Here is a 57,671-nt window from a genome sequence, read left to right as displayed (position 1 = left end):
ACGTTTTTACCCGCGTTACTAATTATGCAGGTATGAGCGCGTGGCCTATTCAGTTAGTTGCGCCTCAGCAATTGCAGCCTCAGGTTTTTCCACACTTTGAATTTAGCAATGAAATACGTGGAGAAGGCTGCCATTTAATTGTGCCGCCAAGCCATAAGGTCAGCATTTCTTTTAATCCTAATCAGATTAATCAGCCACAAGATTTAGTAGCAAGTTATGCGGGTACTCTGGCCACTATACTTATTCATCACGTTGGGGTGCTACCGCCAGGTGGTAGGGAGTATTTACCACAAGCTGCCGATGCGCTTGCCTGTTTTTTAGGGTTTGGTGTGATGATGAGCAACACGGTGTATCAGTTTAAGGGCGGTTGTGGTTCTTGTTCTTGTTACAACCCATACGCTAACCGTGAAGCTAAGCTAAGTGAAACACATACGGTATTTATGCATGCCCTTATTAGTTACTTTAAAAACGATAAAGTCTCTAAAAAACACTTAAAACCGCATCTGCGTGGTCAGTTTAAAAAAGCACAAAAAGAAATTAAAGCATTGGTAAATAACTCGGCCAACCCGCTGTTATTAGCTTATTCACCAAACTAGCAAGGACTTGCGTGGAATACTTAGATGAATTTTTACTGATTGTTATTGCTCATTTTTTTGCAGTAGCAAGCCCTGGGCCTGACTTTGCCGTTGTGCTTAAGCAAAGTGTGCAACAAGGTAGGTGCAATGCATTGTGGACAAGCGCCGGTGTTGGCGCTGCTATTTTACTGCACGTTGCCTATTGCGTGTTAGGTGTAGCGCTTATTTTAACGCAATCGCCTAGTTTATTTATGGCGCTTAAGTACCTTGCTGGTGCATATTTAGCTTACTTAGGCGTACAAGCTCTTAGAGCTGCAAAACCGCCTGCAAGTAATGAAGGCGAGGCTGCAAAAAATGTTGAAAACAAAACCGTTCAAGAGGAACCCGTTTGGGTGGCTTTTAGGCGCGGCTTTTTCACCAATGCATTAAACCCAAAAGCCACGTTATTTTTTATGTCGTTATTTACACTCGTGATTAGTCCAACAACACCTACTAGCGTGCAGATCGTTTATGGCGTGTACATGGCACTGGCTACTTGGGTGTGGTTTTCAATGCTTTCAATAATGCTTTCTAGAGATAATGTGAGGGGCTTTTTCCAGCAGCGTGGTTATTGGTTTGACCGTGGAATTGGCGTTATTTTAATTGCCCTTGCAGTACGTGTTGTTATTTAACTTATTTAAAAAGCGCAGGAGATAAAATGCCGTTATATAATTTTTCGTTTGGCTCTAATATGTCATCTAACCGTTTGTTGGCGCGTTTACCGAATGTAAAGCGTGTAGGGAACAGCGGTACTTAAAGGTTACGAGCTTACTTTTGATATGTTATTTAAAGATGGCTCCGGTAAATGCAGTATCTGCCCAAGCAATAAAGAAGGTGCGTTGGTTTACGGCGTTATTTATGAGCTTAATGAAGAAGAAAAAACCATTTTAGACAGTATTGAGGGCGCAGGTTACGACTGCGTAGATATAACCCCAACGCTTTTAACGGGTGAGGCTGTAGCCTCACATTGTTATATAGCTAATACCCATGACAGCGATGTACTCCCATATGATTGGTACATAAAACACGTTCATCGCGGCGCACTTGAAGCAGGCGTACCAAAAGAATACAGTGATGCAATACTCAATAGGCCGCACAAAAGCGATACCAATAAAGAGCGTGCCGAAATTGAATTTGCAGTTCATCAAAAATAATAAAATAGGATTGATATGAAATTAACCAAATTAGCCGCAATTGCATTACTAGCAAGCACTACATTTAGTAGCTGGGCACAAGTCGATACCAACAAAATTGACGACGTTATTAAAGCGTCAATGGCACGTTTTGACGTACCAGGTATGGCAGTCGCCATTGTTGAAAACGATAAAGTGATATTTGCTAAAGGCTTTGGTGTAACTAATCTCGATACCAACAAAAAAGTAAACAAAGACACCTTGTTTGGTATTGCTTCAAACACCAAAGCGTTTACAACAGCGGCACTTGCCAAGTTGGTTGATGAAGGGAAGTTGAGCTGGGATGACCGCGTAATTGATCATTTACCAGAGTTTAGATTGTACGACTCGTACGTAACACGCGAAATGCGTATTCGTGATTTATTAAGTCACCGCAGTGGGCTAGGGCTTGGGCAAGGCGATTTAATGATTTGGCCAAGCACGGATAAGCCCGTTGATGAAATTTTAGCGGGATTACAGTATTTAAAACCAGCGAGCAGCTTTCGTAGTAAGTACGCTTATAACAACTTGATGTTTGTTACCGCTGGCGAAGTGGTTGCACGTGTGTCGGGTATGAACTGGAACGATTACATCGAAAAAAATATATTACAACCGCTACACATGGACAACTCACGCGCAGGTTTTTCACGCATTCCAAAAAGCAATAAAAACTGGGCTACAGGTCATATTCCTATGGATGGCTCGCTTCATCCCTTTTTTGTGAACTACCTAGAAGACTTTAGAGGCGCAGGCGCCATTGCTTCAAGTGTAAGCGATATGAGTCAATGGCTTCGTACGCAATTAGCGGGCGGTAAAATGCCTAATGGCGAGCAGCTGTTTAGCGAAAAGCAACAAGCGCAAATGTGGCACCCACATATTACGTCTATGGCATCTAAAAGCGCGTTTGAGTCGTACCATCAGCAGTTTAGAGGATATGGGCTAGGTTGGAGCATTGAAGACTACCACGGCTTTAAAAAGTTAGGTCACGGCGGTGGTATTTTAGGTATGGTATCGCAAGTTACTTTATTGCCTGAGCAAAAACTCGGTATTGTTATTTTATCTAATCAACAAGCTTTTGGTGCGCTTTCGGCGGTAACCCATGAAGTACTTGAAGATGCGCTTGAACTTGAAGATAAAGACTGGGTAGAAGATTTAGCTAAAAGCCATTTTGAAAGAAAACAAAAAGCGTACGCTAATGCAAAACCAGAAGCACCTGCTGACTACCAGCCACAATTACCAAATATTAATTACACCGGTACATTGCACGACAATTGGTATGGTGATGTGATTATTGAGCAGCTCGATAGTAAATTACACATTGATTTTACGCATACTAAACGTTTAAAAGGCACTCTTGAGCACTATACTGGCAATACATTTATCGTTAAGTGGAATGAAAAGCGACTTGAAGCAGATGCGTTTATTACCTTTGATATGGATGTTAGTAATCGTGTAAACAGCGCTAAAATGCGTGCAGTATCAACACAAGTGACCGACTTTAGCTTTGATTTTAGAAACCTGCATTTAAAAGCAAAGTAGTTAATAGTTTTGATATTTAAAGTGTTGATATAAACCAAAGTCGCAAAGCCACCAGCCGGTGGCTTTGTTATATTAAGTTTTTACACCTTGTAAGGGACTTTTTATGCGTACCGCTGTTATTTCTCATCCTCATTGCCGTAAGCATAAAATGATAGACGACCATCCTGAGTGCCCAGAGCGCTTAGATGCAATTACCGACAGATTATTAGCCAGCGGTGTAGATGTTGGCTTAACACACCTACAAGCACCTAAAGCCGATCGTGAGCATTATTTACTTGCTCACGATGAAGCTTTAGTTAAACACGTAGAAACCACACTCCCAACCGAGGGGCTCGCTAATTTAGATGGCGATACTTGGTTATGCCCCGATTCGTTTAAAGCGATTGAGCGGGCAGTAGGTGCGGGGTTGTTAGCTGTTGATGAAATACTTGCCGATAAACTCGATGCTGCTTTTTGCTCAGTACGCCCGCCAGGACATCATGCTAATAAAGAGTCATCATCTGGGTTTTGTGTGTTTAATAACTTAGCTATTGCCGTTAAGTACGCACAAAGCAAAGGGGTTAAACGCATTGCTATTGCGGATTTTGATGTACACCATGGTAATGGCACACAAGACATTTTTATTGATGACGAAAATGTACTGCTTTGTTCGTTATTTCAGTATCCGTTTTACCCAAATACAGCAGTTAAAAATAATAGCCATATAGTTAATTCCCCTCTGCCAATTGCTAGTAATGGCGACGACCTAAAAGACGCGTTTACTGGGCAATGGTTACCAAAATTAAAAGCGTTTAAGCCTGAATTACTTTTTATAAGCGCAGGGTTTGATGCGCACCTAGAAGATGATATGGCAAGCTTAAAGTTTGTTGAAAGTGACTACATTTGGCTCACCGAGCAGCTATGCAGTGTGGCAAAGGAGGGCGGTTGTAAAGGGATTATTTCGTATTTAGAAGGTGGCTATGCGCTATCAGCGTTAGGTCGTAGTGCTGTAGCGCATATAAAAGTGCTTACTGAGGTTTAATTGTGCTGCGTTTTATAGCTCAAGTAAGTTAAATGCCTGCTCAACGGTGAGGGTTGTTATTTTACTTAAACAACAATGCCCTTCATTTAATAAGTAACTTGTTACGAGTACAGCAAGTTGCTCTGCGCTTAACGGCTCACAAGGTGTGTTTTTTAAAGCGCAGTATTCACCACGCTTATTAAGTATGACCACATCAGTTAAGTCGCTTGTTGCAACACTGTGCAAGTGCTCCTCACGGTCTTGTGGTGTGTGAGCTATCTCAAGCTCATTATAAATAACCAATAACTGTGGGTAGCTGTTTAACATAGCCTGTTAGCCTACCGTTACTTCATAAGATGTAAATTTACGAATATTAATAACGCCTTTTTCAAAGATTAGGTACTGACCTTTAATACCTTGTAAAACACCACTTACAACAGGGTCTTTATCAAAGTTAAATGAGCTGATTTTTGTTGGGTATTCGGTTACTGGAAAATCTAAATCAACAACATCTTCATCTAATTGCTCTATTGCTGTTGCGCCAAATAACTCACTTAGCTCGTTTAGTTTTTCGCTAATTTGTGGAATTAACTCAGCCGCTGCTGCTTTTAAATCAAGTGCGTCGTTTTGGCCTTTTAACATATTGCGCCAATTGGTTTTATCGGCAATAAATTCAGCCAAAGCAACTTCCACTAAACCCGATTGCAGGCGAGTTTGCACTTTAAAAATAGGTAATGCCTGAGTAGCGCCTTGGTCAACCCAACGAGTCGGTATTTGTGTGTGGCGGGTAATACCTACTTTTAATCCAGAGGTGTTAGCGAGATACACATAGTGTGGGATCATGCAATTTTCTTCGCCCCACTGTGGCTCTCGGCAAGTGCCTTGATCGTAGTGGCAAGTTTCTGGTTTCATAATACACATGTCGCAACTAGCGAGCTTACGCATGCATACAAAACAGTGACCTTGAGAATAGCTTTTTTTAGTTTTTTTACCGCAGCTAGAACACAAAATAGTGCCACTAAAGGTAAGCGTAAGCTCCCTACCTATAAATGCATTTAAGTCTACTAGGTGTTCACCTACAGGTAAGTGATATTGTACTGGTTCGGTTAAGCTCGATTTTAGTTTACGCAGTGTGCCTTGCATCTTTACTTGGCCCCTAAAGATGTTAAAAAGAGGAGTCTAACATTTTTAAGCTATATTGGCTTTTTAAGAAGTGTAAATAGTCGGTGTAAGGCAGTGCTTTTGCGTATAAATAACCTTGTGCAGAATCAGCATTCATGTCTTTAAGTAAGTGATGAATCTCCTGAGTTTCGACCCCTTCTATTGTTATTGATAAATTGAGGTTGTGCGCCATATCAATGGCTGTTTGTACAATAACCTGATGAGTTGGGTTATTAGGTAAATCAAAAACAAACGACTTATCTATTTTTAGTTCACTAAAATGGTAGTTAACTAAGTAGTTAAGTGATGCGTAACCTGTACCAAAGTCGTCTAAAACAACGTTAATGTCTAATGCCGATAATTCATCAACTAATTTAATGAGTGCATCTTGACTCTCTACAAAAGCTGATTCGGTTAGTTCAAACTTAAGCAAACGAGCAGGTACTTGGTATTTAATGAGTATATTTTCTACTTTTTCAGCTAAGTTATTTATCGTTAAATTTTTAGCGCTGAGGTTGACGCTAATAGTATGATGGATGTAACCATTTTTTGTTAGTTCGGCAATATCTTTACAGGCTTGCTCAATTACCCACAGTGTTAGTTCGTTAATAATACCTGTATGTTCAGCAAGAATTACTAACTCTTCAATAGGTAAATTATTAAAGGTTGGATCGGGCCAGCGCAGTAAAGCTTCTGCGCCTATTACTTGGTTATTTAATAAATTTATTTGCGGCTGGTAATAGAGTGCAAGTTGATTTTTTTTTATAGCTTTTTGCAGCTTTGCAGCTAAGGAAACATCCATCATTATATTATTCATGTTTGATGATGACCCTACTTGATTAATATTACTTTTTGCTTTTTTAAGTGCTAAATACCCACGTTTTAACCAATACTCAAAGTCATTAGTTTTACCCGCACAGCTAATGCCAATACTGTAATGAAGTTGCAGGTTTAGTCCTTTAATTTCGTATTGCTTTGGTAAGTTGCTAATTACTTCAGTGAGAAGTGTTTCTAACATTTCTTGATTTTGTGTTTTAGTCGAAATACAGGCAAATACGCCGCTACTGAGATCGGCTAATCGAGGGGTGGTGTTTAAGTTAGTATCAAGATTTATAAATTCGCGCTCGTGGCTCAACTCTAACTCTAATTCTCTCGCTATATGTTTTATAAGTGCATAACCTTGAGAAGGGGTAATTATAGTATTAAGAGAGTTGAAGTGGCGTATTTTAATTAAACACAAAGTTGTTGAGCGGTTTTTTGCTTGTAACTCCATAAAGGTTTGCTTGAGCTTAGCACTATTAAGAAGCTTTGTTTGTTGAGTGTGCGTAGCATGATATAAAGCACGTTCACGCTGATACCTAACTCGGTCTGCTAATGCCATTGCCATTAATATTACTTCGCATAGTATAGCCATTAAAAAGGCGTGGCGGGTGGTAAAGCTATAAGGTAAAAGGCCAGTCAGTTCCATTGGTTGAATCGCCGCGCCAAAAATTAATGGCACCCATGAAAAAACATAAAACTTAGCCCATCTAAAACCACTACGTAATTTGTTATAAATTAAAATAATACACGCTATATAAAGTAGGCTCATCACTCCAAAAAAAATGGGTGCTGCTATATTTTCAGGGATAAAAAAGCTGCTTACAGCAAGAATAAACATAAGCTTAAGTAGCGCTGTACTCATTTTATAGCGCCAGCATTTTTCTTTGTGGTAACGTAAAAACATAATACAGAAAGAGAGGGTAAAAAAAGCGACGCCGTAATTACCAAGCACTATTTTTTCGTGAATAAATAATTGCCATTCCATTGGCCATAAATAAAAGCCAAAACCTAATACCGCTCCCATTAGTGCAATAGCGCTAATAATGTAGCCAATATAAATTAAGTAAACTCGGTCTTTTATACCAAAATAAAGAACAAGATTGTAAAGTGCAGCCATTAGCAATACGCCAACAAAAATCCCCCAAATCCCTGTTTGCGAACGCACTAAGTCAATAAACTCTTTATCACGATATAAATTTACAGGTGTTTTACTTATACCGATCGTATCTATTTTCATTACGAGTCGTTGTGAGGACTTACTTTCGAGCGAAAAGCGGATATGCGGCACACTGTATTGAAATAAAGTAAGTGCTTGTTCTTTATCTCCGAGCTTATAAGTATCAATTAATTGGTTGTTTTGATTGAGTCGAAAAATAGTTAGGTGATCAACCATGGGGTTATCAAAATGGGCAACAACGTTTTCTTTTTTGAAGCTCTTATTTTCTAAATCGAGAAACAGCCAATAATTTTGTTGAGTAAAACTCCATGGTATTTCCGAAAATTTTTGATGAGTGAGTAACTGCGGCTGGGTTATAACATCGTCAAAAGTAAGGCTCTTAGTTTCATCAATATAGTACGCGTAATCAAGATATATAGGGGCGGTTTTATCAATTGTATATCGTGTAGGTACGACGAGGTTTGATGCCAGTGTACTTATAATAAAAAATATAAGTACTAGTATGGCAACAGCAATTGCATGATAACGTAAAGTTCTTAGTTCCAATGTTTGTGTACTTTAAAAAAACTTTTAATTAGTGTAGCACTAAAAAAGCGCAGAGAGACTGCGCTTTTTTAGTTAAATTAACTGGTTATACCAATGAATAGGTATTATAAGCCTATTGCTCACGTGCAATAGCACGGTAAGCAATATCTGTACGATATTCCATACCATTCCAGCTAATTTTTTTAACAAGCTCATAGGCGCGTTGCTGCGCTTGCGTAACAGTGTTGCCAAGTGCTGTTGCGCATAATACGCGACCGCCTGCGCTTACAACGTCATTGCCATTTTGCTTAGTACCGGCATGAAACACTTTTTCACCCGCAGGGTAATCAACTTGTAGCCCCGAAATAGCATCACCTTTAGGGTAATCACCAGGGTAACCTTTAGCGGCAAGTACAACACCAACGGCTGCACGTGGGTCAAACTTAATTGTTGTTTTATCAAGTTCAACACGATTAGCGGCTTCAATCAATTCAACTAGGTCTGATTGCAAACGTAGCATCATTGGTTGAGTTTCAGGGTCGCCAAAGCGACAGTTGTACTCAATTACTTTAGGGATACCTGTTTCGTCAATCATTAAACCTGCGTATAAAAAGCCGGTGTACGGATGGCCTTCGCTTGCCATGCCTTCTACCGTAGGGTAGATCACTTCGTTCATAATACGCTGGTGGATTTCATCAGTAACAACTGGCGCAGGTGAGTATGCACCCATGCCACCCGTATTAGGACCCGCATCGCCATTGTAAGCGCGTTTATGGTCCTGACTGGTAGCAAATGGTAATACGTTTTTACCATCAACCATTACAATGAAAGACGCTTCTTCACCGTCTAAAAACTCTTCAATAACAACACGACTTCCCGCATCGCCAAAAGCATTACCCGCAAGCATATCGCGAATAGCTTCTTCGGCATCGGCTTGCGTCATGGCTACAATTACGCCTTTACCCGCAGCTAAACCATCTGCTTTTACAACAATTGGCGCGCCTTTCTCTTTTAAATAAGCAAGGGCAGGCTCAATCTGTTCAAACGTTTGGTAGTCGCCCGTTGGGATTTTATGACGTGCTAAAAAGTCTTTAGTAAACGATTTCGAACCTTCAAGCTGAGCTGCGCCCGCCGTTGGGCCAAAAATAGCCATGTTATGTTCACGAAACTTATCAACTACACCCAGTACTAGCGGTATTTCTGGACCTACAATCGTAAGCTCTACCTTATTTTGCTGTGCAAAACTAAGTAAACCATCTAAGTCGTCAACGTTTATTGCTACGTTTTCAAGTTTTGGTTCAAGTGCAGTACCTGCATTACCAGGGGCTACAAATACAGTATTTACTTTGGTGTTTTGAGCGGCTTTAAACGCAAGTGCGTGTTCGCGGCCGCCGCTGCCAATGACTAAAACATTCATGGCGAAAATTCCTATTTAAAGCGGTTTCTTAAATTTCAGCGTCATGCGGTCGCTTTCACCAATGGCTTTATATTTGTCAGCGTCTTGTTCGCCGAGTCTTAAGCTTGGTGGTAGCGTCCATACACCTTTAGGGTGATCGGCTGTATCTTTTGGATTTGCATTTATTTCACTGCTTGCTACTAATTCAAACCCAGCTTGTTTTGCAAGGTCTACTACGTAGCTCTGCTTCATATAACCTGATGTTTTTTGATCGTCATCTGAGCGACTTTCAGCTAAACGGTGTTCAACCAAACCTAATGTACCACCTGGTTTAAGAGCTTTATAAAAAGCTTGGAATGCACTTAATGCACCGCTTTTATCTTTGCCCATGTACCAGTTATGTACATTGCGGAATGTTAAAACCATATCGGCACTGCCAGCTGGCGCAATATCTAAATGTGTTACAGGTGCAAACTCAGAAATTTTAACGCTACTAAAACGCTCATCTTCAGCTACTTTTTGTTTAAAGCCCGCAAGAGAGCTTTGGTAGTAGCCAACTGATGAATCAGCAGGAAAGTGCGCGGCATAATAAGTGCCTTGCTCTTTTAGTGCTGGCGCTAAAATTTCACTATACCAACCACCGCCGGGCGCAATTTCAACAACTGTCATAGTTGGTTTAAAGCCAAAAAATGCAAGTGTTTGAGCCGGGTGACGATATTCGTCACGAGCGCTGTTTTTAGCGCTGCGTTCGCTTGATTGAAGTGCATGCTCAAGGCTCGATTCGTGGTTATGGCTAAGCGCCATAGTCGATGTCATCGTTAGTGTGGCTACAAGTAGCGATTTTAGCGCAAATTTCATTGTTTGTTCCTTCACATTATAATTTTAAATAGGTTATTGAATAATCAGAATACGTGAATTTATAGCAAACAAAAAGGGTTAAACCAACGTTTAACCCTTTGTGTGATTAGTGGCGGAAATGGCGCATACCAGTTAGTACCATTGCCATGCCAGCTTCATCAGCAGCTGCAATCACTTCTTCATCACGCATTGAGCCACCAGGCTGAATTACCGCAGTAATGCCAGCGGCTGCGGCTGCGTCAATGCCATCACGGAATGGGAAGAACGCATCAGACGCCATAACTGAACCTTTAACTTCAAGGTTTTCGTCTGCAGCTTTTATGCCTGCAATTTTAGCTGAGTATACACGGCTCATTTGGCCTGCGCCTACGCCAATAGTCATACCGTCACGGGCATAAACAATTGCGTTTGATTTAACAAACTTAGCTACTTTCCAGCAAAACAGTAAATCTTTAAGTTCTTGCTCTGTAGGTTGGCGTTTAGAAACAACTTTTAAGTCGCCTTGCGTTACCATGCCTAAGTCGCGGTCTTGAACTAAAATACCGCCGTTAACGCGTTTAATATCTTGGCCAGCGGCTTTGCCTGTCCACTGTCCACATTCTAATAAACGAACGTTCTTTTTAGCTTCAACAATTTTTGCAGCGTCGCTCGAAATACTCGGTGCAATAATTACTTCAACAAACTGACGGTCAACAATTGCTTGTGCAGTTGCTGCATCTAGCTCTCGGTTAAAGGCAATAATGCCACCAAATGCTGATGTAGGGTCTGTTTTAAAAGCGCGCTCGTATGCTTGTAGAATACTGTCGCCAATTGAAACACCACACGGGTTAGCATGTTTTACAATTACGCACGCAGGTACGTCAAATTCTTTAACACATTCAAGTGCTGCATCGGTATCTGCAATGTTGTTAAACGAAAGGGCCTTACCTTGCAATTGAGTTGCTGTTGCAACTGATGCTTCAGCAATGTCATTTTCAACATAAAAAGCAGCATCTTGATGTGAGTTTTCACCGTAACGCATATCTTGCTTTTTAGTGAACTGCATATTGATAGTACGTGGGAATTTAGTCTCTACAGCAGCTTCCTCGGTGTAATCAGGCACCATTTTACCGAAGTAGTTAGCAATCATGCCATCGTATTGTGCAGTATGCTCGTAGGCGGCAATCGCTAAATCAAAACGTGTTTTGTACGTTGTTGAACCATTGTTGTTTTGCATTTCACTAATAACACGGTCGTAGTCACTCGCGTTTACCACGATTGTTACGTCTTTGTGGTTTTTAGCGGCTGCACGAACCATTGTAGGACCGCCAATATCAATATTTTCAATGGCATCTTCAAGGCTACAGTTTTCTTGAGCGACTGTATTCGCAAAGGGGTATAAGTTAACTACAACTATGTCGATAGCAGAAATATTGTTATCTGCCATTACGCTTTCATCTTGTCCGCGACGGGCTAATATGCCGCCGTGAATTTTTGGATGAAGAGTTTTTACGCGACCATCCATGATTTCAGGATGGCCTGTGTGATCTGATACTTCAGTCACTTTTATGCCGTTATCAGCAAGTAGTTTACATGTGCCGCCAGTTGATAAAATATCAACGCCTTGCGCTTCAAGTGCGCGGGCAAATTCAACAATACCGGTTTTATCAGACACACTTAATAGTGCGCGACGAATGGGACGATGAGTATCCATTGTAGTTTGATTTCCTCAGTTAATGAGCTAGCTTAGAAGCGGGCATTTTAACTGATTACAACTCAAAAAACGACTTATAAAGGCTTAATAAGCGTGAGCATTCTGCAATTTGGTTAATGAGTTGTAGGCATAAAAAAAGCACCCGAGGGTGCTTTTTTTGCATAATACCAGTTGTATTGAATTAGTAAGTAGTTATAACGATAGAAAAACAAGTCTATAACAAGGCAAAAATTTTTCTGTGTAGTTATTCTACATAAAAAATTATTAACGACGTTATGGGCTAGTTTAGCTCGTTAGAATACTTACGCTTTCAATATAATTGGTATTAGTTCATGCCGTATTTTTTAAGCTTTTTACGTAAAGTACCACGGTTGATACCTAGTAAAATTGCTGCACGAGTTTGGTTACCACGTGTATATGTCATCACTTCTTCAAGTAATGGCGCTTCTAGCTCTGAAAGAACAAGGTCGTAAACGTCTTGCACATCTTGACCGTTAAGCTGCTTTAAATAGTGGTGAACAGCTTTTTTTACTGCATCACGCAATGGCTGCGGTTTCTCGTGTGACTGAACATGAGGGTTAGTGATAAATGGAGAAGTCACGTTTTGTTCGAACATTATTAAGTCTCTTTCTTTCTTAGTTAGCTGCTAGTGTTTTAAAGTATTGCTCTAATGCGACGACCTGTGCCTGTGGGTTGTCGAGCGCATTAAATACTCGCCTAAACTGACCATCACTGTCATGGGTTTGCAAATACCAAGATACATGTTTGCGAGCAATTCGCGCTCCCATTGGCTCACCGTAAAACATATGGAGGTTTGTTAAATGCTCCATTAATATACTGCGTACCTCTGTAATAGCAGGCGACTGTAAATGTTCCCCAGTTCGCAAATAGTGGTCTATCTCCCTAAATATCCAAGGGCGACCTTGGGCGGCTCGGCCAATCATAATGGCATCTGCACCCGTATAGTCTAAAACCTGTTTTGCTTTTTCTGGTGATGTAATATCACCATTGGCAACAACAGGGATCGACACTGAACGTTTTATATCCCTAATCGTGGCGTATTCAGCATCACCTTTGTACATACATGCGCGCGTACGCCCATGTACAGCAAGTGATGCAATGCCATAACGTTCAGCTATTCTCGCAATCTCTACACCATTACGGTTATCCGGATCCCATCCTGTACGGATTTTAAGTGTCACAGGTATATCTACAGCATTAACGACTGCATCAATAATCTCTTCCACAAGTTCAGGAAACTGTAATAAGGCAGAGCCTGCGAGTTTCTTGTTCACTTTTTTTGCTGGGCACCCCATATTGATATCTATGATCTGTGCACCATTAGCAACATTGAATTGTGCGGCCTGCGCCATAAGCTCAGGATCTGCTCCTGCAATTTGCACCGCGCGTATACCCGACTCACCGCTGTGATCCATACGGTTCATCGACTTTTCTGTTTTCCAAACCTTAGGATTTGACGATAGCATTTCAGACACAGCTAAGCCCGCACCTAAGCGTTGACAAAGTTGTCTAAATGGTCTGTCTGTAATGCCTGCCATTGGCGCGACAATTACATTATTCTCAAGTTGGTATTTACCGATACGCACTATATTCAATAGGCCTCTTTTCAAGGGGCGCTAAGTTTACGGTTTTTTTCACAAAAATCAAAGGCTATAAATTGAACAAAAGTAACTTTTTTTTGCCCTTTTCGTATTGACATTTGATAACCGTATGAGGAATGGCTTTATTTGTACGAAATTCGAGCGTATTTTGTTTTTGCAACAAAATAAGTTTATTTTTCATTATGTAAAAAAATAGTAAAGCCTGTTAAATAAAGGCTTTACATGCATGTTTTGAGTTAATGCTCTAAATTTGATTGTACAGTTTATTACGCTTTTTTAGTGCCACTTACTCGAGTCCAATCACCTTCAACGGCAATGTCATCTAGCTCAATAAACGGCGCGTAAATATCGGCAACCGATTGGGCTTGTTCTTCTAATATGCCCGACATAGCAATTTTTCCATCTGGCTTGAGTAATCCCAAAATTATACTGTGAAGCTCACGCAGTGGCTGGGCTAAAATATTAGCCACTACTATATCTGCACTAAACTCAGGTTGGTTTTCTGGAAGGTATACTTCGAGTTTGTCTGCAACACCATTTCGGTTAGCGTTATCAAGGCTTGCTTCAAGCGCTTGAGGGTCAATATCTATCCCAATCATACGCTCTGCACCTAGTTTTATAGCTGCAATACCTAAAATTCCTGAGCCACAACCAAAATCAACAACCGTTTTACCCGTCAGATCTTGGCTTTCTAACCACTTAAGACATAAGGCTGTTGTTGCATGTGTGCCCGTGCCAAAAGCAAGGCCTGGGTCTAGCAATACATTTACTGCATCAGGGTCTGGAATGTCGCGCCAGCTTGGGCAAATCCATAGTTTTTCGCCAAATTGAATAGGGTGGAAGTTATCCATCCATTCACGTTCCCAGTCTTTATCTTCAAGTTGCTCGATTTTGTATACTAAATTGTCTTTTAGCTCATCATGGCGCTTCAATAACGCAACGACTGCGTTCATATCATGATTAGCTTCGAACAAGCCAATAACTGTGGTATCAGCCCAGAACACAACGGTGCCAATTTTTGGTTCGTAAATAGGGGTGTCTTTTGCGTCAATAAAGGTTACTGAAGCGCTACCCGCTTCCATTAATAGGTCGCTTACGGCATCAGCTGTTGCAGCATTGGCATTAATACGAATTTGGATCCAAGCCATGGTTATTTCCTTCAAATAGAAAAAAGGCCGCTATAGCGGCCTTTTTAGTTTATATAGTAGCGCTAAATTATTTAGCGTCTAAAAAGCTTTTCAGTAAATCTGAGCGAGAAGGGTGGCGTAATTTACGCAGTGCTTTCGCTTCTATTTGACGAATACGTTCACGTGTTACGTCAAACTGTTTACCTACTTCTTCTAAGGTGTGGTCGGTATTCATATCAATACCAAAACGCATACGTAGTACTTTAGCTTCACGAGCTGTTAGGCCTGCAAGTACATCGTTAGTTGCGCCTCGAAGAGACTCCATTGTTGCCGAATCGATTGGCGAATCAATAGTTGTATCTTCGATAAAGTCACCTAAGTGAGAATCTTCATCATCACCGATTGGTGTTTCCATTGAAATTGGCTCTTTAGCAATCTTAAGTACCTTACGGATTTTATCCTCAGGCATCATCATGCGTTCTGCTAATTCTTCTGGATTTGGCTCACGACCCATTTCTTGTAACATTTGACGAGAAATACGGTTAAGTTTATTAATCGTTTCAATCATATGTACAGGAATACGGATTGTTCTTGCTTGGTCAGCAATAGAGCGTGTGATTGCTTGACGTATCCACCACGTAGCATAAGTAGAGAACTTATAACCACGGCGATATTCAAACTTATCAACCGCTTTCATCAGACCAATGTTACCTTCTTGGATTAAATCTAAGAATTGTAAGCCACGGTTTGTGTATTTTTTAGCAATTGAGATTACAAGACGTAAGTTAGCTTCAACCATCTCTTTTTTCGCACGGCGTGCTTTCGCTTCACCAATGCTCATTCGACGGTTAATGTCTTTAATACGCTCAATGCTTAAACCTGTTGTTTGTTCAATAACAGATAATTTATTAATGCTACGAATGATTTCTGGCTTAACTTCTTCAAGTTTAGCTGAATACTTTTCGTTACCTGAAATTTCTAAATCAACCCAAGAAGCGTCAGTTTCGTTGTTAGCAAAGTGCTTAACGAACGTTTTCTTCGGTAATTTAGCAATTTGTACAGCTTGTTTCATGATTAGACGTTCTTGAACGCGAACTCTGTCCATCATTTCACGCATGTTATTTACCATGCGGTCAAACTGTTTAGGTATTAATTTAAAGGTTCTGAAAAGCTCGCCAATTTCAAAAATGGCTGCTTGTGATTCAGGGTGAGAACGACCTTTAGCTTCAAACGTATCACGTGCTTTGTTGTATAAATCACGTAGATTTTCAAAATGAATGCGAGCTTCTTCAGGATCTGGTCCTGTGTCTATCTCTTCTTCATCTTCATCGTCGCTATCAGCATCGTCTTTGTCGTCTTTATCATCGTCGTCAAGTTGCTTAGCACTTAATTCTGAACCAATATTCGTTGCTGAAATTGGCGCTGTATCTTCATTCGGATCGATAAACCCAACGATGATATCGCTTAAACGCATTTCTTCAGCTTCAAACTTATCCCACTGTTCAAGTAGGTAAGTGATTGCTTCAGGGTACTCTGCAACAGAAATCTGAACTTGGTTAATGCCTTCTTCAATACGTTTAGCGATTACAATTTCGCCTTCACGTGTCAGAAGTTCAACAGTACCCATTTCACGCATGTACATGCGTACCGGATCAGTTGTACGGCCGATTTCTTTTTCTACAGTCGCAAGGGCTGCAGCGGCAGCTTCTGCTGCGTCTTCGTCTGTCGTTGTTTCTTGCATCATTAATTCATCAGCATCAGGCGCATTTTCGCTAACCTTGATACCCATATCATTAATCATGCTTATGATATCTTCTACTTGATCTGAGTCTATAATGTCTTGTGGAAGGTGATCATTTACTTCTGCAAAAGTTAAGTAGCCTTGCTCTTTACCTTTCTGAATCAGAAGTTTTAATTGTGACTGAGGAGTTGGATCCATAGAGATTTTTTCTTCCACTCTGATAAGTTGATACAACAGGCGCCATCATGTAGTTTGCATTTAAGCCAACTAGAATAATGTGACGCAGTGAATAGCACAGTATAACAGCCAAAATTAGATCTGACTAGCTGTTAGTCGCTTTTAACGCTGTCATTAACAAATGACATTCAAGTCTTTCATCGCTATTGAGACCTTGTGTCTTGTCCTTTATTAATAAGGTCTCTAGTCGATAATTTAAACACTGATCTTCAATAAATTTAAAAGTATTTTGAAAAACAGTCTCTAAACGCTCTTCATTTATTTCGTGTTGCCACGTTGCAAGCTTTATTAATGGCTCGTAATCTTCAGTTCCTCTAAAAAATTCGAGTAATTGCGCGGTGGTAACATTCTCTTTTTCTAATGCTTGTTCTTGTAGGCGCAGTAATAATCCAATACCGGCTATGCTCATTTGCGCTAAATCGGGCAAATAAGGAATACTTTTAGCCAATTGTGGGTGCTGAATTAAAATACCAATGGCCTGTCGCATAGGTGTTATTTTAAATTTTCGCTCAATAGAGTGCTGTTGCTTAGGTGTTTTTAAGCGACTATTAAGCTGCTCACGTGTTCGACCAATTAAACGACCGAGTTGTTCAAGAATGTTTTCTTGATAAAACTCACTGGGTATTTTTTCTATTAATGGCAGTGCAGCACTAAGTAATTTTGCCTTGCCAGAATCGAGTGTTAAATCTATTTCTAGGCTTAATTTATTGAATAATACTTTAGTAAAGTCATCGGCTTCACTCAAGCGTTGTTCAAACAGCTCTTTACCTTCTTTTTGTACTAGAGAGTCAGGGTCTTCACCATCGGGTAAAAAAACAAAATTTAAGGCTTTTCCGTCATTCAAATAAGGAAGAGCATTTTCAAGTGCCCGCCACGCTGCATCTCGCCCTGCGCGATCCCCATCGTAACAACAAATAACTTTATCTGTTGTTCTAAAAAGGGTGTGCATGTGTTCGCTCGTAGTTGCAGTACCAAGTGCAGCAACAGCATATTCAATACCTTGTTCAGCAAGCGCCACCACATCCATATAACCCTCAACAATAAGTACATGGTCTAACTTTTTATGAGCTTGTTTTGCCTCATATAAACCATATAACTCAAAACCTTTATGAAAAATTCTGGTTTCTGGAGAGTTTAAATATTTAGGACCTTGGTCGGCTTGCATTACACGCCCACCAAAGGCGATAACACGTCCGCGTTTATCGCGAATAGGGAACATTAAGCGGTCGCGGAAAAAATCAAATTGTCTACCGGGTGTTTTTTCTGAAGCGAGCTTTAGCTCAACTAATTGCTCTTTTTGTTCTTTGTTGCGGCCAAGCTGTAGGCATAAACCATCCCATTCACTTGGAGCGTAACCAATCATAAATTTTTTAACTATTTCACCACTTAAACCTCGGCCCTTAACGTAGTCTATTACAGCCGTTGAATTGCTGTGGTGTTTTAATTGGTGTTGATAAAAGCGTGCTGTGTGGAGCATTAAATCGTAATCAGAGCGCTTTTGTGCTGCGGTGCGTTCTGGTGCTGAACTTGTGCCTTGTTCTCGAGGTACTTCTAAATTAAGCATGCTGGCTATTTCTTCAATAGCATCAACAAACTCGAGCTTTTCGTATTCCATTATAAATGAAATCGCATTCCCGTTAGCGCCACAGCCAAAACAATGATAAAACTGCTTATCTTGAGATACCGTGAACGAAGGGGACTTTTCATTATGAAAAGGGCAGCAAGCTTGATAATCTTTACCTGCTTTTTTTAGACCTACTTTTGAGTCTATCAGGTTGACAATATCGGTTCTGGCAAGTAAATCGTCTATAAAGTTACGTGGGATCTTTCCAGCCATTAGTAAAATGCAGTCCTGAGATAATGATAAAAATAACGAATGTGAAATTTACTTTTTATACTCGCTTGGCGCAGAGTATAACGTGCTTTAACTTACCAAAACGAAAGCTAAATAAACAGAGTAGCTATAAATAATTTTATCTTTAAATAACCACATTGAAGCACTTTTATTAAAGTTAAAAACAAAGAAACCGAGCACAAGGCTCGGTTTACTTCAATCATACTTTAATGTATGTGGGAGTATTAGGCAGTTAATCGTTGCTTAATTAAACCAGAGATCTTGCCCATATCGGCGCGACCCTCAGCCTTGCTTTTGATTATACCCATTACTTTACCCATGTCTTGCATACCTGCTGCATTAGTATCAGCAATAGCCGCGTCAATGAGAGCAATGATTTCTTCTTCACTCAATTGTTGAGGTAAAAAAGTTTCAAGCGCTACTATTTCATTGGCTTCAATATCAGCTAAATCATCACGCCCAGCATCTTTGTACTGAGTGTAAGAGTCACGACGTTGTTTAACAAGCTTCACTATAACGGAGGTAATACCTGCGTCGTCTAGCGTTATTTGCTCGTCAATTTCACGTTGCTTGATTGCAGCAAGTACCATACGAATAGGGTTAAGACGTTGCTTGTCTTTGGCTCTCATCGCATCTTTTTGCGCATCTTTTAGCGTTATTAAAAGGCTCATTTATACAAAACCTAATATATTAGTATAATTTAACGCGACGAGCGTTATCACGAGAAAGTTTTTTCATGTGACGTTTAACTGCAGCAGCTTTTTTACGTTTACGTTCAGCTGTTGGTTTTTCATAGTGCTCGCGACGACGAACTTCTGAAAGGATTCCTGCTTTTTCACATGAACGCTTGAAGCGACGAAGTGCTACGTCAAACGGTTCGTTCTCTCTTACTTTAATTACTGGCATTAAAAATTCACCTACCTAAATTATGAGCGTTGCTCAAGTTGATCAAACATTGATCAAGTGGTTCAAAAATGGTGCGGTATTGTAATCCGAAGCAACACCACATGTAAAGGACAATATTAACAGAAACACATCATGTAAAACAGTATTAATTTGATTGGCGTTGGTACAACCTAGAAAACACTTGGCCAGCTTTTTTTTCTTTAATTAACAGCCAGTTATCTGGTTTTGTGAATGAGTTTAAATCACTTTCAACTTCAACGTAAATTAAAGCTTCTGACCTGAGCCATTGATTCTTTTCTAAAAAATCGCAGCTAATTTGGGCTAGGTTTTTACGAAAAGGGGGATCAACGAAAACGAGGTCAAAAGGTTCATTTAGGTTTTTTTGTTCTAAAAACGATAATGTATTTATATTTTTTACGTGCGCGTTTTGCAATTTTAAAGTTGTTATATTGTGTTCTAATTGCGTTGCTGCTAATAAATCAAGCTCAATAAAAGTAGCGCTTTTAGCAAAACGAGATAATGCTTCAAACCCTAAACCACCAGAGCCGGCAAAGCAATCAAGTACGTTTGTATCTCGCGTATCTTGCATTAACCAGTTAAATACTGTTTCTTTTATGCGATCGGTGGTTGGACGCAGACCTTGCACATCCTTTACTGGTAGCTTTCTACCACGAAATTGACCGCTTATAATTCTAATAAAGCCATCACTTGATTTATTAATTACTTTATTTTGCGCCGTTTTATTTCTCATTTAGCTCACTAAAAAATGGTATCTGGGATCTAGCTCAGATAATATTGTAGTAGATTACGTATAGCTTCATTTTTCAACTGCATTAAAAGTGTTACTATTTAGCTCTTAATGTTTTGAACTGTTTTTTTTGCTGGCAGATATTGCCGAGCACAATAAAGCTATTTTCAAATTTTAGTTTATCAGATTTTTATAAGTGGTTATTAGCAAGTATGGCAAAAAAAAGTAAATTCCTGTCTTGGTTTGGTTTTGGTAAGTCAGATGAAAAACAAGCAGAGCAAGTAAAAGAAACTAATAACCAACAAGCGTTGGCCGAACAACAAGAAGCTGAGCGTATAGAGCAAGAGCGCGCTGAAACTGAGAAGCACGATGCAGAGCAAGCTGAAAAGTTAGCGGTTGAACAAGCAAATGCTGAATTATTGGCAAAAGAACAAGCTGATGCTCACGCAAAACAATTAGAGCTGCAACAGCGTTTAGCCGAACAAGAAATGCAAATGCGCCTTGAGCAAGAGCGAATTGCGGCTGAAAAAGCTGAAACCGAGCGTTTAGAGCAAGCGCGTGTTGAGGCTGAAAAAGCTGAAACCGAGCGTTTAGAGCTGGCGCGTATTGCAGCAGAACAAGCAGAAAGCGATCGTCTAGAGCAAGAGCGTGTTGAGGCTGAAAAAGCTGAAACCGAGCGTTTGGAGCTGGCGCGTATTGCAGCAGAACAAGCAGAAAGCGATCGTCTAGAGCAAGAGCTTGTTGAGGCTGAAAAAGCTGAAAGCGAGCGTTTAGAGCAAGCACGTATTGAGGCTGAAAAAGCTGAAACCGAGCGTTTAGAGCAAGCACGTATTGAGGCTGAAAAAGCTGAAACCGAGCGTTTAGATCAAGCACGTATTGAGGCTGAAAAAGCTGAAAGCGATCGTTTAGAGCAAGCGCGTATTGAGGCTGAAAAAGCTGAAACCGAGCGTTTAGAGCTGGCGCGTGTTGCAGCTGAACAAGCTGAAAGCGATCGTCTAGAACAAGCGCGTGTTGCAGTTGAAAAAGTTGAAACCGAGCGTTTAGAGCTGGCGCGTGTTGCGGCTGAAAAAGTTGAAAGCGATCGTCTAGAGCAGGCACGTGTTGCAGCTGAAAAAGCTGAAGCTGAACGTCTAGAACAAGAGAGTGTTGCGGCTGAAAAAGTTGAAAGTGAGCGTTTAGAGCAAGCGAGTATTGAGGCTGAAAAACTTAAAGCGGAGAAGGAAGATAAACCCAAAAAAGAAGGTTTTTTTTCTCGCCTTAAAAAAGGCTTATTAAAAACTCGCGTTAATATTGGATCTGGATTTGCATCTATATTTAGCGGCAAAAAAATTGATGACGATTTATTTGAAGAGCTGGAAACCCAGCTATTAACTGCCGATTTGGGCGTTGATACAACCATGAAGTTAATCGATCGATTAACAGATGGGGCTAATCGTAAACAGTTAAAAGATGGCGATGCACTTTACGAGCTAATGAAACAAGAAATGGCCACTATGCTTAAAACTGCAGAGCAGCCTTTAGTGATACCAACTGATAAAAAACCATTTGTAATACTGATGGTGGGTGTGAATGGTGTAGGTAAAACCACGACTATTGGTAAACTGGCTAAGCAATTTCAAAACGAAGGTAAGTCGGTTATGTTGGCTGCTGGTGATACGTTTAGAGCGGCTGCTGTTGAGCAACTTCAAGTATGGGGTGAGCGCAATAGTATTCCTGTTATTGCACAACACACCGGCGCTGATAGTGCTTCAGTTGTTTTTGACGCATTTCAAGCCGCGAAAGCTCGTAAAGTGGATGTATTAATCGCCGATACAGCTGGGCGCTTGCAAAATAAAGATAATTTAATGCAAGAGCTTGAAAAAATAGCGCGTGTAATGAAAAAAATTGACCCTGATGCGCCGCATGAAGTGATGTTAACGATTGACGCAGGCACAGGGCAAAATGCGATTAGCCAAGTGAATTTGTTTAATCAGTGTGTAGGCTTAACTGGTATTACCCTTTCAAAACTTGATGGAACTGCAAAAGGTGGTGTTATTTTTGCGGTGGCTGATAAGTTTAATATTCCAATTCGTTATATTGGTGTTGGCGAAAGTATCGATGATTTACGTACTTTTAAGAGTGATGACTTTATTGATGCGTTATTTAGCCAAGATGAGGACGACGTTTAATTTACTAAGAGGGAGCTTGCTCCCTTTTTAATTGCGAGGAATACCAATTGCATTCGTGTTTATGATGAGGTTGGCATAATAAAAAATGATAAATTTTCAGCAAGTAAGTAAAACCTACCCAGGAGGGCATCGGGCCCTTGAAAAAGTTAATTTTCATATTAAGCCGGGCGAACTTGCATTTTTAACTGGTCACAGTGGTGCAGGTAAAAGTACGTTATTAAAGTTAATTAGCTTAATGGAGCGCCCATCTGCGGGTAACGTGTTTATCAACGGTGTTGATTTAAATAAGGTTAACTCGCGTCAAATTCCCTATGCCCGTCGTGACATTGGTATTATTTTTCAGAATCATCGCTTATTAGAGCGCCATACTGTATTTGATAATGTGGCATTGCCATTAATTATTGAGGGTACTCATCATAATCAAATTGCAAAGCGGGTTCATGGGGCGCTCGATAAAGTGGGCTTAATTGATAAAGTGAAATGCCACCCGTCTATGCTTTCTGGCGGCGAACAACAGCGCGTAGGTATTGCTCGCGCGATAGTTAACTCGCCACCAATTTTATTGGCCGATGAGCCAACAGGTAACCTTGACCCTGAACTTTCGATGGAAATTTTACGATTATTTGAAGATTTTAATAAACACGGTACAACCGTGCTTATTGCCACTCATGATTTAGGCTTGGTTGCGCGTATGAAATATAGAAGCTTAACTTTAAAAGGCGGGCGAATGCTTCAAGACCCCTTAGCGCAGGAGGTTTTATGAGCTTACTATTTAAGGGGCGCCAAAATAAAAACGAAAAGCAAAAAAAATCTATATTAGCTGGCGGTTATTTTTTTATTATTAATATTTTTCGTCAAGGAATACACAGCCTTGGTGAAATGTGGCGTACGCCTTTAGCTTCGATGATGACAATTGCTGTACTAGGTTTGAGTTTAACGCTACCAGCAACACTTTATTTAGTGGTTAAAAATGTTCAACAAGTCAGTAGCGGGTTTGAAGAAGCAAGCGAAATATCTTTGTTTGTAAAAGAGACGATGAGCGAGCAACAAACACAAACTTTGGTGAAACGTTTAGCACTGTATCCCGAAGTTGAGAGTGTGGCATTTATTTCAAAGCAGCAAGCACTTACAGAGTTTAAAAGTGTCTCGGGGTTTGGGCAAGCATTAGAGTACTTAGATAGTAACCCACTTCCTGATGTTGTGTTGGTCACGCCAACTAAGCGCGATCGTCAGCCTAATGCAGCTAAAGCTCTTTTAACTAAGCTGGAAGCTGAGCGTGAGGTTGATTTTGGTAAGCTCGATATAGCATGGTTAGAGCGTTTAAATGCATTGTTGAGTTTGTTAAAAGAGAGTGTAATAACGATCACGCTACTGTTACTTACTTCAGTCACGCTTATTATTGGTAATACTATTCGTTTATCTATTATGGATAAAAAAGAAGAAATACAAGTAATGAAATTAGTTGGGGCTACTAATACATTTATTCATGCACCATTTTTATGGACCGGTATTTGGTATGGTGTTATCGGTGGGCTATTTGCCTTCATATCGGTTGCTTTAATGATGTGGTGGCTATCTTCTGCTGTCAGTAGTGTAGCGGGTGTTTACCAAACAAGTTTTTCGTTAATTGGTTTAACATTAAAAGAGTTTGGCCTGTTAGTTTTACTTGCAACAAGCTTGGGCTTTATTGGTTCGTATCTTTCTGTAAATCGATACATTAAAGAAATAGAACCCGATAAAGTATAATTCGAATCTATTAGTCGTTCGATGCTTATGTACCATATAAGTGAACTAACCCTGCTCGGTATGCGTATGCTATCGGGTTGGGTAGTACCTCTTTTATTAAAACTGTCATGTTTGTGTACTATTCTCCTCAAGGTAATAAGTTATAAATGAGGTGCTGCGATGAGGTGAACCTCTTGCATCCCTTTAATTCATAACTTATTCAGCCGCTTATAGTAGACTTAAATAACGCAAAAAAACCTCTTGATTTATGATTAGAAAAAGTTTTAAATTGGGGTTAGCACTCTTGGTTAAAGAGTGCTAAGATGGTTTCAAATGTTTATCACCGAGGTGAAAAATGAGTAAAGATTTATACGCAATGGCACTTACAGTCGGACAACAAAGCGCAAGCATGGACGGTTACCTTCAAGCGGTAAGCACTATTCCTATGCTTAAGGTTGAACAAGAACAAGAGCTTGCTAAAAGGCTTCAGGAAGAAGGCGATCTTAGTGCTGCCAAGCAACTCATTATGTCGCATTTACGCTTTGTAGCACATATTGCTAAAAGCTACTCGGGCTATGGTTTACCACAAGCAGACTTAATCCAAGAGGGCAATATAGGCCTGATGAAAGCGGTAAAGCGTTTCGACCCTAAAGTGGGAGTTCGTTTAGTATCGTTTGCAGTTCATTGGATTAAAGCAGAAATTCATGAGTTTGTGCTTAAAAATTGGCGCATAGTTAAAGTTGCGACAACTAAAGCACAACGTAAATTGTTTTTTAATCTTCGCAAAAATAAAAAGCGTTTAGGTTGGTTTAACCAAGCAGAAGTTAGCACTGTTGCGAGCGAGTTAGGTGTGAGTGAAAAGGAAGTTCGTGAAATGGAATCGCGTATGAGCGGCCAAGACATGGGCTTCGACTTGACAGGTGACGACGATGATAACGCACCAACAAGTACTTACTCTCCAGTACAATATTTAACGGATGGTGCAGCTGATCTGGCTGACGACGTTGAACAACAACAGTGGAAAGAGCAGGCGCATACGCGTTTATTTAGCGCACTTAAAACACTTGATGAACGCTCGCAAGATATTGTTAGCGCACGTTGGTTGTCTGATGATAAGGCGACTCTTCAAGAGCTGGCACAAAAGTACAGTGTATCAGCTGAACGTGTTCGTCAGCTTGAAAAAACAGCGATGAAAAAGTTACAAAGCGCTATGAGCTAAACACAGCTCAAGCAGCAAAATTTAAAAAGCCCTGCATGAAAATGCGGGGCTTTTTTGTTTACGGCCGTAAGCTTTCACCTGCCTAGTGCTAAAATTGATAACCGGTTCTACTTTAAATAAGTAACTGAGAATATCTATATATGTTTTTATGGCTGGTAAAATTATAATTAATGTAGTTAACGCGACAGCCCAAGGTTTACTAAACCACCATACTTTTGAAGTTTGAAAATAGTTGGGTGGGGCTTTTAATTTTTCTCTTTCAGAAATCATGGTAGGTGAAATCTCTATAACTTCAGCAACAATAAATTTTATTAAATGAAAATTACGTAGCTTGTTAATTGAAGCTTCAGAGTAAAAGCTTTGGCTATGGAGTTTAATTGTTTGTATTTCTTTACCATGATTCAGAAAATAATCAGCAAGGAAAAAAATTAGCTCTTTTTCATGTTTGCTATACATATAATTTCCTTATTAAAGTACATATCATCGAGCACTAACCCCTTTGCCCTCAGCCTGCGCCAACTGAATGTATTTATGCTCAACCAGCTGCGAAACCGGCACAAGTTCAAAGCCTTGATCTATTAACTGTGGTAACGCTTCACGTAAAAAATCAATAGTTTCAGGATAAGGATGGGCGATAGCAATGGCAAAATTGTGATCGGTTGCTTGCTGTTTTAATTCATCAAACCTTAACTGCAATTGCTCGGGGGTGATAATGTTGTCTAAAAATACTTGGCGGCTAATATTAGCAACACCTAAAAAGTTTGCCGCATTTTGAGCTTGGCTTAAATCTGTGGTACGACTATCTAAAAAGTATAAATGGCGTTTTTTAAGCACTTCCATTGTCCATTTCATAGCTTGGCTTTGTTGTGTTAGTGCTGAGCCCATATGATTATTAACGCCCTTAACTTGTGGCAGACTAGCTAAGGCAGTGCCTAGAGTTTGCTGGAGCTGCTCTTTACTCATACTTAATGTAAGCGCGCCGGGGCCTAGTTTTTTCCCATTTAGCGCCTGCATGGGCACATGAAGTAATAGTTCTTTATTTGACTGACTCGCTAGCGAAGCAAAAGCTTGCGAATAGGGGGTGTGAGGCAAAATTGAATATGACAATTGCCCTGGTAAGGTTAAGAGCTCTAAATCTCTTTGATGGTAGCCTATATCGTCAATTACGATTGCTATTTGCTTCGCTTTAACATCAAAAGAGACAAAGCAAGTGACTAATAAAAGCCACGTTGTAATGCTTGCGTTAATAGTTTTCAAATTTATAATTTTTATTATCTTATTAAGCTCAGTAAGTTGCTCTAAATAAAGCGAATGTTATTGCATACTGAGCAACTGTTTTGCTTTAACTAATTGTAAATCAGCCAAATTACTTGAAAGTAATTGCTGAGTACCTTTAGTCTGTTCGTTTTTTATTATAACGGCTTTATTGTTTTGTGAAAGGTTTGTTTGATTAATCGCCACATCGGGCGTTATTCCTACACCATCAATTGATTTACCTGAAGGCGTAAAGTATTTTGCTGTAGTAAGTTTTAAGGCTGTATTACCGTCACCTAATGGGATGAGAGATTGAACAGAGCCTTTACCGAATGACTGGCTTCCTACAATCTTTGCACGATTATTATCTTTTAAAGCCGCCGCTAAAATTTCAGCTGCTGAAGCCGAGTTTTCATTTATGAGTACCACAATTGGTGCACCTTTTAACACATCACCGTGCTTGGCGTAAAAGGCTTGATTTGCATCAAAAAAACGCCCCTTAGTGGTTACAATAGTGCCGCTTTGTAAAAACAGGTCTGATACTGCCACAGCACTTTTTAAGGTGCCACCAGGATTGTCGCGTAAATCGATGACTAGTCCTTTGAGTGGGTAACCATAGTGATTTTGCATGGCTGCAACTTGTATTGCTACCTCATGTAGTGTGTGATTGGAAAAGCTATTGATAGCTAAATAGCCAGTGCCGGTATCTAAAAGCTGACTGGTTACACTTTCTAAATCTATTTGGGTGCGGGTAACATCAAAAGGTATATGGGTTTTATTTGTATTACGTTGCACTGTTAAGTGAATGCTTGCAAACTTACTGTCCCTTATTAAAGCAGCTACTTGGTCAATTGTAAGTGTTGCAACAGTATGGTTATTAATACTAATTATAATATCGTTAGGTAAAATCCCTGCATTTTTGGCCGGAGAGTTATTAACAACATCGATAATAGTCATTTGCTCGTCAATATTTTTAACTTCGATACCAAGACCTGTGTAACGACCGTTTGTGTTGTCAAATAACGCAGTGAGTTCATGCTCGTCGAGGTATTTAGAATAAGGATCGAGCTTTGAATATAAGCGTTCAAATTGATGATTGTTGTATTTTATATGCATGCTATTTTGTAATTCTAAGTCATCAACATAATAAGCATGAATATTAAATAAAATTTCGTCTATTTGTTGCCTCTTCAATTGTTTTACTGAGCTGGCAGAGGCGCTATTGATAAAGAAAATAAAGACAAGTAAACACAGGCTTAAAATGAAACCTGTGTTTTGTTTTTTTTCGTAGAATGTCGTTGGGGTTTTGTTTTTCATCAGCTGCTCCAGAGCGGTGCAGCGGTTTATTCAATTAAATACGTCTGCACCATTTTACAGGATTTACTGCGCGTCCTTTGTGGCGTATTTCAAAGTATAGACCAGAACTTGCTTGTCCGCCGCTTTGGCCAACTAAAGCTAAAGTTTCACCTTCTCTAACCATATCGCCAACATCTCTGAGGAGTGTCTGTGCATGGCCGTATAAACTCATAAAGCCTTCACCATGATCAACAACGATCACCCAGCCATAACCTTTTAGCCAATCGGCAAATACAACTTGGCCATTGTGCACGCTATTAACATTCACGCCTTCTTTTGCACCAATTAACACGCCTTTCCAATCAATACCGCCATGCTTACGCTGGCCAAAGGTGTGTTCTAACTTACCTCTGGTCGGCCAATTTAGTTTACCCTTACTTTTATTTAGGCCGAGTAATTCGATCTTTTGCGTTTTCTCTTTTTCAAGCTCTTCAATGGTTGTAATTAAAGTTTGTTGGTTTTCTTTAAGGTAATTAATAGAGCTTTTGGTACTTGTGAGCTGAGCTTGTAAGTTTTTAAGATTTGCTTGGCGTTCACTTTGAGCGTTAAGCAAAGCAGTTTGACGCCTTTTTTGCTCGTCATGTAAAGCGATTAACCTTTGTTTTGTTTTAGCCAGCTCTATCTGATTAGAAGCTATTTCCTCTTGAAGGGCTTTTAGGTCTTCAATTTGCTCTATCCTGGCTTTATTTAAGTAATTGTAATAACTGAGAGTGCGCTCAAATTTGGCTGTGTCTTCTTGGTTCAAAATCATTTTAGAGTAGTCATCGCCGCCAGCCATATAGGCACTTTTTAATTGCGCGGCTAAAATGCGCTGAAATAGGGCGTGTTTTTGATCAAGTTGTTCTGCTTTTTGTTGTTGCAGTTTTTGCTGCTGTTGGTTTTTTTTAACCGATTGCTCAGCCATATTAAGCGCTTTAGCATTTTTTGCTATGTTGAGCTCATGACTTTTGAGATTTTTTTGTAGTTTTGCTATTTTTTTTCGTTGTTCATTATATTGCGCTTGATTTTGTTCAAGCGCGTTTTGTACTTCGGATAAATCTTTTTTAGTACGATCTTCGTTAGCGACTGCAGGTGCAGCCGCTAACGAAGTAAGTATTAAGCCGCACTTAATTAACCGGTTAATACGTTTATTCATTTTATTTCAACATCATGATAGGCGTACCAGTCATTTCTCTTGGTTGCTCCATACCCATTAAGTGAAGCATTGTTGGGGCTACATCACTTAAGGCTTTACCTTGCATTGGCTCTGCATCGCGACCAACATAAATAAAATGCACCGGTTCGCTAGTGTGGGCGGTATGTGCTTGGCCTGTTTTGAGATCAGCCATTTGCTCAGCATTACCATGGTCAGCTGTTATTAACGCTTCACCACCAAACTCTTCTAGCGCATCAATAACACGTCCAATGCAGCTATCTACAGCTTCACAGGCTTTAACAGCAGCCTCAAATACACCAGAATGACCAACCATATCGCCGTTAGGGTAGTTGCAAATAATAGCATCGTATTTACCGCTTTTTATTGCAGCTACCAGCTTGTCGGTTAACATTTCTGAATTCATTTCTGGTTGTAAATCGTACGTTGCTACTTGCGGCGAAGGAATTAGTTCGCGTGTTTCGCCTTCAAATTCACTTTCGCGCCCGCCACTAAAGAAAAACGTAACGTGTGCGTACTTTTCGGTTTCAGAAATACGTAGTTGAGTTTTACCATTTTTTTCAAACCATTCACCTAAAACATTAACTAAAGGGGTAGGGCCAAATGCCACTGGTGCGTTAATGTCGGCTGCGTATTCTGTCATCATTACAAAAGCACTAAGCTCAGGCGTTCTTTTTTTAGTAAACCCATCAAAATCAGGTTCAACAAATGCACGTGTAATTTCGCGGGCTCTATCTGCTCTAAAATTAGCAAATATAATAGTATCACCATCATTTATTGTTGCTGGTGTCGCGCCTGCAGGGGTAATTGTGGTGGCAGCTACAAATTCGTCGTTTTCGTCGCGCTCATATGCAGCTTCAAGTGCTATTACGCCGTTATCGTAATTAAAATCGCCCTCGGCAAGAGTCATTACGTTATAGGCTTTCTCTACACGATTCCAGCGATTATCTCGGTCCATGGCGTAGTAGCGACCAATTAATGAAGCCAAACGACCGCATTTAAGCTCGCTAAATAATGCTTCAATACGTTCAATAGACGCTTTAGCGCTACGTGGTGGTGTGTCACGGCCATCTAAAAAGGCGTGAAAATAGACTTCTTTAGCACCACGTTTAGCAGCAAGTTCAATACTTGCAACGATATGATCTTCGTGGCTGTGCACACCGCCGGGGCTCAATAGGCCCATAATATGAACGGCTTTACCTGCTTTCACAGCTTTATCTATATTTTCAACAAGTGCAGGTGTTGAATCAAATTCGCCATCATTAATGGCTTTGGTGATACGAGTAAAGTCTTGATAAACTACTCGTCCAGCCCCTAAGTTTACATGGCCAACTTCAGAGTTGCCCATTTGCCCATCAGGAAGACCAACATCAAAGCCCGAAGCTGAAATTAATGTATGAGGGCGTGTAGCCCATAAGTTGTCTAGTACTGGCGTGTTTGCCGCCAAAATAGCATTACTTTGCTCATCTTCGCGATACCCCCAACCGTCTAAAATCATTAATACCAGTGGTTTTTTATGTTCTGTCATAGTCACTCCTGAAAGTTAGCACCTGTTTGGCTTTAGCATACCGTGTTTTGTAACTAGGGTCAGCATGCAAAGCCGCATATTAATTTTTTTCACTCTGCTGAGAAACGTAAATACACACTTAGATAAGGTATATATGGGGCGTTTTATGTACTTTTAAACAACGTCTAAACTCGCATTTTAAGTTGGTTTGGGTATACTTGCGTGGCTAAAGTCTAAAATATCTAAAACACTACGTTTTAGGATGTAATTTATAGTGGAAGTCGAATGGATCAATATATTGAATTTATCACCAATCACCCAATTTTAAGCCTTGCTTGGGTGGGTATTGTATTTCTTATTGTTAGTGGCTGGATAAAAAGTAAGTTTTCAGCTGTTCGTCAAATAAATCCTCAACAGCTTACGTTACTTATTAACCGTGATGACGGTCAAGTAATCGATATACGTGCGCAAAAAGAGTTTAATACAGGGCGTATTTCTGGTGCTGAGCACTTAAGCCCAGAGAATGCGAAAAAATCTGACTTTTCAAGCCTTGAAAAGTACAAGACTAAACCCATTATAGTTGTATGTACTACAGGTATGACTGCCCAAGGTACTGCAGCCGCTATGAGTAAAGCTGGTTTTGAACGAGTTTACTTATTAGCCGGTGGCATGGGTGCGTGGCAATCTGCTAGCTTACCAACTACAACAGGTCGCTAATCAGTTTAGCTAGGCCGATAGAGGATTTATTATGAGTAATGTTGTTTTATACACCAAGGCGTATTGTCCATTTTGTCAGCGTGCTCTTTCGCTTTTAAACAGCAAAGGCGTTGAATACACAAATTATGATATTGGTGTACAGCCTGAGCTACGCGATGAAATGATTGCCAAAGCAGGTGGTGCAAGCACAGTACCGCAAATTTTTATTAATGATGAACATATCGGTGGCTGCGACGACATGATGGCTATTGAAGCGCAAGGTAAACTTGACGCTAAGCTAAACGCTTAATTTAATTATAATAACGAACAAGTTAGGAATAACAATGAACGAAGAAACTCAAAACGTAGCAGCTGCAGAAGCCGGCGCACAATTTACTATTCAGCGTATTTACACTAAAGATGTGTCGTTTGAAACACCAAACTCTCCGGCTATTTTTCAAAAAGAATGGACGCCAGAAGTTAAGTTAGATTTAGATACACGTTCTAACAAGTTAGATGAGGGTGTATTTGAAGTTGTTTTGGCATTAACAGTAACTGCTTCGCTTGGTGAAGAAACTGCGTTTTTATGTGAAATTCAACAAGCGGGTATTTTTACTATTGCTGATGTTGAAGAAGTGCAACTTGCACATATGCTAGGTGCATTTTGCCCTAACGTGTTATTTCCATATGCACGTGAAGCTGTATCAAACCTTGTTAACCGTGGTACATTCCCACAGCTTAATCTTGCGCCAGTAAATTTTGATGCGTTATTTGCACAGTACATGCAACAACGTACTGCGCCTGCTGACCAGGTTACAGCAGACGCATAACTCATGAATACAGCAACTACAGCTGTTACTGTATTAGGGGCGGGGTCTTACGGCACCGCCCTTGCTATTTGTTTAGCCCGAAATGGTCACAACGTGACACTTTGGGGAAGAAATAGCGACGACGTTGCCACGCTTGCAGCTGAGCGGAAAAATCAACGTTACTTACCAGATGCCCCTTTTCCAGATACTCTTACTCTTGAAGCCAACTTACAACGTGCCGTTGCTAGCAGCGCTATTGTACTTGTTGTTGTGCCAAGCCATGCTTTTGGTGATACGCTTCAGCAAATTAAACCAGCATTACAAAAAGGCGCGAAAGTAGCATGGGCTACCAAAGGGCTTGAGCCTAATATTGGACGCTTGTTACAAGAAGTTGCACTGCAAGAATTGGGAGGTGATATTCCACTTGCGGTACTTTCGGGTCCTACATTTGCAAAAGAAATGGCGATGGGTTCACCTACGGCTATTTCTGTGTCTTCTACGTCGCCTGAATTTGCCCAGCAGCTTGCGGATTTACTTCATTGTGGTCGCTCATTCCGAGTGTATAACAATGATGACTTTATTGGCATTCAACTTGGTGGTGCGGTTAAAAATGTAATTGCAATTGGTGCAGGTATTTCGGATGGCGTAGGCTTTGGTGCAAATGCACGTACAGCGCTCATAACGAGAGGACTTGCCGAACTTACTCGTCTAGGTTGTGCTCTTGGCGCAAAGCCAGAAACCTTTATGGGAATGGCAGGCCTTGGTGATTTAATACTAACCTGTACAGATAACCAATCACGTAATCGTCGATTTGGTTTAGCGCTGGGTAAAGGCGAAAGTGTAGATGCTGCTATTAAGTCAATTGGCCAAGTTGTTGAAGGCTTTAGAAATACTAAAGAAGTGTATTTGTTAGCGCAGCGCACTGGTGTGGAAATGCCAATTACTGAACAAATTTATAAAGTTCTTTATGAAAATAAAGACATGAAAGATGCAGCTATGGCGCTATTAGGCCGAGAGCAAAAGTCGGAATAAAAAATAAGCCTTTTAGCTAATATCTGAAAGGCTTATTTTCTTTACGTTTTAAAAACAGTTACTGATTTTTTCAGTTTAAGAGCGAGTGTTTTCATATCTTCTGAATATGTTTGAACTTGTTCAATTTTCCCCATGCTGTTTTGACCAGCACTGACAACTTCATTGATATTTTTACTTAGATCTTCAGCAACAGTGCTCTGCTCTGATACAGCACTAGAGATGTGACTCGACATATGTGTAATAGATTCTATTACTTCAGATATATTTTCTATTAATTCACTGGCTGCATTTGCAGCACTCATGCTTTCTTGACTCATACTTTTACTTAAGCCCATAACATTAACAGCAGATTGTGAGCCTTGTTGTAATTTGTTAATTGTTTCATGAATTTCAGCTGTACTCGTTTGTGTTCTACTTGCTAAAGAGCGTACTTCATCAGCAACAACAGCAAATCCACGGCCTTGCTCACCAGCTCTGGCTGCTTCAATAGCGGCATTTAATGCTAGCAAATTGGTTTGTTCAGCTATCGCTTGAATAACATCCAGCATAGATACAATATCTTGCACGCTATTTTCAAGACTAGCAATTACCGTTGATGCTTCATCTAATTGTCCCACCAAGTTCTCTATTGAATTTATAGAGCTTAGGAATGCATCATGAACTTTTTTTGCATCTATATTTGCTGTTTCGGCGGAGCTTAGCGTTAATTTGGCATTATTTTCAATTTCTACCGCAGACGATGCCATTTGCGTAATTGCAGTTGCTATCTGGTCTGTTTCTGATTGTTGTTCTGTTAAATAGTGAACACCTTCGCTGCTAACATTAGGGGCTGTTGATCTTTCACATTGGTAGCCAAATCATTGCACATGCCAGCGCTAACATACTCTCAAACTGTAATTTCAATTTATCGTACCTTGTCGCTATAGCACGGAAGTGCTTTAGCCTTGCAAAGGCATTTTCAACTAAATGCCTATATTTATATAAGCACCAATCAATATCACCATTACCTGTTTTTGAGTTTTTCTTTCTAGGGATCACTGGGCTTGAGTTTCTCTCTCGAACCTTATTTCTAATGACTTCACTATCATAGCCTTTGTCTGCGATAACAAAATCGCCTTGGGGCAATAATTCAATCAGTTCATTTGCCACTTTACTATCATGAACATCGCCGCCTGTAATAATAAATTCAATTGGTAAGCCATAACTATCAACAGCTAAATGAATTTTACTTGTATTACCGCCACGACTTAATGCTATCGCTTGTTCTTGTTGAGACGCAGCACCTGTACTGTGTTGATGTGCTTTAACATAACTGCCATCAATGAATTCCCACTCAGTGTCACTATTGGCGGATAATGATTTGAACAACCTTATTAATATTCCTTTTTTAGACCAAAGTAGAAATCGGCGGTAAATAGTATTCCATAAACCAAAACACTCAGGGAGGTCACGCCATGGGCAACCAACACGTAAGCGATATAAAATTCCTTCCATCGTTTGTCTGTGTTCAAGCTTGTTATAAACTCTATCTTCAAGCAAAATTGATTTTAGCTTCGACCACAACTTATCAGTGAGCATTAATCGGGGCATGGTAATCTCGTAAGGTTTGTTTTTGGCGAAGTAAATTATACGAGATTACCGCTTACGCACAAAATTCAAACAAAGATCAACAGCCCCTAGAAATACTCCCAGCAACGTTAAAGGAATCCTCTACTGATAGTTTCACACCGTTAATAAGCTCAGCAATTTTGTGTTCAAATTGGTTGAATGAAGCCGCGAGTTGGCCTATTTCGTCGTTGCGACGAACAATTATCTCTTGTGTTAAATCACCATCGCCATTGGCAATGGTTGCCATTTTTTCAGCCACTTCAGATAATGGTTGAGCAACTAATTTTTTGAAAATATAGATTAAAACTCCAGCTAAAATAGTGACGAGTAGTAATATTTCTATAACCGAAAAAATAGCCAGTTCAAGTAGCACAGCCTCAATATGACTAAACTCAATATAAAGATTAATTGTAACTATTCACCATGGTAAATTATTTTCAAAGGATCTTTTTTAACTATTGACCGATCCCGCCAGTATGCCAAGCTAGGGCTATGACCTAATAGCCCTAGCTTCAATGAATTTAAACAGCATCAACATCGACGAAATCGTTGAGAAAACCAAAGCTCAATTACAAGAAGGTAAAACTCTCACGCCTGCGCTGAAGATGTCTATTGAACTCATTCTGGTTGTCGTTGTTATGTTAGCAAGTAAATTAGGACTTAACAGTAACAATAGCAGTATCCCGCCATCAAAAGACATCAACCGAAAAAAACAAAACAAAGAGAAATCAGCCAAGTCAGCGGGTGGTCAAAAAGGCCGTGCAGGTAAAACACTAACCCAAACACAGACGCCTGATGAGATCAAAATCATCCTAGTTGAACGTGATTTTTTACCGAAAGGTCACTACCGTGAAATTGGCTTTCAAAAACGACAGGTTGTCGATATAGATATCAGGAAAGTGGTCACTGAATACCAAGCACAAATTCTGGAAAATGAGCAAGGTAAGCGTTTTATTGGTGAATTTCCAGAAGACGTTAACAGTCCTATTCAATATGGGGTTGGTGTAAAAGCCCATGCAGTTTACCTATCCCAATATCAATTACTCCCTTACAACCGCATTGAAGAATATTTTTGTGATCAACTCGGTATTCCAATCAGTGCGGGTAGTTTATTTAACTTTAATGAACAAGCAGCGGCCTTGGTAAAGTCCTCCGGCGCAGAAGCCGCGCTCAAGAAAGCCCTGAAAACGACTTATCAAGCCTTACACGTTGATGAAACGGGGATTAATATAGGTGGTAAACGACGATGGCTTCATGGTGCATCAACGACGTGGTGGACGTATTTTTACCCGCATGAGAAAAGAGGGAAAATAGCGATGGATGACGCCGATATTTTACCTCACTTTACTGGGGTACTATGCCACGACCACTGGAAACCGTATTATCAATATACACAGTGCCAACATGCCTTGTGTAATGCACATCATATCCGAGAGTTAGAAAGGGCATGGGAGCAAGACGGTATGCAATGGGCAAAGGATTTGCAAACCCTACTGACTGAAATCAATAAACATCAAATAGATAACCCCGAGCTAGATGCAGACACAAAAGCTCACTATATAGAGAAATATCAACAAATATTGGCTCAAGGTGACATTAAATGCCCTCCACCGGATAGAAACAGCCGAGTAAAAGGCCAGCGAGGCAGATTGAAACGAACAAAGTCTAGAGCGTTGTTAGAGCGGTTAAGAGATTATCAAGATGATGTCTTACGGTTCATGACGGAAACAGCGGTGCCTTTTAGCAACAACCAAGGTGAGAATGATATTAGGATGACCAAGGTTCATCAAAAGATATCTGGGTGCTTCAGAAGCATGCAAGGTGCAGAGATGTTTTGTTTAATCAGAAGCTACCTCTCGACTTGCAGAAAACAGCGTGTATCAGCAAGCCTAGCCCTTGAATTACTCTTCAAAAATCAGTTACCTGATATATTTATTGAAAATGTGGCTGAATAGTTACGATTAATTTTGCCTACTTTATTTTGTGTTCCTGCATCATCGTAGAATAACTCAGTTTGTGTCATTGATGGTGTTTCTGCACCATCTGTTTCAACGAATACCTCTCCATTCGTATCGTATACTACTATTTTGGATATATTTTGGGATGCAACTTCGGCATTTATTAGCTTTTTGGCTAATTCATCTTGGAAGTTCCACATCGCATTAGGTAGTGACAGCCCAATACGCTCTTTTGCAAGATTGATTTCAGTATCAAGCTTTAGCTTTAATTGATTGCTTTGTGCGGTGTAATCATAAACACCAAAGCAAAGTAAAACAAAAACCATAGCGCTTAATGTAGTAATAACCAGCCTAAATAGAATTGAACGAGTCAAAATATCTCCTTACTTAATCGGAACTCTGGTTAAAGTTGTTGATAACGTTTTGAACGATAGTTCATTTATTTTTCTGTCCAGGTATTTTAGGAGAGCAAAGCGAATTTACGCGTTAATAGCTGGCTCGTTGCAACTAAATTCAACGAGGTTAATGTTGAAAATAGTTGCTTGGGATATATTTACTATTCAAAGTCCAAATTACTTAAGATAATTTGCCATAATGGTGTTTACATCTATTTTTGTAAGCCCCTGATTATAGATTTTCTGCCATTTTTGCCCTTCAGTATCATTTCTAAAGGCAATGTATAGTTTTTTATCTTCTAATAATGTTGTGTTCATTGCTACCTTATTTTTTAGTGCTGATAGCGATTTATCGGTATCCAGTAAGTACTTAAGTACGTTTGCGTCTATTACTGCAGCATCAATTCGCCCCGCAGCTACTTTTTTAATATTTAATACATCAGAAGGAGCTGCGTCTCCTTTAATTGTGCCAGAGGCAATCATGTCATCAAGTTCTTTTGTATTAACATAGTCTTGTACAACACCAATACGTTTACCTTTAAGGTCTCCCACCGATGAATAGGCAATTGGTTTAGCGTTATTTTGTAGCAGCCCCAGAGGTCCAGTCCCTGTTGCATCAGAAAAAACAAAATCCGATGTTTCATGCATATATTCTGGAAAGTAGCCGACATACTTAGAATTTGCTTGTGAAGCAGAGTTAACGGCACGTGACCAAGGATAAAAATCTACGATAAGCTCATGTCCTTCGGCCTTAAATGCTGCTTTTGCGACTGCGACTGATGCTCCTTGTTGTTCTAATGATTTATCTGAATAAGGAGGCCAAGCCAAGGATGTTAAATAAACTGTTTCAGCAGCTATAAAATTAGAAAAAGTAAGTAAAAGAAAGAATAATGTGGTTTTCATTTATAAACCCTTAGAAGTTAAATGTTCTTGAAACGGTTGCTAGTAAAGTTGCATCACCGTACGTTTCTAAATCTGTGTCTTCATAACCAGCAGTAAAATTCCACTCATTCCAAGTATAGTTTGCAGTTATACGCCAATGCATATAATTATCATCACCAGGCTCCCATTCCCACTTGTCATCGTCGAAACTCATAGAGTAATCGGCGCCTATATCAATTGAAAAAACGTCATTAATCGGAACGTTGTGCGTCAGCATAATGATGCTATGCCCAGCCCCTGTAGCAAAGTAATCCCATGCGTACCAAAAGTTAAGGTTAGTGTTGCCATAATTGAATTTGGCGTAAGTTTCAGCGTAGTTATAATCGGAGCTAAAATCTTCACCATGGTAAGTATATTGCGCAATACCAATATCTAGATTAATCGAGTCTGCTAAGCTTGTGTAATAGCCAATGTAGCCATCGGCTTCTATATCAGTGCCTTCACCAAAGTCAACATTAGAGCCCCAAATTCCGGCATACAATCCCGAGTCTCCGGCCCAATCAAAACTTGCTTGTAAAGCCGGGTCTTCTTGAGTTTGACTTACACCATTGAATAAGTAATCAGATGCTAAGGTAACTGTCGCTGATGTAGCAGCAATACTCGATGTAGAGCATAAAATAAGTGAGCAAAGAAATATTTTTTTCATAGAGTTTCAATGTAATTAAATAATTGTATGACATTGAGCTTAGTTCAATAATTATGATTATGAGAACTGTATAGTAAAAAATGAATGTTAATTTGATACAGGATAGTCTTTATTTTGGGGCGGTTTAAATGAGATGCATACAGATAACCTGAATTCCGGTTAAGGGATTTACTAGGGGCTGTTGATCTTTCACATTGGTAGCCAAATCATTGCACATGCCAGCGCTAACATACTCTCAAACTGTAATTTCAATTTATCGTACCTTGTCGCTATAGCACGGAAGTGCTTTAGCCTTGCAAAGGCATTTTCAACTAAATGCCTATATTTATATAAGCACCAATCAATATCACCATTACCTGTTTTTGAGTTTTTCTTTCTAGGGATCACTGGGCTTGAGTTTCTCTCTCGAACCTTATTTCTAATGACTTCACTATCATAGCCTTTGTCTGCGATAACAAAATCGCCTTGGGGCAATAATTCAATCAGTTCATTTGCCACTTTACTATCATGAACATCGCCGCCTGTAATAATAAATTCAATTGGTAAGCCATAACTATCAACAGCTAAATGAATTTTACTTGTATTACCGCCACGACTTAATGCTATCGCTTGTTCTTGTTGAGACGCAGCACCTGTACTGTGTTGATGTGCTTTAACATAACTGCCATCAATGAATTCCCACTCAGTGTCACTATTGGCGGATAATGATTTGAACAACCTTATTAATATTCCTTTTTTAGACCAAAGTAGAAATCGGCGGTAAATAGTATTCCATAAACCAAAACACTCAGGGAGGTCACGCCATGGGCAACCAACACGTAAGCGATATAAAATTCCTTCCATCGTTTGTCTGTGTTCAAGCTTGTTATAAACTCTATCTTCAAGCAAAATTGATTTTAGCTTCGACCACAACTTATCAGTGAGCATTAATCGGGGCATGGTAATCTCGTAAGGTTTGTTTTTGGCGAAGTAAATTATACGAGATTACCGCTTACGCACAAAATTCAAACAAAGATCAACAGCCCCTAATATATTGAACAATAATGATATTTTAATTTATTTTTCTATAGCAAGGGATTTGCAGTGAAAGCAAGGTGAATTTACACGCCAATAATGGGCCTATTGTAAGTAAGTTCAGGTTAGATAATACGCAGCCGAAGATAGGTTATTGCTTTTATTCCTGGGCTGTAATTTTGTAGTTCAACATTTTAAGTTTGTTGTATTTTCTGATAACTGCATATATTAGCTGATAGTGTAGCCAAGGGCTTTAATTTAGAGCTCATTTAAACTAAGAGCCATACCTTGGCTTACAATATTAGTAAGTGCATTAGTTATTGTGCGTTAGGGAAGCCCAATTGACGCCAAGATTCATAAACAAATACAGCCACGGCGTTTGACAAGTTCATACTACGACTATTAGCTTGCATAGGAATACGAACACGTTGCTCATTTGGTAGGGCTTGGATCATATCATCAGGAAGGCCACGGGTTTCTGGGCCAAATACAAGGCAATCGCCAGCTTCGTAACTTGCTTGATGATGAAACTGGCTACCTTTAGTAGTACATGCATATACTTTGTTAGGCTTACATTTTTCAAGGTAGTCCTCAAATGAAGCGTGACGTTGAACATGGCTGAATTCATGGTAATCAAGGCCAGCACGTTTTACACGTTTATCATCCCATTCAAAACCCAAGGGCTCAATTAAATGCAGTGAATAGCCTGTGTTTGCGCACAGACGAATAATATTACCAGTGTTAGGAGGAATTTCAGGTTGGTATAAAACGATATCCAGCATAATAAGCCTTTTAAATAATCAGTAGTTTAACGATTTTCAGTATACACGAAACCTTTTAAAAAAATGATATACTCTCTGTATTGAATACACCTATTAACGGATAAAAACGTGCACAACCGCAGTTACGAATTTTGGGTTAAAACTTCTAGTATTGTTACCATGATAATGGTTAGTTTAATGATTACTGCAAAAACGTGGGCGTGGCTTGCATCGGGTTCAGCATCAATGCTTGGCTCACTAACCGATTCGTTAATGGATATAACGGCTACTGCAATGAGCTTTTTAGTTTTAGGTTATGCGCTGCGCCCAGCTGATGATGATCACCGATTTGGTCACGGCAAAGCTGAAGCTATAGCAGGGCTTGGGCAAGCCGCTTTTATTGCAGGTTCAGGCTGTTTACTGGCATTTCATGGTATTGAGCGATTATTTAACCCAATACAGCTCAGTCATTCTTTATTAGGCGTGTGGGTTAGCATTTTTGCTATTGCGTGTACCTTGGTTATTGTATTTGTACAAAATAAAGTGATTAAGTACACCGATTCAATCGCAATAAAAGCTGATTCAGTACATTACAAAGGCGACTTGATTTTAAATGCCGCCGTGTTACTCGCTATTTTATTAGCATACTATGGCGTATTGTATGCCGATCCTGTTTTTGCTATTGGCGTAGCGGGTTACTTACTTTATAACAGCTGGGAAATAGCCAGAGATAGTGCCGATCACTTAATGGATAAAGAGCTGCCAGATGACGAAAAACAAAGCATATTTGAAATAGCTAAAGCGCATGCTGATGTACATGGCGTACATGGTATTCGTACTCGCCAAGGCGGTAAGATAAAATTTATCCAAATGCATTTAGAGCTTGATGACAATTTAAGTTTGATTCGTGCGCATAACGTGGCTGATGAAGTAGAAGTATTGATAACCAAAGAGTTTGAATCTGAGGTCGATATTCTGATCCACCTCGATCCATTGTCGGTGCTTAACTTAAACTCGGATTAAGCGATTTTTAGCATATTGATTTGTAATGCCAACCTGTATAAATCTTTGAGCAATTTAACGAATTAAATTGCACTATTACAATAAAATTTAACACAATTAGCTATTAAATCGTCACAGATTCACAAAACTGATATAAGCTTTTAAGCAGTGGTTGGCGTATTTCATCGCGCTCAAAAAATAGTTCGTGTTTAGCGTCGGCAAAGCTCTCAAGTATTGTATTTTCGTGCCTGTTTGCCAGTTTATATTGCGCACTGTTATCAACTATTTCATCATTTTGAGCACTGGCAATATAAAGTGGAATATTAACCGTTAATTTATTCACGGATGAAATAAATGTAAAAGTAGTGTGTAGCCAACCATAAGTCACACCACCAAGTTGTAATTTAGGCTCTTGTTTATAGGCTTTCCTAAATAGTTCGTAACGTATTGGGCTACTAGTTAAGGTATTTATAGCAAACTCATCAGGCGTATAATCTGTTTGCCCGAGCGCATAGCTGTATTGAAAGCCAAGTAATGTTGCAGTACTTGCGACTAATTTAGCTAAAGGTTTTGGTGTGCCTTTGGTGTAAATGTCGAGCATTGGCGCAGATAAAAACGCGCCACTAAAAGTGTGTTCAAAATGTGCAAGATAATCAAATGCAATAGCCCCCCCCATTGAGTGACTGACTAATACCTTTTTACCTTGCCAATAATTATCTACAACTTCTTTATTAAATAAATGAAGGTCGGCGGCATAATCTTCAAAGCGCTTTACGTAGCCTTTGTGCTTGTTTTTTAAATGCCTGTAAGAACGACCTTGGCCTTGATGATCAATTATAAACACCGCATAATTATTATTATAAAGTTCCCATAGTAACTCTTTATATTTTTCTAAGCCCTCTATACGACCTGAGCTAATAACAATCGCAATGTGTGGATTTTTTGGGATAGCGTAAGCGTAAAAAAGTTGTCCATAAGGTGTATTTAAATAAGATTTTGTCAGTGTATTATCATAAAAGTTACTAATGGCCGATTGGTTACTTTTAAGCTCGTTCTCACTACTATAAAACATTGTTTACTCTTTAATTATTGGCAACGTTATATTTGCACATAAGCCGCCTTGTTCTTTATTCGATAATACTAAGTTGCCACCATGTGCAGTAATTGCATTTTTGGCAATTGCCAAGCCTAACCCCGTACCGCCGCTAACTCGGTCTCGCGCATCTGACTGTCTAAAAAATGGTTCACAGAGCTTATTAAGTTGGTTATTAGGGACTCCAGGTCCATCATCACATATTTCTATATAAATGGCATCAGTATGCTTTAGAGTAATGCTAATAGTGCTATTGGCGTATTTAATCGCATTACGTAGTAAATTTTCAAGTGCGCTGGCAATTAGTGTTTCATCACAGTTAACACTAATGTCTGCACTTCCCATAATCTGTAATTGCTTGTTGTTTTGTTTTGCTTCAAATTGTGCGTCATTAAGCACATGGTCAATTATAATTTGCAATGATTGTTGTTGAAGTGAAAGTGCCTGACTTTTCGCCTCTAAACGAGACACTTGCAGTACATCAGCAATCATTTTGTCTAGTTGATTAGCTTCTTTTTCTATGCGCAGTAAATAGGACTGACTCGCTTCATTTGCTTGCATTTGAGCAAGGCCCGTTGCCATTTTTAAGCGGGTAAGAGGTGAGCGTAACTCATGTGATATATCTGCAAGTAAGCGTTTTTGCGAGCTAATTAATTGCTCTAATTGATTAGCCATGCTGTTAAAATCACGACCGAGTATACCGAGTTCATCTTTTCTGCTTACTGAAATGGCCGCTCGAGCACTTAAATCACCACCAGATAATTTAACAGCTGCTTTTTTTAGGCTATTTATAGGGGCAATTAAGTTACGACTAAATAAAAAGCTTAAAATTAGAGAAGCGATGATGGCGATAGAAATTTTCATCCATCCAGGCATAAGCTTTAAGCGAAGGAACAAAGGTGGCTGATGATTTATGTCTATTTCATACAAGTAAAAGTTGCCCGAGGGTACTGTAATTTGAATAGGGCCAAATGCTTGATACTTTTCAGCAAAAATAATTTGCGGTGACATTGTCTTAGTAAAATTAAGTAGGCTCAAATCAACGTCATTCGGGACTTCTTTATTTGTTAATGAGTCTTCTTGTTGCTCAGCACTTAAATATAATAACTTACGTTTAGATAAGCGTGGGTGAGACAACATATCACTCAGTGTCCGCTTATGTTTTACAACAGAGCGTTCTATACTTTTGGCTGTATAGAGTAAGTTTTTTTCCATCGGACCGTGTAATGGCTCGTTACTAACGGCGTTGATTGCCGTAATGTTGCTTAAGAAAACCAGTGCTGTAATCGTGCCTATTATAGTTAGCCAAAACCATATAAATATTTTAAAGAATAAGTAATGCCCAGGATGTTTAAGCCAAGACAAAGAGCCTACTTTATTCTCCTTGGATAAAGACATAACCTGTTCCTCGCATTGTTTTGATTCGCTCGCCTGAAATATGCTCAGCTATTTTTTTACGGATATTGCTTACATGCATATCAATAGAGCGATCGAAGGAAGCTAAGCGACGGCCAAGTACCTCTTCACTTATGAGTTCTTTACTGACTGCTTCGCCTGCATTTTTGCTTAAAAGGGCTAGTATTTCGTATTCGGTGCCTGTTAATGTAAGTGTATGATCATTAACAGACGCTTCTCGAGCGGCTAAGTTAATAGTGATCCCATTAACCTGTAACTTATTACTGGTAGTGATGTTAAAGCTATTAATATGCTCTATACGGCGTGTAATCGCTTTAACACGGGCAAGTAACTCACGGTGGTTAAATGGTTTAGGGATATAGTCGTCTGCGCCAAGTTCTAATCCGAAAATACGATCGAAATCTTCCCCTTTTGCTGTAAGCATGATTACCGGCGTGAGTTTTGTTTGCCTAAGTTGTTTAAGTACTTCAAAGCCATCTAGAGTTGGTAGCATCACATCAAGTAGTATTAACGCATAATCGTTTACTTGCGCTAGCTTAAGACCTTGTTCACCGTCATGTACGCTTTGTATTTCAAAACCTTGGGCAGTTAAATATTCACTTAATAGCTCACAAAGGCCGGTATCGTCGTCAATCATTAATAGTTTCATTTACAAACCCTTAGAGTTGCTTATGGCGTTATTTTACCCACTAAATTGTGCAAAAGTGAATCTTTACACAACCTTTACACTGCTTTGCGTTACTTTGCATTGAGTTAGGTATAGTTAACTTAGTTGATTAAGCAGTCACAACCACACAAATTGAACCAATAGTTAAACCAAATAATTAAGGTAATGATTATGACTAAATTAAATACACTTTCTAAATTAGTACTTGTTTTTGGCCTGGCAACAGCAACACTTGGTGCCGGTAGTGTTATGGCTAAAGCTGACGGGCATAAACAAGGTCATTCTCAAGCTCGTTTTTTACTTTCTGAGCGCGGCGTTGAAAAATTAAGCCTAACAGATGAGCAGCAAACTAAGCTAAAAGCTATTTTTGCAGCGCAAAAAACACAAATGAAAGCATTACGTAGCGACGATAAAGAAGCTCGTAAAGCGATGCGTGAAGCGCATAAAGCAAAAATGGATGCGTTACTTTCGGCTGCAACATTTGATGAAAATGCAGCTAAAGAGTTATTAAATGAACGCCATGAAAAGGGTGAACAATTTGGTTTAATTAAACTAAAAACGCAGCACCAAGTAATGCAAGTATTTAACGCTGAGCAAAAAGAGAAATTTGCTAAAATGCAAAAGCGTATGAATAAAAAGCACCGTAAACAAAAAAGTTAATTTTACTTTTTTGTAAATACTAAAAAACCAGCGTAATGCTTAATGCCAGTCAGTTAACAGCTGACTGGCGTTTTTTATTGGGGTATTTACTGGGTTTTGGTTTCACACATCTCGGATACGCCCGCTCCTGTTTTATCGGTAATATGTGATGTTCAACTTGAGCTTGTAATTGCTCTATTGATTTAGGTATCCGTCCTGCATTTTCTATAAACATTGTATGAATAAGGTTAATAATACTAATAGCACACGTCGTAAAACTCAGGTGTTTTGCATATATTCCAGACTTTTTCTGCGCCATTTTCACCATCTGATATCGGAGCAAGTTATAGCTCAACATTACGCCCCATAATTCTTGCGCTATCATCTCAGGTTTCTTGCTGCGTAGCGTGAAGTGACTATTCAGTAACGTTTGTTTCATTTCTCGATAACCAAGTTCAATTTCCCACCGTTCACTATAGAGGTCAACAATGTCAGCCTTAGGGAAACGCATTGGATCAGTCAGTGAAGTGAGTATATTCACCTCTTTCCCCTTAACCGTTTTTGTGACTAGCCTGACTTCAATGCTCTGTGGTAAATCGTCGAACTTTTTTCTCGCTTGTGCTGTTGCTTTTAGCTTGATAAGTTTGTCTTGACGACCTAAAGAGCGAACAATTTCATATTGCGTGCCTTTTCTCATCGGTTGAAGCCAATGCCTATTTTCCCCAGCATGATGCCAACGATTGAGTAAGCCTAGAGAATAGAAGCCTCTATCAAATAACGTCAGTGAGTTATCGGGTGTTGCCTCGATTAAGTCTTCAGCCAACACCATTTCACTAGTACGACAACTACCAAAGGCGCTCCCCATTAATAAATGGCTAGTTAACTCCATCAAACACACCATGCGAACCTGAGGGAAAGCCGTGTCACCATGCTGATTTTTCCACACGGAGAATGCATGTTGATTTTCAGCAGTATCCGGTGTGCGCCAAATAACACCATCAACACCCAGTAGTGATAGCCCGCACCATGTGGGATGGTTCGCATCAGCATTCCACATTTGCTGACTTTTCTCAAAAACCTGTTTAATGGCATCAGCCCCAAGCCGCTGCCTAGCCTGTACAACCGCACTGGGTGCAACGAGTTCTTTTTTACCTGGTAAAGCGAGCCCTAATTTACTGACAATACTCCACAGTGGGTCTTCACGATAAAACGACATACAAATGACTGTCCAAACGGCTATCTCAACAGGAAGCCTTCTTTTCCTTATCGTCGCGACACCAGCGGTTTCAGCGCATTGTTTGATAAAGTCAGGACATAAAAAATCACTCAGTTGACCTAAGCCTTCTGAATTGGGTGCGTAGCTATTGGCAAGAGAAAGTGCGGTAGTGAGTTGCAAAATAAAAGGCTCCTGAATAAATTCAGAAGCCTTTATAAACTAACCAGAAGATCGGTCAATGGATCGTCAAATATTTCTTAACTGATCGGCATTAGGCGTAATGCTGGTTTTTGCTTTTATACCAATTCGTTTAATTAAGTGATCTATTTTGAGGGAAGAAAATCGTGTCGATAACAAGGCAAAAATTTCGTTATTTAGTTGTTCTATATCAGAAATTTTTAACGTAGTTAACGTCTGATTTAACCCCTCAAGTTGATTAAGTATTATTGCGGATTGGTATTAGGGCATTATGGAGATAAATTATTTAAAAAAGTCATCTTCATTTTTGGCCATCATAGCTTCAATATCTTCAATCATATCTTGGCTAAACTCTTGTGCTGATGTAATTGGCGCTGAAATTTTATTATTTTCAAACGACCACTCACCAAGATCAATTAGTTGGCAGCGTTTAGAACAAAAAGGCCGATGTGGGCTCTGTTCTGACCACTCAACTTTAGCTTTACAGGTTGGGCAGTTTACAATAGTAGGCATAATTTACTCTCTACAATCTTTTTTTTGCATTTTACATTACTTAGATATGAGTCTCTAGGTATAAGTAAGGCTCTGAATTTAGTGTTCAGAACCTTGTCGCTTTTAACTATGGATCTTTAAAAACTTGTTACTCGATTAATTTCAGCAAGAGAGGTCATTCCATCAGCCGCTTTACGAATACCTGATAATCGCAAGTTATTAAATCCTGCTTTAAGTGATACTTCTGCTATTTCTAATGAATTACCGCCACGCATTATAATTTGTGCTATCTCTGGTGTTATTTGCATTACTTCATAAATACCGACACGACCTTTATAACCATCGGTACAACTATCACATCCTTTTGGTGCATAGAGGGTCATTTCACTAATTTGTTGCTCGCTAAAACCTTGGCGGGTAAGTTCTTCGTTTGGTAATATTTCCGGTGTTTTACATTTAGGGCATAAACGTCGAGCCAAGCGCTGGGCTATAATCAAACTAATTGAACTTGCTACGTTATACGCTGGTACGCCCATATTTAATAACCGAGTTATCGTTTCAGGTGCTGAATTAGTATGCAGCGTTGATAGTACTAAGTGACCTGTTTGCGCCGCTTTTATTGATATTTCAGCTGTTTCGAGGTCACGTATTTCACCTACCATGACGACATCAGGATCTTGGCGTAAAAATGCACGTAATGCATTTGCAAAGGTCATATCGGCTTTAATATTAATTTGTACTTGGTTTATACCTTCGAGATTAATTTCGACAGGATCTTCTGCGGTACTAATATTACGCTCTGGTTGATTAAGTATATTTAAACCAGTGTAAAGTGATACTGTTTTACCCGAGCCCGTTGGTCCTGTAACTAAAATCATCCCTTGAGGCTGGGCAAGCGCATCCATATAGAGTTTTTTCTGCTCCGGCTCGTAGCCTAATACATCAATACCTAGCATTGCGCTTGATGAATCAAGAATACGCATTACTATTTTTTCCCCCCACAGGGTCGGCATTGTACTTACACGAAAATCGATACTTTTACGTTCAGAAATTTTTAGCTTTATACGACCATCTTGTGGTTTACGTTTTTCGGCAATATCTAGGCGTGACATTACTTTTATTCGTGCAGAAAGTTTTGTCGCTAAAGTATTAGGCGGGCTGGCTACCTCATGCAAAATACCATCAATACGAAAACGGATGCGATACTTATGCTCATAAGGTTCAAAGTGTAAATCAGAGGCGCCTTTTTTAATGGCATCCATTAGGATTTTATTGATGTAAACAATGATAGGTGCATCATCTTTTTCATCATCTTTTGGGGTGGCTTCTTTAGTGTTTTCACTATCTAAGTCAGCAAATTCTTTAAATTCGTCATCACTTAAATTTAAGTTGCCAGTTGCATCAAGCAATTGGTCAACTTTTTTATCAAGTTCAATGTAGTCAACTACTACTATTTCACAGGATAAGCCGGTACTAAATTCATAGTTTTCAAACGCACCATAATCGGTCGGATCAGACGCGGCTATGTATACTTTTCTACCTTTTTGCACCATGGGTAAAATATGGTGTTTACGGATCAACTTTTCTTTTACAAGTTCGGCTGGGATCCTTGCAGGTTCAAAGTCTTTTAAATCGAAATAAGGTACGCGAAATAAATCAATACATTGCTCAGCTAAATCTTTGCTATCGATGTTTCCACATTTGGCAATAAGCTCGGCGGTTGAGGCAAAATCTCGTTGTTTTACTTTAACGGTATCTGCATCAATACGGCCAAGGGTAATAAATTTTCTTAGTAACGGTGAGTTAATATTCATTGCGCACCTGCTTAATTCGTTAATGATTAGCAATTTATCAGAAAAAACAAGGAGATTATATTACTCTTCATCAGATGGACTAGTTTTGCTAACTAAATATTGTTTTATAAATTATCTTATTGTTTTACATTACTTAACCTGAACTCTGATTAAGGGATTTACTAACATATTGAACCATAATAATATTTAAATTTAGTTTTCTTTAGCTAGGGCGTGTTGATCTTTGCGGTATAAAAAACAAACAGCATAAGGATAAGGTATAATTGAATTCGCTAAAAAACATTACACGAACCCTCATGCCAAGATTAATGTTAACAGACGCGACATGGAATGTCTTATCAAAAGTAATGCACTTAAGTGGTCGAATTTATAATAAGCCTGAGCATAGAAAAACGCTCGAAGGCATACTCTATAGGATGCGTGCCGGTATTCCTTGGCGAGATTTACCGTCTTATTTCGGCTCGTGGAGTGCTATTTATAGACGATTTAATTTATGGTCCAAAAAAGATATTTTGAATGAATTATTTCGAGTGTTATCCCACTATGCTGATATGGATTGGATCTTTATTGATGGCAGTATTGTCAGGGCTCACCAGCATAGTTGCGGTGCAAGAACCGCTGACAATGAATCAATCGGTAAGAGTCGAGGTGGTAATTCGACTAAAATTCATCTTGCAGTAGATAGCGGAGGATTGCCTGTTTATTATGAATTATCCTGTGGAAATACGCATGATATCGTCCATGCAGAGTCACTTGTAGCCAATTGCCCAACGAGTAATGTTGTTGTCGCAGATAAAGGCTACGATAGTGAAAAACTAAGAGAGTTTATTCGTGACAATAGCGCTACACCCGTTATTCCACGCAAGGATAACAGTTTAGTGGGTAATGAAGATATTGACTGGTGCATGTACAAATATAGGCACTTAGTTGAGAATGCCTTTGGTCGGATCAAACAATATAGAGGGATAGCCACACGGTATGAAAAGCTTGAGCGGAATTATCATTCCATGCTCGCTTTAGCATTCACTATGATGTGGCTACCAATATGGGCTGATTAATATATATACTACAAAGATCAACAGCCCCTAGATATTTCAACGCAGTTAGCGCTGAAAGTAACAGCTTAAGATAGATTTATTATCCAGAGTTCGGGTTATCTAACTCGCATTTTTTAATGCTAATTGCATATAACGAGTATGTAGAGACCGAAGTGATAATTTGACTAACACTAAATCCCTATCATTATTTAAAATATCATCTGCTTTTTTACGTTTATTTTCGCGAGACATTTGTGTTGCAATAATACTATTTACTTGTTCAAGGCTCACATTATCACGCTTAAGTGTGCGCTCGACTTGGACATTTTTAGGTACGTCAATGAGTAGGGTTCGGTTACAGTACTTATCGAGACCATTTTCAAATAATAACGGGGCAACTAAAACCACGTAAGCACTATTAGCGGCATTTAAATCAGCGACTATTTTTTTGCGAATAAGAGGATGCAGCAAGTTATTTAGCCACTGTTTATCAGCATCGTTAGTAAAAATGCGCTCTCGTAAGGCACTTCTGTTTAGCGTGCCATCGCTAAGTAATAACGTATTGCCAAAGTGCGTTATTATTGCATTTAAACCACAGCTCTTGGGCTCAACTACTTGGCGAGCAATAATATCCGCATCAACAATGGTTATATCAAGTTCCTCAAACATGTCACTAACTACTGTTTTTCCGCAGCCAATACCACCTGTTAAACCCAAAACCCAATTGTTTTTTTTATTGCTAGAGAGTTTAATTGTTTGCTCACTCATTTTAATAACCAATTAAATTAAAATAAATGTTTTGTAATTCAGTGCCCCATAGCATAGTGATCCAGCCTGCAATGGCAAGGTAAGGACCAAATGGAATCGGGGTTGCTTTGTCTTTTCCTTGAATACTGAGTAATACAATGCCAATAACAGCGCCAACAATGCTTGAAAGTAATATAATGCTAAGTAGTGATTGCCAACCAAGTAATGCACCAAATACAGCGAGTAATTTAAAGTCGCCATAGCCCATACCTTCTTTACCCGTTAGTAACTTAAATAGCCAAAATACACTCCATAGGCTCAAATAACCAAAAACCGCTCCCATAATTGCATCGCTCGGCGCTACGGTATAGCCCATTATTGACGCTATTAAAGCAAGCCATACTAGTGGTAATGTAAGTTGATCGGGTAATAGCATATGGTCTATATCAATAAAGGTTAGTGCAACTAATGCCCAAGTAATCAATATATACATTAAAGCTTGTTCATTTGCGCCCGTAGTAAAAGCAATAAATAAGCTTAATATTGCTGTAATGGCTTCGACTGCAGGATAGCGTATTGATATAGGGTTATTACAACTTGCACATTTTCCTTTTAAAAATAACCAGCTAATAACAGGAATATTTTGCCAAGGTTTAATAGCCGTTTTGCACTTTGGGCAGGTTGAGTTTGGCTTTACTAAATTAAATTGCTCGTTATTTATTGCTTTACTATTTTTAAGCTCGTCTTCTAACAGTATTCTGCACTCACTTTGCCATTCTTTTTGCATCATAAGTGGTAGGCGATAAATCACTACATTTAAAAAGCTGCCCACACATAAACTAACCAAGCCAACGGTGGTTAGATAAAACCACAGCTCATTTTGCATTACTTCTACAATACTTTGCATATAAAAACCAAATAATTAAATAACAGAACCAAGTTGGAAAATAGGAAGGTACATAGCAACAATTAAACCACCAACCAGCACACCGAGTACAGCCATAATTAATGGCTCTAGTAAGCTCGATAAGCCATCTACAGCATCGTCTACTTCTTGCTCATAAATAGTCGCGACCTTAGCTAACATACCATCGAGCGAGCCAGATTCTTCACCGATAGCAACCATTTGGATTACCATGTCAGGGAAGATTTTTGAGTTTCTCATTGCCCAGTTCATCTGGTTACCTGAGCTAACCTCTGCTTTAATATCTAAAATAGCATAACGGTACACTGCATTGCCCGAAGCACCAGCTGCTGAATCAAGTGCATCAACTAATGGAACACCGGCAGCAAATGTGGTCGAAAGTGTTCGCGCATAACGTGCCACAGCCGCTTTGTTTAAAATCATGCCAATAACAGGGAGCTTAAGTATGGCTCTGTCGGTTGTATCCCTGAGCTTTAGGCTTCTTAATTTAGCCTCTTTAAAGGCCCAGCCAAAAGCCACTATCGCAATCAGAATCATCCACCAATAAGCCTGCATAAAGTCAGAAATACCAATTACGAATAATGTAAATGGAGGAAGTTCAGCCCCAAACCCTGCAAAAATATCCTGAAACTGTGGTACTACAAATATTAATAATATCGAGGTTACAATGCCGGCAATAACTAATACCGAAATGGGGTAAAACATTGCTTTTTTAATTTTTGATTTAAGCGCTTCTGATTTTTCTTTATAAATAGCTATGCGATCAAATATTTTATCAAGTGCTCCTGACTGCTCGCCAGATTCAACTAAATCACAATATAAGTCATCAAAATAACGTGGATATTTTCTAAGTGATAAGGACAAAGGTTGACCAGCTTTTACATCATCGCCTACAGCTGAGATAAGCTTGGTAACGCTTTTATTTGTTGAGCCAGAAGCTATCATTTCAATAGATTGAATTAAGGGTACACCAGCCATTAACATAGTGGCAATTTGGCGAGTAACCAAGGCGATATCTTTAGGTGTTATTTTTTGAACACTCTGAATACCAAATAAAGGTTTCGGCTTACGTTTAACTTTTGAGGGGGTAATACCCTGCTTACGAAGCTGTGCTTTTACTAGCGCGATACTATTTCCGGCGAGTTCACCTTCAAGGCGTTTTCCTCGAGCACTAACACCGACCCACTGAAATATGTCGAGTCCCTTGTCTTCTTGTTTTTTTGCCATAAATTAGACTTCCAAATAACAATTTAGAATTGAGGAAAAAGTAATTATATTGACAGGTCAATAAAAAACGCTCAAAAATGAGCGTTTAATTTTTGCTTGGCTAAACTATAAATTATGGTGTTGTTGTTGTTGTTGCAGCAGCTTGAGGGCAGCTTTTTGGTGCAAGAGATGCATCACCAGTTATACCTGCAGTCGCACATTCCCAGAGACCTGTAGAATCAGTTCGAGTCCAGGTTATAGTTGCTCCAAGAACTTGTGTAGGTGCTTTAACAATAGTACAGACGATGGTTGTTCCAGTTGCTGTGATATTACAATTTTGAGTCGATGTCTCTTTAATACTTTTAAGATCACTAATTCCTGTGATTGTTTCACCATTATTTCTCTTTATTTCAAATTCTGTTTTAGCGCCTGTGATTTCAGCTAAACCAGCCGTTAACTTTGATGTTGCTTGATAATCAGAGTAGGCAGGCAATGCAATTGCAGCAAGAATACCGATGATTGCTACTACAATCATTAATTCAATTAGGGTGAAACCCTGTTGTTTTTGAGTCATTGTTTTCATGTTTCCTCTCCTAAAGGATAGATTTTTGTAGGTTAAATCATATAAGCGGCAAAATTGCCTAACTTAATTGATTTATTTACTGTTTTATTTAAAGTAAATTTTACTGCATTTTTAGCTTAGGTTTAAAACACAAAAGCTAAACACGAATTCATTATATAAGCTATTAAACGATTAACTAAACACTCATTCCTTTATATGCTAGTAATACCAAACTGCATAAATCTTTGAACAATTTAACGAATTAAATTGCACTATAACGTCGTTAAAAATTTTTTATTTAGAACAACTAGATACAAAAATTTTTGCCTAGTTCTAGCGTAATTTTCTTAACGTTAAATAGACCCCATATATAAGCAGATTGGTATAACAACTAACAACTCAGAGTATAGACATAAAATAAACAGTTTAGTGATTTTCGTTTTTACAACGTTAATAACAATCTGCTTTTTACTTGTTGTACCTCTGTTACATTAGTATTGCTTTTAAAGTGCAAGTATACACCGGTGAAATTCTATCACTGTTTTTTACTATTTAGCATCGTTGTAAAGCTAAAAAAGGATACTTTATTTAACAAATTGTTACAAGGTAATCCTTTTGGGTTATTAAATGCTTTTTTTCATATTCTGTCAATGAATTAGCGAGGTTTAAGTTTTATTTTTGTATTATTTTCAGTCGAAACGCATAGACAAATCGATTGATTGTAAATTTTTTGTTAGTGCTCCGCTTGATATAAAATCAACACCCGCTTGTGAGTAGGTTTTAAGCGTTTGTAGAGTCATATTGCCTGAAACTTCAAGCTTTGCGCGTTTATTAGTTAAAACAACGGCTTGCTTAATTTGTTCAACACTAAAGTTATCCAGCATTATAATATCAGCGCCAGCATTAATGGCTTGATCTAGCTCATTAAGTGATTCAACTTCTACTTCAATTGGTTTATTTGGGTGATTTAATTTTGCTTGAGTAACGGCTTTGTCAATTGTGCCACAGGCTGCGATGTGGTTTTCTTTAATTAAGAATGCATCAAATAAGCCAATGCGATGATTTGCTCCGCCGCCACATTTTACTGCGTATTTTTGTAATGCGCGAAGCCCTGGTATGGTTTTACGGGTATCGAGTAATTGTGTTGTGGTGCCACTTAACTCTTTTACGTAATGGGCCGTTGTTGTGGCTGTGCCAGATAATGTTTGTACAAAGTTAAGCGCGGTACGCTCTGCCGTTAATATTGAGCGGGCTGAACCGGAGGCCGTAAATAAAGTGCTGTTAGCTTTAACGGCATCACCATCATTTATAAGCACAGTTACGTTAACTGTTGGATCTACTTGTTTAAATACTTCAAGGATGATGTCTTTACCGCAAAATATGCAGTCTTCACGTGTTATTACTTTAGCGCTTGCTTGCTCGTTTTGTGGGATCAGTTGCGCGGTAATATCACCCTCTTGCGCAGTTTGATAATTTAAATCTTCGTCGAGTGCAAGAGTAACAAGTTGACTAATTAAGGTGTGCGAAATAGACATAGCAAAGCTCATAAGCGTTAATAAATTAAGAAAATTTTACTATGTTTGTAGATGAAAGAGAAGCGATTGGCTTTGTTCCGATATAAAGATAAGCGCGCGAAATAAATTTGCACCTACGGTTTGATGTATGTCGTAGGTGAGGTTTTATACCTCGCTTTTTAAACACCCAAGCTACGTTACATGAGCAGACGTAAATTCGCACCTACGGTTTGGTGTATGTTGTAGGTGAGGTTTTACACCTCGCTTGTTACTATCATTGTTTTAATAAATCCTTTAGCATCAGCGATATGTATATCTTGATATTTATATAATAAACGTATCATGAAAATAGATTTAAGTGGTGTTTTAAGTACGGTAGTGCAGCGGCCTTGTTCGCATTTTGATGAGCGCCCTGATGAGGCTGATATTTCTTTATTGGTGATTCACAATATATCATTGCCAGCAGGGCAGTTTGGTACACCTTTCGTTGATGAGTTATTTATGGGTAGCATTAACTGTAATGCTCATCCGAGTTTTAGTGACTTAAAGAATTTACGTGTATCTGCCCATTGCTTTATTAAGCGCACCGGGAATGTTTTACAATACGTGCCATTTAATAAGCGCGCATGGCACGCCGGCTTATCTGAATTTGAAGGGCAGGCGGCGTGTAACAATTTTAGCATTGGTATTGAGCTTGAAGGAACTGACACCACTCCTTATACTTTAATGCAATATAATGCGTTAGCTGTTTTGAGCAAATCAATAATGCAACGCTATCCAAAAATAACGCCTTCACGTATTGTGGGGCACTGCGATATTGCTCCAGGGCGAAAAACCGACCCAGGTAGTAGCTTTAATTGGCAATTGTTTTTAAATATGCTTGAGCAATCAAGCTAAGAGAGTAACTACAATGATTTTGGTTTCTATAATAATTGCACTAATACTTGAGCGTCTAGGTGCTCGGTCTAATTATTGGCAAATAAGTTATTACGCAAATGGTTATTTAAATCGCTCTAATAAATTACTTGGTGATAAGGGCTTATTTAGCTCAACACTGGGATTTTTAGTTTGGCTTGCACTCCCTGTTATAGCTATAGCGCTAGTTTATTGTTTGTCAGATTTTGTATTGTGGCAGTTGGGTATTAATATCGCGGTACTTTTAGTGTGCTTTGGTTGTGCTAAGCAGCGTGCTTTATATAAATCGTATTTAAATGCGTTAACGCGCGACGATGGTACTGCAGCATCTTTATATGCACTACAAATAGGGCAAAAACGTACTGAAGCGCAAGAAAACGGTGAAACTTTTGGGCAAACTTTGGCGTGGGTAAATTTTAGATTTTACTGCGCTGTTATTTTTTGGTTTGTTGTTTTAGGCGCGCCAGGCGCTGTTTTATATGCATTAGTGCGTACCTTAGCTGATTTAGTACGAGAGGATCATAAAGTAATCTTTGCTAAGCGCTTTAAACTTATACATAAACTACTATTTTGGCTTGATTGGTTACCTGCGCGTATTACTAGCTTTGGTTATTTAGTAATAGGTAACTTTAATAAAGGCACAAGTTGCTGGTTACGTTATGCGCTTGATTTTTCAAGTCCTAACCGTAAAGTTGTAACGTATACCGCATTAGCTGCTGAACAAGTAGAAAAACGTTATTATGGTTGCACTTACGAAGCCACCTGCATGATTAAACTAGTAAAACGTAATGTATTATTTTATTTAGTGTTAATCGCGCTATTAACCTTGTTTGGCGGACTGTCTTAGTAACGCTGAGTTCTCTTCTATAAAATCGTTTAATAAAATGAGTGGTGGGACATTTATATAAAGTGCAGCACCCCACCCTCCGTACTTATTTTTTGATATCGCTTTTTCGTTAGCGAACCCTCAATTAAAGTAGAGTTAAAACTCTAAATCCATCTGGTCAGACCAGTTGTTTTCATCCTATTAACGTTATAACAATTTTTGTAAATTGCGCATTGTTTAATCTTCGTTCAAAATGCGTTACGCTACTGCCAAGGTATAAATACACTGTAAATTGACAGCTATTAGGCTTTTTGATACCGTATTGAAAATTTTTGGTATGACCAATTTACCTTTTGGGTAAATCATACGACTTAAAGCCCCGTTTTGTGGGCTCTTGGTATTTATACAACGCGGACGTTGATTCATGTCTTTAAAGATTAAAGCAGCAAAATTATCTGATGTTATTTTACAGCAACTTGAGAACATGATTCTTGAAGGCTCGTTAGCACCAGGTGAAAAGTTGCCACCAGAGCGTGAACTAGCAAAGCAATTTGAAGTGTCTCGCCCGTCACTACGAGAGGCAATTCAAAAGTTAGAAGCGAAAGGTTTAGTTACGCGTCGCCAAGGTGGCGGCACGTTTGTAAAAAATCAGCTCGAAGAAGGGCTTACTGATCCACTTTTTGATTTGATTAGTAAACACCCTGAGTCGCAGTTTGATTTACTTGAATTTCGTCATGCATTAGAAGGGATTGCTGCTTACTACGCAGCACTGCGCGGGACCAGCAACGATTTTAGCAAAGTAAAGCAAAGCTTTGATGAAATTGCCTTAGTTAATGATGATTTACAGCAAAAAGCAAAAGCAATTAATGCATTTCACTTTAGTGTGGCTGAAGCTTCGCATAATGTCGTGTTATTGCATTTAGTTAGAGGTATGAAAGCGCTGCTTGAGCAAAATGTATTGCAAAA

At 39.3% G+C, this 57,671-nt stretch carries 57 protein-coding genes and 1 pseudogene (2 of these 58 running past the window's edge); 20 read left to right on the top strand and 38 right to left on the bottom strand.

The features are described 5' to 3' along the window. The 5 genes and pseudogenes from AC0VZ4_RS17870 to AC0VZ4_RS17850 form a co-directional block, all read left to right on the top strand. Positions 1–596 carry the 3' portion of a hypothetical protein gene (locus AC0VZ4_RS17870; RefSeq protein WP_475440328.1) on the top strand. The gene continues 184 nt to the left of window position 1, outside the view, so the window shows 596 of its 780 coding nt (coding positions 185–780); its start codon lies off the left edge, out of view; the stop codon is at positions 594–596. 11 nt (positions 597–607) lie between these two features. After that, the gene (locus tag AC0VZ4_RS17865; protein WP_457934389.1) at positions 608–1,246 is read left to right on the top strand and encodes a LysE family translocator; all 639 of its coding nucleotides are present in this window, start codon (positions 608–610) and stop codon (positions 1,244–1,246) included. Between the two features lie 26 nt (positions 1,247–1,272). After that, positions 1,273–1,768, top strand: a pseudogene (locus tag AC0VZ4_RS17860) (gamma-glutamylcyclotransferase family protein). Between the two features lie 15 nt (positions 1,769–1,783). Further along, the gene (locus AC0VZ4_RS17855; protein WP_475440327.1) at positions 1,784–3,325 is read left to right on the top strand and encodes a serine hydrolase; all 1,542 of its coding nucleotides are present in this window, start codon (positions 1,784–1,786) and stop codon (positions 3,323–3,325) included. 103 nt (positions 3,326–3,428) lie between these two features. Then, entirely contained in the window at positions 3,429–4,346 is a 918-nt protein-coding gene (locus tag AC0VZ4_RS17850; RefSeq protein WP_475440326.1) for a histone deacetylase family protein, read from the top strand. A 12-nt stretch (positions 4,347–4,358) separates the two neighbouring features. Here AC0VZ4_RS17850 and AC0VZ4_RS17845 read toward each other — a convergent pair whose 3' ends face one another. The 14 genes from AC0VZ4_RS17845 to rsmD form a co-directional block, all read right to left on the bottom strand. Next, on the bottom strand, positions 4,359–4,652 hold the full coding sequence (locus AC0VZ4_RS17845; RefSeq protein WP_337150343.1) for a DUF4144 family protein: 294 nt from the start codon (positions 4,650–4,652) through the stop codon (positions 4,359–4,361). Between the two features lie 6 nt (positions 4,653–4,658). Continuing rightward, a complete protein-coding gene (locus AC0VZ4_RS17840) occupies positions 4,659–5,468 on the bottom strand; it encodes a DUF2797 domain-containing protein (protein ID WP_475440325.1) in 810 nt (269 codons plus the stop codon). A gap of 22 nt (positions 5,469–5,490) precedes the next feature. Further along, complete coding sequence (locus AC0VZ4_RS17835) at positions 5,491–8,031, bottom strand: EAL domain-containing protein (protein ID WP_475440324.1); 2,541 nt, start codon at positions 8,029–8,031, stop codon at positions 5,491–5,493. 112 nt (positions 8,032–8,143) lie between these two features. Next, positions 8,144–9,427 (bottom strand): phosphoribosylamine--glycine ligase, encoded by a 1,284-nt coding sequence (purD, locus tag AC0VZ4_RS17830; protein WP_475440323.1) that lies wholly within the window; start codon positions 9,425–9,427, stop codon positions 8,144–8,146. A 15-nt stretch (positions 9,428–9,442) separates the two neighbouring features. Further along, entirely contained in the window at positions 9,443–10,264 is an 822-nt protein-coding gene (locus AC0VZ4_RS17825; RefSeq protein WP_475440322.1) for a class I SAM-dependent methyltransferase, read from the bottom strand. A gap of 106 nt (positions 10,265–10,370) precedes the next feature. Next, complete coding sequence (gene purH, locus AC0VZ4_RS17820; protein WP_475440321.1) at positions 10,371–11,957, bottom strand: bifunctional phosphoribosylaminoimidazolecarboxamide formyltransferase/IMP cyclohydrolase; 1,587 nt, start codon at positions 11,955–11,957, stop codon at positions 10,371–10,373. Between the two features lie 325 nt (positions 11,958–12,282). After that, positions 12,283–12,573 (bottom strand): DNA-binding transcriptional regulator Fis, encoded by a 291-nt coding sequence (gene fis / locus AC0VZ4_RS17815; RefSeq protein ID WP_002957804.1) that lies wholly within the window; start codon positions 12,571–12,573, stop codon positions 12,283–12,285. A 19-nt stretch (positions 12,574–12,592) separates the two neighbouring features. Further along, positions 12,593–13,564 (bottom strand): tRNA dihydrouridine synthase DusB, encoded by a 972-nt coding sequence (gene dusB, locus AC0VZ4_RS17810; protein WP_475441682.1) that lies wholly within the window; start codon positions 13,562–13,564, stop codon positions 12,593–12,595. A gap of 281 nt (positions 13,565–13,845) precedes the next feature. After that, on the bottom strand, positions 13,846–14,727 hold the full coding sequence (gene prmA, locus AC0VZ4_RS17805) for a 50S ribosomal protein L11 methyltransferase (protein ID WP_475440320.1): 882 nt from the start codon (positions 14,725–14,727) through the stop codon (positions 13,846–13,848). A gap of 67 nt (positions 14,728–14,794) precedes the next feature. Beyond that, positions 14,795–16,645, bottom strand: a complete 1,851-nt coding sequence (gene rpoD, locus AC0VZ4_RS17800) for an RNA polymerase sigma factor RpoD (RefSeq protein WP_007376024.1) — start codon at positions 16,643–16,645, stop codon at positions 14,795–14,797. A 124-nt stretch (positions 16,646–16,769) separates the two neighbouring features. Then, the gene (dnaG, locus tag AC0VZ4_RS17795; protein WP_475440319.1) at positions 16,770–18,521 is read right to left on the bottom strand and encodes a DNA primase; all 1,752 of its coding nucleotides are present in this window, start codon (positions 18,519–18,521) and stop codon (positions 16,770–16,772) included. A 242-nt stretch (positions 18,522–18,763) separates the two neighbouring features. Beyond that, on the bottom strand, positions 18,764–19,210 hold the full coding sequence (locus AC0VZ4_RS17790; RefSeq protein ID WP_007376027.1) for a GatB/YqeY domain-containing protein: 447 nt from the start codon (positions 19,208–19,210) through the stop codon (positions 18,764–18,766). 19 nt (positions 19,211–19,229) lie between these two features. Next, positions 19,230–19,445, bottom strand: coding sequence for a 30S ribosomal protein S21 (rpsU, locus tag AC0VZ4_RS17785; RefSeq protein WP_002957797.1), 216 nt, complete (start codon positions 19,443–19,445; stop codon positions 19,230–19,232). A gap of 145 nt (positions 19,446–19,590) precedes the next feature. Then, entirely contained in the window at positions 19,591–20,196 is a 606-nt protein-coding gene (gene rsmD, locus AC0VZ4_RS17780) for a 16S rRNA (guanine(966)-N(2))-methyltransferase RsmD (protein WP_475440318.1), read from the bottom strand. Between the two features lie 209 nt (positions 20,197–20,405). Between rsmD and ftsY the strand changes: the two genes are divergently transcribed. The 4 genes from ftsY to rpoH all read left to right on the top strand — a co-directional run bounded on the left by ftsY (position 20,406) and on the right by rpoH (position 25,305). Beyond that, positions 20,406–22,361, top strand: a complete 1,956-nt coding sequence (gene ftsY / locus AC0VZ4_RS17775) for a signal recognition particle-docking protein FtsY (RefSeq protein ID WP_475440317.1) — start codon at positions 20,406–20,408, stop codon at positions 22,359–22,361. A gap of 85 nt (positions 22,362–22,446) precedes the next feature. Then, a complete protein-coding gene (gene ftsE, locus AC0VZ4_RS17770; protein ID WP_475440316.1) occupies positions 22,447–23,124 on the top strand; it encodes a cell division ATP-binding protein FtsE in 678 nt (225 codons plus the stop codon). Continuing rightward, positions 23,121–24,107 (top strand): permease-like cell division protein FtsX, encoded by a 987-nt coding sequence (gene ftsX / locus AC0VZ4_RS17765; RefSeq protein WP_475440315.1) that lies wholly within the window; start codon positions 23,121–23,123, stop codon positions 24,105–24,107. The genes ftsE and ftsX overlap by 4 nt, the downstream gene beginning before the upstream one ends. Before the next feature lie 334 nt (positions 24,108–24,441). Further along, the gene (gene rpoH, locus AC0VZ4_RS17760; RefSeq protein WP_475440314.1) at positions 24,442–25,305 is read left to right on the top strand and encodes an RNA polymerase sigma factor RpoH; all 864 of its coding nucleotides are present in this window, start codon (positions 24,442–24,444) and stop codon (positions 25,303–25,305) included. 21 nt (positions 25,306–25,326) lie between these two features. On the opposite strand, the gene AC0VZ4_RS17755 is transcribed toward rpoH, so the two are convergent. The 5 genes from AC0VZ4_RS17755 to gpmM form a co-directional block, all read right to left on the bottom strand. Continuing rightward, positions 25,327–25,761, bottom strand: a complete 435-nt coding sequence (locus AC0VZ4_RS17755; RefSeq protein WP_475440313.1) for a hypothetical protein — start codon at positions 25,759–25,761, stop codon at positions 25,327–25,329. 24 nt (positions 25,762–25,785) lie between these two features. Continuing rightward, complete coding sequence (locus AC0VZ4_RS17750) at positions 25,786–26,553, bottom strand: divergent polysaccharide deacetylase family protein (RefSeq protein ID WP_475441681.1); 768 nt, start codon at positions 26,551–26,553, stop codon at positions 25,786–25,788. Positions 26,554–26,619: 66 nt separating this feature from the next. Beyond that, complete coding sequence (locus tag AC0VZ4_RS17745) at positions 26,620–27,876, bottom strand: S41 family peptidase (RefSeq protein WP_007376034.1); 1,257 nt, start codon at positions 27,874–27,876, stop codon at positions 26,620–26,622. Positions 27,877–27,910: 34 nt separating this feature from the next. After that, a complete protein-coding gene (locus AC0VZ4_RS17740) occupies positions 27,911–29,050 on the bottom strand; it encodes a murein hydrolase activator EnvC family protein (protein ID WP_008136785.1) in 1,140 nt (379 codons plus the stop codon). Between the two features lies 1 nt (position 29,051). Then, positions 29,052–30,596 carry a 2,3-bisphosphoglycerate-independent phosphoglycerate mutase gene (gpmM, locus tag AC0VZ4_RS17735; protein WP_008136787.1) on the bottom strand — a complete coding sequence of 515 codons (1,545 nt, stop codon included), beginning with the start codon at positions 30,594–30,596 and terminating at the stop codon, positions 29,052–29,054. Positions 30,597–30,860: 264 nt separating this feature from the next. Here gpmM and AC0VZ4_RS17730 point away from each other — a divergent pair, with 264 nt between their 5' ends. The 4 genes from AC0VZ4_RS17730 to gpsA are packed head-to-tail and all read left to right on the top strand — an operon-like array spanning position 30,861 to position 33,112. Then, on the top strand, positions 30,861–31,292 hold the full coding sequence (locus AC0VZ4_RS17730) for a rhodanese-like domain-containing protein (RefSeq protein ID WP_008136789.1): 432 nt from the start codon (positions 30,861–30,863) through the stop codon (positions 31,290–31,292). Between the two features lie 31 nt (positions 31,293–31,323). Further along, entirely contained in the window at positions 31,324–31,581 is a 258-nt protein-coding gene (grxC, locus tag AC0VZ4_RS17725) for a glutaredoxin 3 (protein WP_002957783.1), read from the top strand. A gap of 34 nt (positions 31,582–31,615) precedes the next feature. Continuing rightward, positions 31,616–32,101, top strand: coding sequence for a protein-export chaperone SecB (secB, locus tag AC0VZ4_RS17720; RefSeq protein ID WP_007376038.1), 486 nt, complete (start codon positions 31,616–31,618; stop codon positions 32,099–32,101). A 3-nt stretch (positions 32,102–32,104) separates the two neighbouring features. Next, positions 32,105–33,112: an NAD(P)H-dependent glycerol-3-phosphate dehydrogenase gene (gene gpsA, locus AC0VZ4_RS17715; RefSeq protein ID WP_475440312.1), complete on the top strand. Its 1,008-nt coding sequence runs from the start codon at positions 32,105–32,107 to the stop codon at positions 33,110–33,112. Between the two features lie 41 nt (positions 33,113–33,153). Here gpsA and AC0VZ4_RS17710 read toward each other — a convergent pair whose 3' ends face one another. The 3 genes from AC0VZ4_RS17710 to AC0VZ4_RS17700 form a co-directional block, all read right to left on the bottom strand. Further along, positions 33,154–33,858: a methyl-accepting chemotaxis protein gene (locus AC0VZ4_RS17710; protein ID WP_475440311.1), complete on the bottom strand. Its 705-nt coding sequence runs from the start codon at positions 33,856–33,858 to the stop codon at positions 33,154–33,156. A gap of 94 nt (positions 33,859–33,952) precedes the next feature. Beyond that, positions 33,953–34,702, bottom strand: a complete 750-nt coding sequence (locus AC0VZ4_RS17705; protein WP_475439649.1) for an IS5 family transposase — start codon at positions 34,700–34,702, stop codon at positions 33,953–33,955. Positions 34,703–34,778: 76 nt separating this feature from the next. Continuing rightward, positions 34,779–35,093: a HAMP domain-containing protein gene (locus AC0VZ4_RS17700; RefSeq protein ID WP_475440310.1), complete on the bottom strand. Its 315-nt coding sequence runs from the start codon at positions 35,091–35,093 to the stop codon at positions 34,779–34,781. A gap of 142 nt (positions 35,094–35,235) precedes the next feature. Between AC0VZ4_RS17700 and tnpC the strand changes: the two genes are divergently transcribed. Continuing rightward, positions 35,236–36,675: an IS66 family transposase gene (gene tnpC / locus AC0VZ4_RS17695; protein ID WP_475440309.1), complete on the top strand. Its 1,440-nt coding sequence runs from the start codon at positions 35,236–35,238 to the stop codon at positions 36,673–36,675. Here tnpC and AC0VZ4_RS17690 read toward each other — a convergent pair. From AC0VZ4_RS17690 to trmL, 5 genes are all read right to left on the bottom strand, one after another. Continuing rightward, entirely contained in the window at positions 36,636–37,052 is a 417-nt protein-coding gene (locus tag AC0VZ4_RS17690; protein ID WP_475440308.1) for a hypothetical protein, read from the bottom strand. The genes tnpC and AC0VZ4_RS17690 overlap by 40 nt on opposite strands. Before the next feature lie 198 nt (positions 37,053–37,250). Next, a complete protein-coding gene (locus AC0VZ4_RS17685) occupies positions 37,251–37,976 on the bottom strand; it encodes a substrate-binding periplasmic protein (RefSeq protein ID WP_007376041.1) in 726 nt (241 codons plus the stop codon). Positions 37,977–37,986: 10 nt separating this feature from the next. Next, entirely contained in the window at positions 37,987–38,661 is a 675-nt protein-coding gene (locus AC0VZ4_RS17680) for a TorF family putative porin (protein WP_033031053.1), read from the bottom strand. Between the two features lie 189 nt (positions 38,662–38,850). Next, entirely contained in the window at positions 38,851–39,600 is a 750-nt protein-coding gene (locus AC0VZ4_RS17675) for an IS5 family transposase (RefSeq protein ID WP_475439649.1), read from the bottom strand. A 392-nt stretch (positions 39,601–39,992) separates the two neighbouring features. Beyond that, positions 39,993–40,457 (bottom strand): tRNA (uridine(34)/cytosine(34)/5-carboxymethylaminomethyluridine(34)-2'-O)-methyltransferase TrmL, encoded by a 465-nt coding sequence (trmL, locus tag AC0VZ4_RS17670; protein WP_033031055.1) that lies wholly within the window; start codon positions 40,455–40,457, stop codon positions 39,993–39,995. A 108-nt stretch (positions 40,458–40,565) separates the two neighbouring features. Between trmL and AC0VZ4_RS17665 the strand changes: the two genes are divergently transcribed. Beyond that, positions 40,566–41,459, top strand: a complete 894-nt coding sequence (locus AC0VZ4_RS17665) for a cation diffusion facilitator family transporter (RefSeq protein WP_475440307.1) — start codon at positions 40,566–40,568, stop codon at positions 41,457–41,459. Between the two features lie 103 nt (positions 41,460–41,562). Here the strand turns inward: AC0VZ4_RS17665 and AC0VZ4_RS17660 are convergent, their stop codons facing one another. The 3 genes from AC0VZ4_RS17660 to AC0VZ4_RS17650 are packed head-to-tail and all read right to left on the bottom strand — an operon-like array spanning position 41,563 to position 44,596. After that, positions 41,563–42,510, bottom strand: a complete 948-nt coding sequence (locus AC0VZ4_RS17660; RefSeq protein WP_475440306.1) for an alpha/beta fold hydrolase — start codon at positions 42,508–42,510, stop codon at positions 41,563–41,565. Between the two features lie 3 nt (positions 42,511–42,513). Further along, a complete protein-coding gene (locus AC0VZ4_RS17655) occupies positions 42,514–43,929 on the bottom strand; it encodes an ATP-binding protein (protein ID WP_475440305.1) in 1,416 nt (471 codons plus the stop codon). Next, positions 43,907–44,596: a response regulator gene (locus tag AC0VZ4_RS17650; RefSeq protein ID WP_475440304.1), complete on the bottom strand. Its 690-nt coding sequence runs from the start codon at positions 44,594–44,596 to the stop codon at positions 43,907–43,909. The genes AC0VZ4_RS17655 and AC0VZ4_RS17650 overlap by 23 nt, the downstream gene beginning before the upstream one ends. A 189-nt stretch (positions 44,597–44,785) precedes the next feature. On the opposite strand from AC0VZ4_RS17650, the gene AC0VZ4_RS17645 reads away from it, so the two are divergent. Continuing rightward, positions 44,786–45,274, top strand: coding sequence for a Spy/CpxP family protein refolding chaperone (locus AC0VZ4_RS17645; protein ID WP_475440303.1), 489 nt, complete (start codon positions 44,786–44,788; stop codon positions 45,272–45,274). 49 nt (positions 45,275–45,323) lie between these two features. Here AC0VZ4_RS17645 and AC0VZ4_RS17640 read toward each other — a convergent pair whose 3' ends face one another. The 3 genes from AC0VZ4_RS17640 to pilB form a co-directional block, all read right to left on the bottom strand. After that, positions 45,324–46,649: an IS4 family transposase gene (locus AC0VZ4_RS17640; RefSeq protein WP_475440302.1), complete on the bottom strand. Its 1,326-nt coding sequence runs from the start codon at positions 46,647–46,649 to the stop codon at positions 45,324–45,326. Positions 46,650–46,949: 300 nt separating this feature from the next. Further along, positions 46,950–47,180, bottom strand: a complete 231-nt coding sequence (yacG, locus tag AC0VZ4_RS17635) for a DNA gyrase inhibitor YacG (protein ID WP_007376049.1) — start codon at positions 47,178–47,180, stop codon at positions 46,950–46,952. Positions 47,181–47,296: 116 nt separating this feature from the next. Next, positions 47,297–48,973, bottom strand: a complete 1,677-nt coding sequence (gene pilB, locus AC0VZ4_RS17630; protein WP_475440301.1) for a type IV-A pilus assembly ATPase PilB — start codon at positions 48,971–48,973, stop codon at positions 47,297–47,299. Between the two features lie 296 nt (positions 48,974–49,269). Here pilB and AC0VZ4_RS17625 point away from each other — a divergent pair, with 296 nt between their 5' ends. Continuing rightward, on the top strand, positions 49,270–50,031 hold the full coding sequence (locus AC0VZ4_RS17625) for an IS5 family transposase (protein ID WP_475440300.1): 762 nt from the start codon (positions 49,270–49,272) through the stop codon (positions 50,029–50,031). Between the two features lie 99 nt (positions 50,032–50,130). Here the strand turns inward: AC0VZ4_RS17625 and coaE are convergent, their stop codons facing one another. The 5 genes from coaE to nadC form a co-directional block, all read right to left on the bottom strand. Beyond that, positions 50,131–50,778 carry a dephospho-CoA kinase gene (gene coaE / locus AC0VZ4_RS17620; protein ID WP_475440299.1) on the bottom strand — a complete coding sequence of 216 codons (648 nt, stop codon included), beginning with the start codon at positions 50,776–50,778 and terminating at the stop codon, positions 50,131–50,133. 1 nt (position 50,779) lies between these two features. Then, a complete protein-coding gene (locus AC0VZ4_RS17615) occupies positions 50,780–51,664 on the bottom strand; it encodes a prepilin peptidase (protein WP_475440298.1) in 885 nt (294 codons plus the stop codon). 15 nt (positions 51,665–51,679) lie between these two features. Further along, positions 51,680–52,909 (bottom strand): type II secretion system F family protein, encoded by a 1,230-nt coding sequence (locus AC0VZ4_RS17610; protein WP_475440297.1) that lies wholly within the window; start codon positions 52,907–52,909, stop codon positions 51,680–51,682. 112 nt (positions 52,910–53,021) lie between these two features. Further along, positions 53,022–53,471 carry a pilin gene (locus AC0VZ4_RS17605; RefSeq protein ID WP_475440296.1) on the bottom strand — a complete coding sequence of 150 codons (450 nt, stop codon included), beginning with the start codon at positions 53,469–53,471 and terminating at the stop codon, positions 53,022–53,024. 668 nt (positions 53,472–54,139) lie between these two features. Beyond that, entirely contained in the window at positions 54,140–54,985 is an 846-nt protein-coding gene (gene nadC, locus AC0VZ4_RS17600) for a carboxylating nicotinate-nucleotide diphosphorylase (protein ID WP_475440295.1), read from the bottom strand. A gap of 321 nt (positions 54,986–55,306) precedes the next feature. Here nadC and ampD point away from each other — a divergent pair, with 321 nt between their 5' ends. From ampD to pdhR, 3 genes are all read left to right on the top strand, one after another. After that, positions 55,307–55,861, top strand: coding sequence for a 1,6-anhydro-N-acetylmuramyl-L-alanine amidase AmpD (ampD, locus tag AC0VZ4_RS17595; RefSeq protein ID WP_475440294.1), 555 nt, complete (start codon positions 55,307–55,309; stop codon positions 55,859–55,861). A gap of 13 nt (positions 55,862–55,874) precedes the next feature. After that, a complete protein-coding gene (gene ampE, locus AC0VZ4_RS17590) occupies positions 55,875–56,726 on the top strand; it encodes a beta-lactamase regulator AmpE (RefSeq protein WP_337119487.1) in 852 nt (283 codons plus the stop codon). Between the two features lie 403 nt (positions 56,727–57,129). Next, positions 57,130–57,671, top strand: partial view of a pyruvate dehydrogenase complex transcriptional repressor PdhR gene (gene pdhR, locus AC0VZ4_RS17585; RefSeq protein ID WP_002957764.1) — the 5' portion only. The gene runs 208 nt beyond the window's last position; only the first 542 of its 750 coding nucleotides appear in the window; its start codon is at positions 57,130–57,132; its stop codon lies beyond the right edge, outside the window.

Source organism: Pseudoalteromonas sp. QJM3NY_22 (assembly GCF_056173065.1).
Note: the sequence above shows the minus strand (reverse complement) of the source record. Positions and strands in the feature narration are given on the sequence as shown.

Bases quoted from the DNA above. Each gene is read 5' to 3' on its own strand.
- AC0VZ4_RS17855 (WP_475440327.1), top strand. From the start codon at position 1,784: ATGAAATTAACCAAATTAGCCGCAATTGCATTACTAGCAAGCACTACA.
- AC0VZ4_RS17850 (WP_475440326.1), top strand. From the start codon at position 3,429: ATGCGTACCGCTGTTATTTCTCATCCTCATTGCCGTAAGCATAAAATG.
- AC0VZ4_RS17845 (WP_337150343.1), bottom strand. From the start codon at position 4,652: ATGTTAAACAGCTACCCACAGTTATTGGTTATTTATAATGAGCTTGAG.
- AC0VZ4_RS17840 (WP_475440325.1), bottom strand. From the start codon at position 5,468: ATGCAAGGCACACTGCGTAAACTAAAATCGAGCTTAACCGAACCAGTA.
- purD (WP_475440323.1), bottom strand. From the start codon at position 9,427: ATGAATGTTTTAGTCATTGGCAGCGGCGGCCGCGAACACGCACTTGCG.
- AC0VZ4_RS17825 (WP_475440322.1), bottom strand. From the start codon at position 10,264: ATGAAATTTGCGCTAAAATCGCTACTTGTAGCCACACTAACGATGACA.
- purH (WP_475440321.1), bottom strand. From the start codon at position 11,957: ATGGATACTCATCGTCCCATTCGTCGCGCACTATTAAGTGTGTCTGAT.
- fis (WP_002957804.1), bottom strand. From the start codon at position 12,573: ATGTTCGAACAAAACGTGACTTCTCCATTTATCACTAACCCTCATGTT.
- prmA (WP_475440320.1), bottom strand. From the start codon at position 14,727: ATGGCTTGGATCCAAATTCGTATTAATGCCAATGCTGCAACAGCTGAT.
- rpoD (WP_007376024.1), bottom strand. From the start codon at position 16,645: ATGGATCCAACTCCTCAGTCACAATTAAAACTTCTGATTCAGAAAGGT.
- dnaG (WP_475440319.1), bottom strand. From the start codon at position 18,521: ATGGCTGGAAAGATCCCACGTAACTTTATAGACGATTTACTTGCCAGA.
- AC0VZ4_RS17790 (WP_007376027.1), bottom strand. From the start codon at position 19,210: ATGAGCCTTTTAATAACGCTAAAAGATGCGCAAAAAGATGCGATGAGA.
- rpsU (WP_002957797.1), bottom strand. From the start codon at position 19,445: ATGCCAGTAATTAAAGTAAGAGAGAACGAACCGTTTGACGTAGCACTT.
- rsmD (WP_475440318.1), bottom strand. From the start codon at position 20,196: ATGAGAAATAAAACGGCGCAAAATAAAGTAATTAATAAATCAAGTGAT.
- ftsY (WP_475440317.1), top strand. From the start codon at position 20,406: ATGGCAAAAAAAAGTAAATTCCTGTCTTGGTTTGGTTTTGGTAAGTCA.
- ftsE (WP_475440316.1), top strand. From the start codon at position 22,447: ATGATAAATTTTCAGCAAGTAAGTAAAACCTACCCAGGAGGGCATCGG.
- ftsX (WP_475440315.1), top strand. From the start codon at position 23,121: ATGAGCTTACTATTTAAGGGGCGCCAAAATAAAAACGAAAAGCAAAAA.
- rpoH (WP_475440314.1), top strand. From the start codon at position 24,442: ATGAGTAAAGATTTATACGCAATGGCACTTACAGTCGGACAACAAAGC.
- AC0VZ4_RS17755 (WP_475440313.1), bottom strand. From the start codon at position 25,761: ATGTATAGCAAACATGAAAAAGAGCTAATTTTTTTCCTTGCTGATTAT.
- AC0VZ4_RS17745 (WP_007376034.1), bottom strand. From the start codon at position 27,876: ATGAAAAACAAAACCCCAACGACATTCTACGAAAAAAAACAAAACACA.
- AC0VZ4_RS17740 (WP_008136785.1), bottom strand. From the start codon at position 29,050: ATGAATAAACGTATTAACCGGTTAATTAAGTGCGGCTTAATACTTACT.
- gpmM (WP_008136787.1), bottom strand. From the start codon at position 30,596: ATGACAGAACATAAAAAACCACTGGTATTAATGATTTTAGACGGTTGG.
- AC0VZ4_RS17730 (WP_008136789.1), top strand. From the start codon at position 30,861: ATGGATCAATATATTGAATTTATCACCAATCACCCAATTTTAAGCCTT.
- grxC (WP_002957783.1), top strand. From the start codon at position 31,324: ATGAGTAATGTTGTTTTATACACCAAGGCGTATTGTCCATTTTGTCAG.
- secB (WP_007376038.1), top strand. From the start codon at position 31,616: ATGAACGAAGAAACTCAAAACGTAGCAGCTGCAGAAGCCGGCGCACAA.
- gpsA (WP_475440312.1), top strand. From the start codon at position 32,105: ATGAATACAGCAACTACAGCTGTTACTGTATTAGGGGCGGGGTCTTAC.
- AC0VZ4_RS17710 (WP_475440311.1), bottom strand. From the start codon at position 33,858: ATGGCATCGTCTGCGGTAGAAATTGAAAATAATGCCAAATTAACGCTA.
- AC0VZ4_RS17705 (WP_475439649.1), bottom strand. From the start codon at position 34,702: ATGCCCCGATTAATGCTCACTGATAAGTTGTGGTCGAAGCTAAAATCA.
- tnpC (WP_475440309.1), top strand. From the start codon at position 35,236: ATGAATTTAAACAGCATCAACATCGACGAAATCGTTGAGAAAACCAAA.
- AC0VZ4_RS17685 (WP_007376041.1), bottom strand. From the start codon at position 37,976: ATGAAAACCACATTATTCTTTCTTTTACTTACTTTTTCTAATTTTATA.
- AC0VZ4_RS17680 (WP_033031053.1), bottom strand. From the start codon at position 38,661: ATGAAAAAAATATTTCTTTGCTCACTTATTTTATGCTCTACATCGAGT.
- AC0VZ4_RS17675 (WP_475439649.1), bottom strand. From the start codon at position 39,600: ATGCCCCGATTAATGCTCACTGATAAGTTGTGGTCGAAGCTAAAATCA.
- trmL (WP_033031055.1), bottom strand. From the start codon at position 40,457: ATGCTGGATATCGTTTTATACCAACCTGAAATTCCTCCTAACACTGGT.
- AC0VZ4_RS17660 (WP_475440306.1), bottom strand. From the start codon at position 42,510: ATGTTTTATAGTAGTGAGAACGAGCTTAAAAGTAACCAATCGGCCATT.
- AC0VZ4_RS17655 (WP_475440305.1), bottom strand. From the start codon at position 43,929: ATGTCTTTATCCAAGGAGAATAAAGTAGGCTCTTTGTCTTGGCTTAAA.
- AC0VZ4_RS17650 (WP_475440304.1), bottom strand. From the start codon at position 44,596: ATGAAACTATTAATGATTGACGACGATACCGGCCTTTGTGAGCTATTA.
- AC0VZ4_RS17645 (WP_475440303.1), top strand. From the start codon at position 44,786: ATGACTAAATTAAATACACTTTCTAAATTAGTACTTGTTTTTGGCCTG.
- yacG (WP_007376049.1), bottom strand. From the start codon at position 47,180: ATGCCTACTATTGTAAACTGCCCAACCTGTAAAGCTAAAGTTGAGTGG.
- pilB (WP_475440301.1), bottom strand. From the start codon at position 48,973: ATGAATATTAACTCACCGTTACTAAGAAAATTTATTACCCTTGGCCGT.
- AC0VZ4_RS17625 (WP_475440300.1), top strand. From the start codon at position 49,270: ATGCCAAGATTAATGTTAACAGACGCGACATGGAATGTCTTATCAAAA.
- coaE (WP_475440299.1), bottom strand. From the start codon at position 50,778: ATGAGTGAGCAAACAATTAAACTCTCTAGCAATAAAAAAAACAATTGG.
- AC0VZ4_RS17615 (WP_475440298.1), bottom strand. From the start codon at position 51,664: ATGCAAAGTATTGTAGAAGTAATGCAAAATGAGCTGTGGTTTTATCTA.
- AC0VZ4_RS17610 (WP_475440297.1), bottom strand. From the start codon at position 52,909: ATGGCAAAAAAACAAGAAGACAAGGGACTCGACATATTTCAGTGGGTC.
- AC0VZ4_RS17605 (WP_475440296.1), bottom strand. From the start codon at position 53,471: ATGAAAACAATGACTCAAAAACAACAGGGTTTCACCCTAATTGAATTA.
- nadC (WP_475440295.1), bottom strand. From the start codon at position 54,985: ATGTCTATTTCGCACACCTTAATTAGTCAACTTGTTACTCTTGCACTC.
- ampD (WP_475440294.1), top strand. From the start codon at position 55,307: ATGAAAATAGATTTAAGTGGTGTTTTAAGTACGGTAGTGCAGCGGCCT.
- ampE (WP_337119487.1), top strand. From the start codon at position 55,875: ATGATTTTGGTTTCTATAATAATTGCACTAATACTTGAGCGTCTAGGT.